Genomic DNA, 57,671 nt, shown 5'->3' on the forward strand with positions numbered 1-57,671 from the left:
TAATCGCTCAAACTTAATTAAGTAATGAATATTGTTGCCTAAGTCGAATAATTAAGTCGAATAGTCATTACTTTACGAAGTGCCCCTACTGTGCGTTTGCGCAGGGGGCACTTTTATATTCAACGTAAGGTGAGCAACGCAAGGTGAGAAACACTTCTTATATTCAATCTGTGCAATAAAATATATTTCGTTAGTGCTCGCGTTTGCGATGGTCGCGAAGTAACGTAAGCAATAAAGAACGAAGTAACAACGTAGTAAAGTAACAACGTAGTAAAGTAACAAACGACGTAACAGTCGAATCGTCTACAAAACAGGGGGCATATATGGTTATGAATCGTGCAATAGGCTCGTTTAACACCACGGCTATTGGCTTTGGTGAGATGCCGTTAACTATCGAAAATAATCTCGGTCACGATACGGGTATCGAAACTATTCACGCAGCTCTTGACGCCGGCTGCACACATATCGATACGGCGTGGGCGTATTACTGCTCTGGTGGCGAAGAACAAACCGGCGAAAAATTAGTTCGAGAAGCGTTGGACACCTGGAAGGGCGACAAAACCTCTATTCTCGTGGCTACTAAAGTTGGTCATTTCCGCAACTTTACCGACGGTCGTCCAACGTGGGGCAAGGATGGCAAGCCGGAGCATCTTATCAAGCACGCGAAAGAGTCGGCAATGGCTCTTGGTGTTGACACAATTGATCTTCTGTATTTCCACCGTCCGGATCCTGAAGTGCCATATAACGAATCTATTGAAGCAATGCAACAGTTGCTTGACGAGGGTGTGGCCCGCGAAATCGGTATTTCCAATGCTTCTGTAGAACAGATTGACATTGCGCGTGCAATATTAGGTGAGAAGCTTGTTGCAGTGCAAAACCAGTATTCGCCAGTGCACTTGGAAAATGAGGATACGTTACAGCATTGCGAAAAGCTTGGTATTGCTTTTGTTTGCTGGAGTCCGCTTGGAGGATTCCGCCACCCGTATGACGATCATCTTTTTGATCCGTTCCGCAAAGTAGCTGAGGCTCATGGAGTAAGCTACCAGCAGGTTGTGCTTGCGTGGGAGCTTGCAAAGGGCGAGCATGTGTTTGTTATTCCTGGCGCGCACAGGCCGGCTACGATTTTGGATAGTTTGAAGGCTTCCGAATTGCACTTAAGTGACGAAGAATTAGCTTATCTTAAGTAATCTTAAGTAATCTTAAGTAATCTTTACTAATCCAAAAAATCATTGCCGAACGTAATACACAAAGTAATACAGAAAGAAAGCAACATATGCAGCAAACAAGCGTAACCGGTATGCCACTTCCGCACGAAGACAAAGAAGGCTTGCCCATTCCTGTAACTATTCCAATAGCATTGGGCAGTCGTACGCGTGCAGTGTTTACGACGCGATTGGGCGGCGTTTCCGAAGGCAGCTTCGCTTCGCTCAATTTAGGCGGTCGAGCTGGAGATAGTTCGGAAGCGGTAGCTAGCAACCGTGCAGCTTTACAACGTGCGTTGCAAGCAGATTTATCACTTGTTGCTCAAGTCCACGGTAAGGAAGTGTTTGACGCCGATAGTGCAGTGAATTCATGGAATAGCGCCTATGGTTTCGATGCCACCGGTTTCGCGCATGCTGACGTGAGGATTGAGGCAGATGCGCAGGTTACTACGGCTTGCTCGTTGGCGTTGGGTATGTTTGCTGCGGATTGCTTGCCAGTTTTACTTGCTGACGATCAAGCAGGAGTGATTGCTGCAGCGCATTGTGGGCGAAAAGGCTTAATGGCAGGAGTGCTTGATTCGGCAATTGAAGCTATGTGCAAAAAAGGTGCTGAAATTTCGCGTATTGCTGCTGTGCTAGGTCCTTGCATTTGCGGTGATTGTTACGAAGTTGGTGAGGACATTGCGCTTGACTTCGAACGACGATACCCGCAGACGGTTACGAAAACACGTTTTGGAGGTTTGGGTATTGATATTGCTGAAGCTGCGCGCATAGATTTAGCGCTCGCGGGAGTGACGGATATTGTTGATGCGTTACCGCGTGTTACGGCCGCAACGCAATACTTGTCTGACGATGAGGAGTTGCGTACGATTTGCCAGGTGGATGGTGAAGGTGCCGTTTTGAAGGAACGTTTGCAAGATCTGCGCAATCCAATGTGTACTTTGGAAAATCCTTTGTGGTACTCGCATCGTCGCGCGGCGCTCGCCGGAAAAACGCATGAAGGTAGGCTTTTAGCGCTTATTGTGAAAGATAATTAGTAATCAGTTAGCACGAAGTTACGAAATAAAGTTACGAAATAAAGTTACGAAATAAAGTTACGAAATAAAGTTACGAAATAAAGTTACGAAATAAAGTAAGCGGAAAGTTAAGGCTGGAACATGCAACGCATCAATGTGGTAATTTCAGGATTTGGTCCGTACGAAGACTTGGAAGTAAATCCATCCTACGAAGTATCGCACGCGCTTGCCAATAGTGAAAACGCTGCCACTATGCAACCTTCGGATGACGTGTTGCTTCACGTTACTTCCGTCGCGTTACCTATTAGTTTCGCTAACGCCTGGCCTGAATTGTTGGCTACTATTGAACGCGAACAGGCTGATATTGTGATTGCGACTGGGGTAAAGCATGCTGCGCGCGGTGTGTTACTTGAGCGTTGCGCGACGAATGTTATAGATACCAATAAGCCGGATGCTGACAATAGCCGTCCGGAGCGAACAAAAATTGTGGAAGAAGGTCCGGCTGCGTATTGGACACGTCTTCCGTTAAGAAAGATTTTGCAATGTTTCGCGCACGATCGTATAGCATCCACTTTAAGTTCAGACGCTGGAACATACGTGTGTAATTCACTGTTCTATCAGCTACTTAATTGGGCTTCTGGGCAATCTCGCAACGTTCTCGCCGGCTTTGTCAGTTTTCCTCCAGTTGCTGTGGGGAAAGCGCGTTGCGGTTTGCCTTTGCAGAAGCAAATTGAAGCTGGACAGGATATTGTGCGTGAGGCTGCGCGATACTATGTGAAACCTTCCTCGCATGGTTTGTTGCTTGAGTAGCGTGTGTTGCGGTAAGTCAGGTTAGCTTACGTACTTCGGAGCGGTTGTTTTTTATTGTGAAACGTTCTGTTTTTACTGTAAAACGTCCCTTTTCTTTACTGCATTTTTTGCTGCTGCTTAAGATGTTTGTGTGAGCTTCGCAAAAACGTGCGCCACGCCCGAGTGTTTTGTATGTGTAAGTGATAGCGTTGATGCTGATGGTGTATGCACAGCGTGTTGAGGTAGCTGTGTGGGGGCTTGGAAAGGAACATTATGGTAGCGGATTTATTCCCAACCGCGCTGCGTGGATACGATAAAGACAAGGTAAATGAAGCCTTTGCAAACTATGAGCGTACTATTTCACGATTGCGTGAGCAGGTGCGTTCTAGCGATGAGTCTATTCTGCAATTGCAAGCACAGTTGCAGGAAGAAAAAAATAACGTGAAGCGCGCGAAAAGCGGTACTACTTTTGCGTCTTTGGGTGCAAACGCGCAGCAGCTGTTGGCCTCGGCAGAGCAGACGAGTGCCCAATTACTTGAGCGTGCTAAGCAAGATTCTGCGTCAATTAAGAAGAATGCGCAGGCTCAGGCTGGGACGCTTCTGAACAACGCTAAGCTCGATGCAGCTCACTTAATGCAGGAAGCTAAAACTAAAGCCGATACTATGCTGTCAAATGCTACCAAAAAGTCTACGCAAATGATGCAGGCAGCTCAGGAGGATTCGGCTCGTTTGCGCGATACGACTGCGAAAGACGTGCAAGCGCAGCGAGATGCGGCGGAGTTAGCTTTGCAAAATGCCCACGAGGAGCATACGAAGCGTATGGCTTCGGAGCGCGCTCAGCAGGAAAGTAACATTGCGCAACTTAAGTCGGATGCAGCTCAGAAGATTGCTGAGCAGCGTGCTGCGGCGAATGAGGAGATTGCGCGCGCTAAGGCGGAAACGAACGATCAGATTGAGTCTGCTCTTGCGGAAGCAAACAAAAAGTTAGCGGATATGCGCGAACATGCTTCAAAGATGATGGCTGACGCACAACGTAAGGCTGGCGAAATTACGGATGCAGCTGCGGCTAAAGCGCAGGAAATTGCGGACGACGCTCAAGTTGAGCGCACTCGCACATTAAGCCAGGTTAGTGCGGAAGTTGAGCAGATTCGTGCGGATATTGCGGCTCAGCAGGAAGAAGCTACTAAGAAGGTTGACGCTCTGCTTTCTGGTTTGAAAGAGAAGGAAAGTGCTGCGCAGGAAGAGGCGGATGCTTTGGTTGCGCGTGCTAAGGAAGTGCATCAGGAGGCCGACGATTACGCTGCTCAAACGCATAAGGCTGCTGACGATCAAGCTGCAGATATTGTGCGTAAGGCTATGCAGGATGCTACTGCGCAGGTTGAAGAGCGCAGGGCTGCTGCTCAGCAGGAGCTGGATGGTATGACTGCGCGATTGAGCCAGTTGCAGCATCGCGAGGCGACGATTACGCAGCGCGTTACGGAATTGCGCTCGCTGTTTGCTAATGCGTTCTCGGGATTTGATTTTGGTGACGCTCAGCAGACTCAGCAGAATGCGGGTGTGGATGAGAATGTTGACGATACTGATGACGCTGCTGCGCAGTCTTCTGTGGATGCTAAGCAGGCTCAGCGTGATGTTCAGGCTGCTTTGGCTGAGTCTGAGGCTGAGGATGCTCAGGGTGAGGACGAGTAGTAGCGTAGAGTAGTGGCGTAGAGTAGTAGCATTGAAAATATTGGTAACGCTAGCACGAGAGTGTTAGCGTTATCGTATGTTTACGGCTCATGTGTACAGTGAGATACGTTCCAAATAAGAAAATTGAAAAATAGGATACTAAAGATTCAAAGGAAGGTTAGCATAGTGACTGAGATTACTGCTTTAACTGACGAAGCATTGCAGGGTTTGCGTGGAGATTTTGATGCAAATCCGTGGAATCGTTTGGCGATGAATGGCGTAACTGCTGCTGGCATTGATAAGGTTGCTCGCAATTACGACCGCGCTCGCTTGTTGCAGCGTCGTTTTTCGACGATTGTTGATAATGGCGACGCTACGCATCAGGATCATTCTGGTCGCTGCTGGTTGTTTAGTTCGTTGAATGTGGCTCGTTTTGTTGCTAAAAAGTCGCTTGGTTTGAAGGAATTTGAGTTTTCTCAGAACTATGCCATGTATTATGACAAGCTTGAGCGTATTAATTACTTCTTGAAGGATGTTGCGGCTTTGGTTCGCGCTGGTGAGCCTTCTGATTCTAGACTTGTGCAGCATTTGTTGCACGAGGTTATGGGCGATGGTGGCCAGTGGACGATGGCTATGAACGTTTATAAGAAGTATGGTGCTGTGCCGAAGGATTTGTTCCCTGAGACTGCTTCTTCTATGAGTACTGATGTTATGAATACGCAGTTGCGCGCGCTTTTGCACACTGCTGTGGCTCACATGTATGCGAATGCTACTGAAATCGATGAGATTATTGCGCAAACTACTGCTGCAGGTCACAGGATTTTGACGATTCATTTGGGTGAGCCGCCTAAGAGTTTCGACTGGGAGTGGACTGATAAAGACGGCAAGTTCCATCGCGATGGTGAGATTACGCCGGTTGAGTTCTGGAAGAAGTATGTGAACGCTGGTCTTGAGGATTACGTGTGCTTGGTTGACGATCCTCGTGCTGAGCATCCAAAGGGTAAGAAGATTGCTATTGAGCATTTGGGAAATGTTGCTGGCGGAGATGCGACCGAGTATTTGAACGTACCTAATCAGTTTATGAAGGATTGCGTGCGTAAGGTTCTCGTTGAGCAGGGTATTCCGGTTTGGTTCGGTGCTGATTGCCATCCGATGATGGATCGTGAGAATGGTGCTTGGGCTACGGATTTGTTTGAGTATGGTCGTGTGTATGGCGTTGATTTTGACTTGGATAAGGAAGCGCGCGTGCGTTTCGCTGATTCTGCGATGAATCATGCTATGGCTTTTGCTGGTGTGGATGTTGCTGATGATGGTACGACCACTCGTCGTTGGCGTGTGGAGAACTCTTGGGGCGCGGATATTGCGGACAAGGGTTACTTTACGATGAGCGACGATTGGTTTACTGAGTACGTGTACGAGGTTGCGGTGCCAAAGAATATGCTTCCTGAGGAATATCGCAAGGCACTGGAAGAGCCAGCAATAGTATTACCGGCATGGGATCCAATGGGCACTTTGGCCTAGCTTGAAATCATTAGGATTTCAAGCTACTCCAAAGTGCCGCGCTTGCTATTTGCGAAAAGCACGGGGTGCTTTTCGCGCAAGCGCGGCGGTGCGCGTTCTAAAAACGCGCACCGACCCCATCAGGTGGGTTTTGTTTATTTTTGGGTTTTTGTTTGGCGTGCATTTGGCCTAGCTTGAAATCATTAGGATTTCAAGCTACTCCAAAGTGCCGCGCTCACTTTATTGCAAAGAGTCCGGTGGACTCTTTGTGTGAGCGCGGCCGTTTGTGCCGTTAAATGGCACAAACGGACCCGACCGGATGTGGTTTTGGTGTGTATTTGGCTTGGTTTAATTTCATTAGGAAATTAGCCTACACGAGAGTGCCGCGCTTGCTATTTGCGAAAAGCACGGGGTGCTTTTCGCGCAAGCGCGGCGGTGCGCGTTCTAAAAACGCGCACCGACCACACCAGGCATTGTTTTTATAGGATGGTGAACAAATGGCTTCTACAGCTGAGCAGCGTACTTCTCGCGCGGTAAAGAAGGAAGTTGAGGAGGGACGTAACCCTCTTAATTCTGCGAAGTTCCAGCGCTGGGAGGACCAGGTTGGTGTGGATCGCATTATCAACCGTCGCGTGCTTGAGCTTGAGCCGCTGCCGACTCCTGCTCAGGTGCTTGGCGAGTTGCCGTTGTCGCCGTATGCGCAGGATATTGTTGCGCAATCGCGTGATGAGATTCGTGGTTGCTTGAATGGCGACGATGATCGCTTGTTGGTTATTGTTGGCCCGTGTTCTGTGCATGATCCTAAGGCTGCTCTTGATTATGCGAGTCGTTTGGCTAAGTTGCGTTCGGAGCTTGAAGATGAGCTTCTTATTGTTATGCGCGTGTATTTTGAAAAGCCGCGTACGGCTCTTGGCTGGAAAGGTTTGATTAACGATCCGGATATTGATGGCACGCATGATATTCATAAGGGTTTATTACTTGCGCGTAAGACTTTGCTCGGCGTGTTGGATTCTGGTTTGGCTGCTGCTACTGAGTTTTTGGAGCCGACCAGCCCTCAGTTTATTGCGGATGCTGTGAGCTGGGGTGCGATTGGTGCGCGTAATACTGAGTCTCAGATTCATCGTCAGCTTGCTAGTGGTCTTTCTATGCCTGTTGGTTTTAAGAATGCTACGGATGGTTCTGTTTCTGCGGCTGTGAATGGTTGTTTGGCTGCGAGCCAGCATCATACGTTCTTTGGTATTGATCATCTTGGTCGCGCTTGTGCTGTGCAGACTCTTGGTAACCCGGATTGTCACGTGGTTTTGCGCGGTTCTAGTAAGGGCCCGAATTATGATGCTGCGTCAGTTGCTTCTGCTGTTGCTTCGATTCGTTTGCGTTTGGGCACTGGTTGTGTGGCTTCTAATGGCGTGGTTGTGGATTGTTCGCATGGTAATTCTGGCAAGGATGAGCGTCGTCAGATTGGGGTTGTGCGCGAGATTGCGGATCGTTTGGCTGCTGGCGAGCAGGGCATTAAGGGCGTTATGATGGAGAGCTTCTTGCAGGGTGGTAATCAGGATCCTGCGCCTCTTAGCGAGCTTGAGTACGGCAAGTCTATTACGGATCGTTGTATTTCTTGGGAAGATACTGCCGATTTGCTAAGAACTTTAGCTAAATCTGTTGCAACACGCCGTAGAGATTAGATATTAGAGATTGTAGTAATATAATCCCAATTTACTTCTGCTCGGCTTATATTTCTTACTGTATTTGCCGGCTATTTTTGCGTTATTTTGTGTACAAGGGAGTGTGCTGAAATGTGTAGCAAAGACTTGAATAAAGCGAATAAAGCAGATAAAGCGAATAAAGGTTTTGCGTGTAAAGCGTTTCCGATTGTGAAATATGTGCTGTTTGCTTTGATTGCAACTGGTGTCATTTTGCTTGCTTTTGCGTGGTATCGTGGCACTCATAGTGCTGGGTATACGCTTGTGGCGGATTCTGCATTTTGGTTTAGTGTTTTTATGCCGTTTGTAACTGGAATCGTTTTGCTTATTTTTGCTCGCGGGTGGCGTCGTATCGTTGGCACTTTAGTTTGTGTGCTTCTTATAGTTGGATTTTTCGCTTTTCTTGCCTTGCAGGATCAAATTATTGCGTTTTTCAACGTTCCTATTACGAATCCTTGGTTTGATTTTACGTGTGGCGCATTGCTGAAGATTGCTACTTTAACTTTTGTTATTATGACTTTAGTGTGCGTGTTTTTGGTTAAGAATAACGATAAATGCGTAAGTGGCGAAGTAAAAAAGGATGATTCTGTTAATGTCTAATATTGAAAAACTTACGAAAGTTGATATTACTAAAGTTGCTATTGTTGGCGCTTTAGAGGAGGAAGTTGCGCATATTGCTAGCGCGCTTGAAAACGTGACTCACGATAAGTCTGCAAGCCTTGATGTATCTTGCGGTACTCTCGACTCGGCGAATGGCAGCAAAATCGAAGTCGCGGCTACGGTTGGCGGAATGGGCTTAGTAAATGCTGCTGCAACTGTGCAATATCTTATTGACGCATACAATCCCCAAGCCGTAATTTTTTCGGGTATTGCAGGAAATCTTAATAAAAATTTGCATACGAACGATGTTGTTCTTGGAAAAACTGTAAAATATCTCGATACCGATATGCGTTTAATCGGTCAATGGAAGCCGTTTGCAAGCGAGTTTCATTCGGATGATTATCTTCTTAACGTAGCTAGCAAAGTGCTTACCGATATGAAAATTATGCATATTGCTGGAACGATTGCATCCGGTGGCTATTTTGTTGATTCGCCAGAAAAAGTTGCGGAAGTAATTGCAGCTACTCAAGCCGATGCTGTGGAAATGGAAGGCGCTGCCGTCTTGCATGTGGCTGCGCGTAACGACGTTCCTGCTTTGGTTGTGCGCGCAATGAGTGACAATGCGGATACAAAATACGAGGAATTCCACACTTTCGACATTTCCGAATATGCGGACACTGCTGCAAAAATTACGGTAAATATTCTCCGCAATTTGTGACATTTCGACACGCTGAGGCGGTCGCCGACCTTCATTTTGCTTAAGTCGCGTCAAATATAGCGACAAATACCGCCATTTTTAGTACCCACTTTATTTTTGCCGGTGCGGTTTTACCCACCTATTTATGATGATTGCGTTAATAAAAAAAGATAGGGATTAATTAAAAGAATGCGCCCAATTCGCAAATATGGCTATAGGAACGCGAAAATGTGGTGGGGCGCAAGGCAATTCTTCGCGAAAGGAAAGAAGAATATGCGTAACAATATGAATAAGTCAAATATGAATAAATTTAATATGAATAAAAGCGCACTTAAGTTCCGTAGCATTGCTGCGGCCGCACTAACTTTCGGCTTGTGTGCAACTTGCGCTGCTTGCGGCGACAACGTTCCTGCAGACAACAACAACGCAGCTGGCGCACAGAATGCAAAAATTTCCGGCAATTTCCAAGGCTCCGGTGCTTCTTCGCAGCAGGTTGCAGTAGAAGCGTGGATCGCAGGATTCCAAGCCAAAAACAGTGGTGTAAAAATTGCTTACAATCCAACCGGATCTGGAGCTGGCGTTACTACTTTTATGACGGGAGCAACTGCCTGGGCTGGTTCTGATAAATCGTTAAGCGACGACGAGGTAGAAAAGTCAAAGTCGGTTTGCGCAAATGGTACTACAGCTTTCGACGTGCCTGTGTACGTTTCTCCAATTGCGATTATTTTTAATCTGAAAGGCATTTCGGACGCTGGTAAGCATATTAATTTGGACGCTTCTACGATTGCTAAAATTTTCGACGGCAAGATTACAAGTTGGGACGACGCCGCTATTAAGCAGCAAAATCCTAAGCTAAAACTTCCTAGCACTCCAATTACGGTTGTTCACCGCTCCGATAAGTCCGGCACAACGCAAAACTTCTTAAGCTATGTGAAGGATGCAGCTCCGGACGATTGGTCGCATGATCTTTCTGAAAATTGGCCGAATAGCGTCGGTCAAGGTGCTAAAGGCACTTCCGGCGTTGTGTCAACGGTTCGCATGGCTGACGGTGCTATTGGTTACGCTGATTTTTCGCAAGTTGGTAAACTTGGTACTGTTGCTGTGAAGGTGGGGGATACTTATAATGAGATTTCTCCTGAAGCAGCTTCGCAAACCTTGGCTGATTCCGAGATTGACTCTGATATCTCTGCAAAGTATCCTAACCGCATTGTTATGAAAATTAATCATAATACGCAAACTAAGGGTGCGTACCCAATTGTGCTGGTTTCTTACGATATTTCTTGCCCGGTTTATAAGGATTCTGGAACTGCTAAGTTTGTGAAGTCTTGGCTTGGCTATGTAACTAGCGCGGAAGGTCAGAATGCTGCTTCTTCCGCCGCTGGGACGGCTCCACTTCCGCAAAATTTGGTAAGCAAAGTTAGTAAGTCAATTCAAGCGATTAAAACTGGAAAGTAAAAAATAAAAATCGGAAAGTAAAAATAAAAAGTAAAAACTTTTCGTAACTGATATTATGAAAAATATTAGTTATAAAGGAGCATGATTGAGTTCTACGAAAAATGCGAAAGCAGCTGCGGATAGTGCAAACGAAGCTACCCAAATTTCTGAGAAAAATAGCAGGAATTATGCTGGCAGCCATATTGCAGACCGCCTTTTTAAAGGCGTGGCTGCAGGCTGTGGCATGCTGATTTTGCTGGTGCTTACTGCTGTTGCACTGTTCCTGCTGTTTCGTGCTTGGCCGCTAATAAGCGGGGACCAAGTGCAGGTAAATCGTGTATTTTCCGACTTTACCGGCGGGAAAGCGCACGATTTTATAGGCTACGTGGCCCCTCTTATTTTCGGCACGGTGCTTATGTCTGCGCTCGCGCTGCTGTTCGCATTTTTCGTATCAATTGGAATTGCTCTATTTATTTCGTATTACGCTCCTAAAAAAATTGTTCCGCTGCTAAGTGGCGTGGTTGATTTGCTTGCTGCGATTCCGTCCGTAATTTATGGTTTGTGGGGCGGATTGGTGCTTGTGCCAGCAATGTATCCTTTTTGGGATTGGGTTTCTAAAGTTTTTGGCTGGATTCCGTTGTTTGCTGGACCTGCGGCAAATCCTTCCAGAAGTGCTGCAACAGTTAGCTTAGTTTTGGCAGTTATGATTTTGCCGATTATTACTTCGATGGCTCGCGATATTTTCCAGCAGGCTCCGCGTTTGCAGCAGGAGGGTGCGTTGGCTTTGGGTGCTACGAAGTGGGAGATGATTAAGTTAGCTGTTCTGCCGTTTGCAAAGTCGGGTATTGTGTCGGCTTCGATGCTTGGCCTGGGCCGTGCTTTGGGTGAAACGATGGCAGTTTTGATGATTTTGTCTCCTGGATTTACTTTCGGGATCAATATTTTCAAGGCTTCTCAAAATCAAACTATTGCCGCAAATATTGCAGCGCAATATCCGGAAGCGAACGGACTTGGCGTGAGTGCGCTTATTGCAACCGGCTTGGTGTTGTTTGTTATTTCTTTCGCTGTGAATTTTGTCGCTCGAAAGATTACTGAGAAGGTGGATGCGTAATATGGTTGATCAGCGTGATCGTGCTGCTGTCTCTGAGGCGGCTCCGGTTATAGATTTTGATAAGTTTCGTCCAACGCGTTCTTCGATTGCTGCGCGTAAGCGTAAAGATTTTTTGATGCGTTTGCTGATTTTCTTGTCGTTTGTGGTGGCGGTTATTCCGCTTGCTTCGCTGTTATTCACTACTATTGTGCACGGTATTAAGCGCTTAAATCTTGACTTTTTAACGCATAATATGACGTACGTAGTTGGCGGTAACGCTACAGGTACTGGCGGTTATGGCGGTGTTTTGCACGCTATTATTGGTACGTTTGAAATTACGTTGGGCGCCATGGTTATTTCGATTCCGGTTGGCCTGATGTGTGCCGTATATTTGATTGAGTATGCTCGCGGTAGCAAAGTAGCTCGCATAATTAATCTGCTAGTTGACGTGATGAGTGGTATTCCGTCGATTGTTGCCGGCTTGTTTGCGTTTTCTATGTTTGCGCTTCTTGCTGGACCCGGTACTATTAACGGTTTTGAAGGTTCCGTAGCACTTTCTCTGCTTATGTTGCCAACGGTTGTGAAATCTTCCCAAGAGATGTTAAAAATTGTGCCGAACGATTTGCGCGAGGCGGCTTTGGCTTTGGGCGTAACTAAGCAGCGTATGATTACGAAAATTGTGTTGCGCACTGCGCTTCCGGGAATTGTATCTGGTTGTATTCTTGCGGTGGCTCGCGTAATTGGTGAAACTGCGCCGTTACTTATGGCTGCTGGTTTTATTGCTTCCACGAATTTCAACTTGTTTGACGGACAGATGACGACGCTTCCGGTGTACGTTTACCAGGAATATTCCAAACTTTCTGCGAATTGTCCAGCTAACGCGCCGGCTTCTTGCGTCACGTCAATTCCAATGGAACGTGCGTGGGCTGCGGCTTTGGCGCTGATTGTGGTGGTGTTGCTGCTAAATATTATTGGACGCGTGGTGGCTCGCATATTTGCGGTGAAGGCAAAGTAAATTGCGCTAAAAGTGAAGTAAAGCAAAACAAAGCAAGATGAAGTAAAGCAAAACGAAAGATTTTAGAAAGCGAGTATAAAATGGGCCAACGTATTGACGTGAAGCATTTGAATATTTACTACGGTGATTTTCTCGCAGTAGAGGACGTAAATATTAATATTGAGCCAAATAAAGTGACGGCTTTTATTGGTCCTTCCGGATGCGGAAAATCAACGGTTTTGCGCACTCTGGATCGCATGCACGAAATCACTCTAGGCGCTCGCGTGGAAGGTCAGGTGCTGCTTGAAGGCCACGATTTATATGGCAAGGATGTGGATCCAGTGGCAGTTCGTCGCGATGTTGGCATGGTTTTTCAGCGACCTAATCCGTTCCCAACTATGTCGATTCGTGAGAATGTACTTGCGGGTGTGCGTTTAAACAATCGCAAGATTGCTAAGCAGGACGCCGACGATTTAGTTGAGTGGGCTTTGCGAGGCGCGAACTTGTGGAATGAAGTTAAGGATCGCTTAGATAAGCCGGGTATTGGGTTGTCCGGCGGACAACAGCAGCGACTTTGCATTGCGCGCGCGGTGGCAGTACATCCGCAAGTGCTGCTTATGGATGAGCCTTGCTCTGCGCTCGACCCTATTTCTACATTGGCTGTAGAAGATTTGATTAACGAGCTTAAGCGTGACTACACGATTGTGATTGTGACGCATAACATGCAGCAGGCCGCGCGCGTTGCTGATTACACGGCGTTCTTCAATCTGAAGGCTGTTGGCCAGCCGGGGCATCTGGAATACTTTGCCGACACTACGACTATGTTCAACAATCCGCGCAATGCCGAAGCCGAACGCTATATTTCTGGTCGTTTTGGCTGAGTTTTGCGTTGTTTTTTCAGCTGTTTTGCCGAATTTTTAACATTTTTACCTTGGTGCGTTGGTCAGCACGTGCGCGTAAGGTCAGAGCTGTTCGGTTGTTCAAGGGTTTCGCAATTTTCATGATTTTATGTGAGATTTTGTGGTGCCTTCGTTCTTCCGACGAGTCGCAGTAACCTCTGCGTGAATGCCCAAATGTAATTGCGTCCGCGATTGCTCAAGTGCTTTCGCTGCGCTTTTCTGGTCTTTTGCGCTGTAAAACCAAGGAACAGAGAGTATATGGAAAAGTTCTTCCATCTCAAAGAAAACGGCACGAATGTATCAACGGAGATCACTGCAGGTCTCACTACATTCTTCGCAATGTCGTACATTATCGTCGTAAATCCAATGATTTTAAGCCAAACTGGAATGCCTAAAGGTGGCGTTTTCCTCGCTACAATCATTGCAGCAATCATTGGTACCCTTGTTATGGGCTTGTTTGCTAACGTGCCTTACGCTCAGGCTGCCGGCATGGGTCTTAACGCATTCTTTACCTACACAGTTTGCTTCGGTCTGCATTTTACTTGGCAAGAGGCCATGTGCATGGTGTTCTTGTGCGGTTTAATTAACATTATTATTACCGTTACCAAGATTCGTAAAATGATTATTCGTGCCATCCCGACTTCGTTACAACACGCAATCGGCGGTGGCATTGGTTTATTTGTGGCTTATGTTGGCATGATGAGCGTTGGTCTGATTACTTTTACTTCCAAGGATCCTGCCGCCGCTGCAAAGAGTAAACCAACTGCTGCTATTCCAGGTCTTGCCGTTATGAATAACCCTGTGCTTTGGTTATTCCTTATTGGACTTCTTTTTGCTATTGTTCTTACCGTTCTTAAAGTTCGCGCAAGCTTGCTTATTACAATTATTGCAACCTCTTTAATTGGTATTCCTTTGGGCTTGACTTCTTTGAACAATGCAGTGTCTGTTACTGACGCTTTTGCCCAGCTTCCAACTACTTTCGGCGCTATTTTTAGCGATAAGGGTTTTGCATCTTTGTTTGCTGATCCTTCTCGTTTGCCGCTTGTTTTGGTAACTATTTTCGCATTCTCCATGTCTGATACTTTCGACACTCTCGGTACTTTTATTGGTACCGGCCGTCGCACTGGTATTTTCTCCGAGGCTGATGAGAAGGCTTTGGAGAATGGTTCCGGTTTCAGTTCTAAGATGGATCGTGCTTTGTTCGCTGATTCTATTGCAACTTCCGTTGGTGCAATTTGCGGTACTTCTAACACCACTACTTATGTAGAGTCTGCTGCTGGTATTGGTGCTGGTGGTCGCACTGGTTTGACTTCTGTGGTTGTGTCCGTGTGCTTTGCGCTTTCTATTGTTCTTGCGCCTTTTGCTTCTGCAGTTCCTGCTGCAGCAACTGCTGGCGTGCTTGTGGTTGTTGGCTGCATGATGGCAAGCTCTTTGAAGGAGATTGCTTGGGACGATATTTCCGAAGCAATTCCAGCATTCTTTGCTGCTGTATTTATGGCGTTCTCTTACTCCATTTCTTACGGCATCGCTGCAGGCTTCATCATGTACTGCTTAGTTATGACTTGCAAGAATCGTGCTAAGGAAGTTCATCCAATGCTTTGGATTGTTTCCTTGCTGTTCTTGCTTGATTTCGTTGCTAACGCTGTGCTTTAATTTGTGCTTTAATTTGCGAACGCAAGTTTTGAGTTGATAAGCAAAATATAAAAGAATATGAAATTCGAGGGTATGCGATTTGCGTATCCTCGAATTTTTTCTTGACAATGTCGCAGCTGCGTACTAAACTAGCCCAACGTAAACCACAGACCGTTGGTGAGGTCGCAAGACTTCTGAAATTGATGTGTCAGGCCAGCACAGGTTGAGCGATGATTTGCAAGTATTTATTGTGAGTCGAAAAATTAAGCACTTTAGTGTGCTTCGAATGTTGCTCTGCCGGTGCGCAGAGCTTTTTTGTTATCTGCGCGTGTGTTGAGTTTGATGTGTTTCTTTCGTGCCGACGGCCAATTTAGGAAGGAACGCCATGAAGAGGCCCGAAAAGGAAGCGGTAGTCGCACAGCTTACGGAGTTGTTCCGTAATGCGGATGCTGTCTACCTGACCGAGTACCGCGGGCTTACCGTTCCGCAGATTTCTGCTCTGCGTGAAAAGCTAGGCCGCGATACTTCCTACTCTGTGGCTAAGAACACGCTTGCTCGTATTGCTGCTAAGGAAGCGGGCATTGAAGGTCTTGACGAGCTTCTCGCCGGCCCAACTGCAGTCACCTTTGTTAAGGGTGATTTCATTGAGGCTGCTAAGACTTTGCGTGATTTTGCCAAGGAGAATAAAGCCCTCGTTGTTAAGGGCGGTTTCGCTGATGGAACCGTTTACGATGCTGAGGGTGCAAAGCAGCTCGCCGATTTGAAGTCGCGTCCAGAGTTGCTTTCCGAAATGGCTGGCGCGCTCAAGGGCACTATGTCCAAGGCCGCTTACCTGTTCAACGCTCTGCCAACCAAGGCTGTGCGCACTATCGACGCTTTGCGCGAGAAGCAGGAAAAGGCCGCTTGATTCCCTTGCAGCTTGCTGCATGAGACCAATCAATAAGAAAAATGTTATGGTCGTATGGTGCAACGTGCGCCTGACCAAGTAAGAAAGGAAGCCAATTATGGCTAAGCTCACTAGCGAAGAGCTTCTTGAAGCTTTCGGTGAAATGACCCTCGTTGAGCTCTCTGAGTTCGTCAAGGCCTTTGAAGAGAAGTTCGACGTCGAGGCTGCTGCCCCTGTCGCCGCTGTTGCCGCTGCTCCAGCTGCTGCTGGCGCTGCTGAGGAAGAGAAGGACGAGTTTGACGTCGTTCTTACCGCTGCTGGCGACAAGAAGATTGCAGTCATCAAGGCTGTGCGTGCTTTGACCAGCCTCGGCTTGGCTGAAGCTAAGGCTCTCGTGGACGGCGCTCCAAAGGCTGTTCTCGAGAAGGCTAAGAAGGAAGACGCTGAGAAGGCTAAGGCTGCTCTCGAAGAGGCCGGCGCTTCTGTGGAACTTAAGTAGTTTTAAGTTTGTATTGCTCTTTTCGTAACGTGCTTGTTGTGTGTTGCGTTTAGGGCACAAATAGGCGGCGAGATTTTTCTTGCCGCCTATTTTTTATGTTTTATTTCGCCGACACGCCGATAAATTCTTGTTCTTTTTTGTTTGATGCGTGGTTTTGAGCGTTATATCAAGTATTATTGTGTGCTGAGCGTGTTAAGAAGCGCTTTACTGGTAGCTTCCAGTATGCTTGTTGGGAAAGTCGGACTGTAAGGTGTGATTTTTCTAGCGTGGGGGCACGTTCCCCAAGGAGAAAGGAAAATAATATGTTAAATAAGAAAGCTATGGCGGCTTTTGCTGCTGGTGCTACATTGCTTTCGAGCTTTGCTTTTGCTGCTCCTGCAATGGCTGCTTTTAGTGTAGCTGATCTTGGGGCTGCTGATTTTAGGGCTCCATCTGAGTCGACGTTAAATGGTTTAGACAAGTATATTTCTATTAGACCTTCTTCGAACGGTGCTTTGCCTAAGATTCAGGCTTTTGAGGTAGATTCTGATGCCGCTGCTGAGCCTGCTGCTGAGACTGCTTCTGATTTGTTGGGCGAAGGTTCAGCTTCTGAGGGGGATGCTGACGTAAGTGTGGATCTTTCTGGCGCTGATGATTTTGGCTTCGATGACGTCGATTTTGATGGTTTGTTTGACGACATTGATTTTGATGATTTGGGCTTGGATGACGTCGATTTTGATTTGTCTGACGTTGAAGCTCCAGCTGCTGAGACTCCAGCTCCTGCTGCCAAGGCTGCTCCTACTACCGAAGCTCCAGCTGCTGAGACTCCAGCTCCAGCTGCCAAGGCTGCTCTTAAAGCTGCACCTGCTGTAAAGAATGCAGAGAATGCAGATCTTACTGATGCCGATTTATCCCTCTGAACTGGCGTGCTAGCTGAGAAGTTGATATCCTTTAGAGTTAATTGCTGCGGGCTTTGTGGATGAGCTATTCCACTTCCGTAGCAATGGGGAAGGATGCTTCCCAAGGAGAAAGGAAATAATATGTTGAATAAGAAAGCTATGGCGGCTTTTGCTGCTGGCGCTACGTTGGTGTCTGGTTTGGCCATCGTAAGCCCTGCAATGGCTGACGAAGTTGCTGCTCCTGCTGCTGAGGCTCCTAAGGCTGTTACTGCAGCTAAGCCTGAAGCCGTTACTGCAGCTAAGCCTGAAGCCGTTACTGCAGCTAAGCCTGAAGCCGTTACTGCAGCTAAGCCTGAAGCCGTTACTGCAGCTAAGACCCCTGCTGTTACCGCAGCTAATCCAGCTCCTGCTGCTGAGACTCCTGATGTTGAGGTTCCTGATGATATCGAATTGCCTGACCTTGGCGATTTTGACTTCAGCACTTTGGATTTTGGTGATTTACTCGACGCTGATATGGATGACGTCGCCGTTCCTGAGGATGCTGATGTTGAGGCTCCTGCCGACGTTGAGGGCTTGGATGATCTTGACGGCTTAGATAATCTTGAAGATTTGGGCGATTTCGACGACTTAGACGTTGCAGATGTCGATGCAGATGCAGATTTGTCTGATTTGTTCGGTGACGATTTCAATATGGATGATTTCGCTGCTGATGATTTAGCTGATTTGCTCGATGCTGATGTTGAAGCTCCTGCTGAGAAGCCAGCTGAAGAGAAGCCAGCTGAGGAGAAGCCTGCTGAGGAGAAGCCTGCTGAGGAGAAGCCTGCTGAGGAGAAGCCAGTTGAGCTTCCAAAGCCAGCTCCTATGGAAGTAAAAAAGGACATTTTTGCTGATGCAAAGGATGCCTTGAACGGCAGTGCAGGTCTTGATAAGACTTTTGTCTCTCCTGCCGATTTGCTTAAGGCTCTTAAGAATAGCTCAGCTCCAGCTGAGAAGCCTGCTGAGGAGAAGCCAGCTACCCCAACTGAAACTCCAAAGGCTGACAAGCAGGATAATAAGAATGGTGAGAAGAAGGAAAATGAGAAGGGTGATACCACTCCTGCTCCTGCTCCTGCCACTCCTACTCCTGCCGATAAGAAGGAAGGCACTCCTGCAGAAGGCTCTGCTAATTCTGAATCAGCTAAGCCATCTACGTCAGCAACTCCTGCAGTTGCCGGTTCTAGTGCAGTTACTTCCGAAGGACTTAACAACAACCCAGTTGGCAATCTTGTAAAGCCAGCTGCTCCTTCTACAGATGATAAGAAGCCAGCTGAACAGAAGCCAGCTGAGAAGCCAGCTGCTCCTGCTCCGAAGAAAGATGATAGTAAGCCTGCAACTCCAAAAATTAGTGTAGGCGATCTTTTTGGTGGTAGCGATGGTGTAAGCAGCAGCCTTTTTGACGGTGGTTTAACTCCTAAAAAGCCGTGAGCTCAAGAAGTAAGTTACTGACTTATCGCTGATTTACTATATCGGCTTTGTAAGGTTTGCGCGGCGCGCGTAGTAAGCGATTGCTGAAAGCGTGGTTGCGTGGCTTTGCAAAGCCGATTTTTTTTATTTGCTTTAGCATGCTTTCGCGTGTATTCCTTACGGTTATTAGTAACCGTTTGGGTGATTTAACACGTGAAGCATGACGTGTTTTGACGCAAGCTCAATAGCAAGAGCATTATCTACGTAAGCGTGCTCTGTTCTTAGGTGTCCGTAATGAGGCGCTCGAGTTTTATTACGCTCGTTTGCGAAACTCGCATTGAGTGTCTACGTGCGTTACGTTTTAAGCGCTCCGGTAAGTTAATGCGCAGTCTACTATTGTGCGGTCGTCAAAACTGCAAGCAGGACACACAAGATGTTGGTGTAACACGCAAAAAAAGAGCTTGAAGTTGCCAAAAGCAACCTCAAGCTCTACTGTTGTAGTACATTCGCAACGTGCCATTTAACGCAACCTTGCCACGTGGAAGGTCACTTAGCTACGTGAGCGAAATCTCACATACCGAATCACAAGGAATCGTAGTATTTAGCATTGCTTTAATAATAATATGGGTTATACGAATAATCGTTGTCGTAATAATTCGTATCCTCGTAATCGTCGCTGCTCCAATCGAAATTATCAAAATCGATTTCGTCTAGCAAGTCATCCAAATCGTCCCAATCAAAGTCGTCGAAATCGGAGTAATCATCTGATTCATCGTCGGACTCACTCTCATTATCGGATTCAGATTCATTATCAGACTCGTTGTCAGATTCGTCGTTGGACTCGTCTTCGTCTTCGCCCAATTGATGACGCAAAACTGCGAGATCATTCTTATTCTTCACCAGTTTCCCTAAAGCATTTAAGTAGTTTCTATATGCTTCGGCCGGCTTCCATGAGCAGGTGTTAGAGTCGAATTCGCCGCGAGCGTTTGTGCACAAATCAGTGAGATTACCATTTTTGTCTATAACGCCAGCTGCTGCAGCAAGTTCACGATATTGAGTGACTTCTGCCCTATCTTTAGCAATTTCAGTTTCCAAATTTTGCACTTTTGTATTATCTGAAGTAGTGCTATGGCTTGTGGCAGAGTTATTCAATTCCTTGAGCTGTTGTAATGCACTGGCGAGAGCGTTTTCGTGATACTGAAGAGTATTTTCGGCCTTATCATAGTTTCTATATGCTTCGGCCGTATAATACTCGCAGGTGTTAGAGTCGAATTCGCCTCGAGTGTTCTTGCACACGTCGGTGAGATTACCATTTTTATCTATAGCGCCAAATTCTGCTGCAGCTATACGTTTATCTGCCAAATCTGATTTATCGGCAGCAATGTCATTTTTAAGATTATTTATTTCCTTAATAAGGAACTTTGCAGATAAACTATTTGCTGGATTATCACCAGAATAGTTAGCGAAAACTTCCGGAGTAAAATCAGCATTCAACTCGTTAAGCTGTTGCTGTGCACTAGCTAGAGCATTCTGATGTTTCCATAAAGTGTATCTGGCTTCATCGTAGTTTTTATATGATTCGCCCGTATAATACTCGCAGGTGTTAGAGTCGAATTCGCCTCGAGTGTTCTTGCACACGTCGGTGAGATTACCATTTCTATCTATGACGCCAGTTGCCGCTGCTCGCGATCTTTTTGCCGCAAGGTCTGATTTATCCCCAACTATTTTACGCTGATAAAACGTAATATTTCTCTTTACCAGCGTAATAGCGGCTTTATTAAGCGGATTAACCGTACTGCCACTCGCCATAGCAGGCGAGGTAAAGGCGAGAGCGGATAGCAAAGTTGCGCAAGCAGCCAATGCTCCCACAAACTTTTTATGTAACATACTATTCTCCTTTCTCTGCTGCGTTAATATAAGAAACTCTTATAATCAAACGCATCAAGAAAATTTATTGCAGCTTAGAAGCTGTTTACCGAATCAGCGGAATCAAGCTGACACATAAACAGCATAACTCTGTGTAAGCACATGTGAAAAGTTAGCAATACTGCATATTACAAGCGTATTACGTATTGCAAGCGGATTGCGTGCCAAAACTAGTGGTTTGCAAAAGGTCCCGCAATTCTTTGATGGTAAAAGATTGGGAGAAACGAACAGTTTACTAGATCTTATGCATTGATGTAACTTGTAGCGTATTTACGTATATAGAGTATGGCTTATGTGAAGTGAGCCATACTCTATAAATGCGTTGTGTGGTGAGCTGAACGTTGATGATCTTGGCTGAACCAAGCCAATATTAATAGTGCATCCTCTGGCAGCGAATCTCAGCTGTCGGAGGATGTTTCTGTAGTGTCTGAGGAGTATCATAATACGCAATGTGCTTTTCGTCTTTGCAAAGATTTGGCATTGTTATACTTACTTTGCGAGGCTGGAGGTGCTGCGTTTCGTTTGGACTACAAACGTTTAGTTTTGAACCAAATGCATTGTGCTACGCTTCAACGCGTAACAATAAGAAAGGGAAACACATGTTAAATAAGAAGGCTATTGCAGCGTTTTCTTTCGGCGCTGCATTTGTTGCGGGGTTAGCGTTTGCAACTCCTGCAATGGCTGCGGATGCTGGGACTAAGGAAGTTCCTGCTCCTACCGCTGCTGCTCCAGCTTCTACTGCTGCTGCACCTGCACCTACTGCTGCTCCGGTGGCTCCTGCTCCTACTGCTGCTGAAAATGATGTCGTTCTTGATGATGAGGGTGTCTCTCTCGCTGGTGGCAATGTTGCTGAAACTGAGGCCGAAGGCGATACTACTGAAACTGCAGCCGAAGACGATGCGGCTGCTGCCGAAAGCGATGTCAACCTTAGCGATTCCGATGATACTTTTGATGGATTTGGTGATTTCGGAGATCTCAACTTTGATGATTTGTTCGGAGATTTGAATTTCGACGATCTTGGTGACTTCGGTGAAGCCGATTTTGGTGAAGGCGAATTAGGTGACGTCAGCGAAGTTGGAGATGAAGATTTAGGCGTTGACTTCGCAGATTTCGGTGATTTTGGCGATTTTGATTTCGGTGATTTTGCTGTCGATGATTTCGATACTGACGTTGAACCAGAGCAAGAAGCTCCTGTGAATCCAACTCCTGCTGAACCAAAGCAAGAAACTCCTGCCGAGCCAAAGCAAGAAGCTCCTGCCGAGCCAAAAACTAAGCCGGCTGAAGATCAGCAGGCTGAAAACGACGGTTCCGATCACTACGAAGATGGCGTAGAACTTTCTGCAGCTGAAAAAGCTAAGAAGGTGCAAGAGCTTGAAACTAAGATTGCTGCAGCAAAAGCTAATGTTAGCTCCAGTGACTTGGCATTGTACAATGCATATGATGCTGAAGCTCAAAAAGCAGCAAAGCAAAGTAACTTGGTTCAAGAAACTTTCACTGACTATCTGAAAGATTATATTGCAAACCACAAGCTGAGCGGCGATGATTTGCGAGACGCTCAGGATGCGTTGGCTATTATGCAAGGTAAAACCATCAAGGGTTACAAGGTTGTGGTAGATAAACACTGCGATGACAATGGCTCCTGCCATTGGTCGGAACGTATTGTTCCATCAGAGCCTTCCCCAGACTTCTACCATCAAGCAAGGAATGTTCGTCCGCTTTCTGCAGCTAGCCTTCTGGAAATTCATAATGTTGCCAATTATTACGATAGGTTAAATGATTTCCGCAAGCAGGAAGGCTTGGATTCGGCGAATGTGAGCCTTCGCAGTATTGCTGAGGCCATTACGCACAGCATGTTCTCAGATACTGTGCAAGCCCATGCTATGATGCAAGTTCCAGAGCAACATCCGTATGAAAATGGTGTTGCCGAGAATCTTGCTTGGGGTACTTTCAGCGATTCTGAAAACAATAACAAAGAAGATGAATTAATTAATCCTATGTATGGCTGGTACAACAAAGAAAAGGAAATTTTCGATAACGTTGCCGCAGGTAAAGACAGCCACTTTGTGCTCAAGCCAGGAACGGATCTCGAACAATATCGTCATAATGCTGATGCATTATATTCTCTTACGGAATCCTTGTTTGAGAATGATGCAGATGGTAGCAAGATGGGAGAGTTTGAAGGTAAGGTTGGCCACTATACCAACTTTGTGAATTCTGAGAGTACAGTTGGCGGTTTTGCTCAAACCAACGATGCTTCTATATATGGTGCTACAACTGTATGGCACGCTGGCATAAATAAGCACACTTCTCTCACACCAAGCGAATTCGTCAAGTCCTTCAACGAGTACGTGAATAAGGTTACTGCGGGCGGAAAGACTATTAAGCCAGACAATCTTGAGGCTTTGTATAACACTTCGTCTAAGTTGGGACAAGCTATGGTCAATAATTCGGCTTTAACTACCTATGTGCAGTTGCAAAAGCAGTTGCAAAATTTAGGTGTTAAGTAGTCGAATCCGTTTCAACGCTGTTGACATAATGCGTGTTTGTGTATTGTGATGTGCAAACACGCGTAACATAACCGCAAGTTCTTTCGGGGACTTGCGGTTTTTTACAAAATGCGCTTGCGAGAAAGTAGAATTTTATAAGATTTTGCGAGATTCTTACATAAAATTCGTAAAAGCTAGCGCAATATACACAAAGCATGACACAATAGTAAGTAGTGTGTTTTTTGAAGGGAGCAGATCGCGTGAGTGAGCGACAAACCGTGCAGCGCTGGATGATTACAGTTGGTGGTGTCGAGCAGGCACGTGTGGGTGCAGGACAGTCTGTAGAGATTGGTCGAAAGCCTATACGCCCGTTGCGTGAGGATGGTTTCACGCGCATCGACATAGTAGATAACAAGCGTTCTATGTCAAAACGCCATGCTTTGCTCATAGTCGATACGCGAGGAGTGGCCACCATTCGCGATCTGCACTCTACTAATGGTACGTATTTAGTGGGAGCCAACGGAGACTTGTTGCGTTTGGAGCCAGACGTTGACTTCCAGCTTCCAGACAATCTGATGCGCATGCAATTTGGCGATGTTCCTATTGATTTTGTGCGCGTGGAAGACGAAGTTGCGGATAACGAGCACGAAGTGCGCAATCTGTTCTCCTACGCAACTGACGATACGCACGAAGAGCCGGCTGCTGGCGACTTGTCAGTGGATCAAATCCTTGATTTGCGTGCGGGTGAGCCAACCGGCATTTTCCAAGCGCAATCCGTGTCTCATCCGGGACTTTCATGGCAGCAGGGTGCCGCATTACAACCATTGTCTTCTGAAATTTCCCACAATAATCATAATGTTGCTCTGCCGGTGGTACGCGAACAGCAAGAAGAGCCTGTCGAACCACGCAATTTGTTTGCTGACGCACAAGCAATACATTCGCAAATCGCGCAAGAAATTAACTATCAAGACGGCGGCATTCAAGACGGTTCTGTAAATAGTGACGAAAATAGTGACGAAAATAGTGCAGAAACCAACGTTGAAAACAATGCTGTTCAAACGGAAGTAGCGTGCGAAGTGCAAACGAATACTGAACAAGCGGCTAATCAGCTGGAACAGTCTGTAACGGAAACTGCACACGCTGAAACAGCTAACACGCTGTCAAGTCAGTTTGGTTCAGTAGACGAGGCAACAACCGGACCTTTCGCAACCGATGTTATCAAGTCCAGCATCGCAGCAATCAACAATGCTGAAACTAATACTGCTGCAAACACTAACCATTACGAAAGTACAGACTACTTAAACTCGACTTCCGCAACCGCAGATTCTAAAACCGCAGATTCCGCAACTTATATTGCAACCGATAGTGAAGATTCTTACACTCCAGCGTTTGAGCCAGGTTCAGTATTTGAAAAAGTATCAAAAGGCGAATTCGACGCTCAACAAAACATGGTAGAAGTTGGCGGTTTCACTTCCCAAGATGCTAGAGAAATCACCGATTTTTCGCGACAATTTGAAATGGCACAATACGCTGAGTTACTTCCATACTTAGCCGAAAATCCCGGATTATACGACGACTTATATGCTTGGCTCGCAGCGCAAGGAAATGCGCAAGTTGACGCCGCACTAGCATGCAACAGCGGTTACAGTGCATATCGTGAAGCTATTGAACAATAAGCGGGTAGGGGAAGAATATGAGCGACACACAAAGCATAAAATCAGCAAACGATTCCATTAACGACGCGTCAACAGCGATGTCAACTGCACAAGCTGCGGAAACAATGTCAACTGACGTGTCAGATACTCCGGAAGCTGCGCGTATTGAAAAGCGTGCTGCTCAAGGAAATCGCGCGGAAGCATTGCAACAAATAGTAGCTTGGAAACAACAATATCAGTCCCAGCTTGCCCCTTCACCGTTGGAAGACATTACCAAACTTGCGGCTCAACTAGAACTCACGCACGCGCATCCCTCTGGTATAGCCCAGCTTTTTGCAAGCGGAAAAGTAACCTTAAAAGCATTATTCCGTGACGCTGGCATGCTCCGTGCGGCAGGACGTAGGCTTGACCGCGTTTTTGAAGACCGCGATATGAAAGCTCACGAAAGTGGCGTATCGGAATTGTCGCTCATTGTCGGCGTTGCCTTGTGGAATGGCAACCATGTGCCAGTACTGACATACCCTGTGCACGTTGTCCGCGATGCTAATCAAGACGAAACCGCAGCAACCATGTACTTCTCGGGAAACGTAGGGTTGAACCAGGCTTTGGTTGCGCGCTTGCGTGAACGTGGCGTAGAACTTCGAGAAGATGTGCTATTTGACGGTTCTCACTACGAAAGTGGCACCCCGGAGACGTCAGTCGTGTTCGAGGCTATCTGTCAGCAAGCACGCCGTGCTTTCCCAGATTTCGACATTGAACGCGATATTGTCCTCGGATGCTTTACTGACGCAGGCTCACGTTTTGTAGCCGAAAGTGAGCAGATTATACAATCTTTGCGGTCGGGAAGCGCTTCGCATACCATAATTGATGCGCTTGCAGGAGATGAGAACGCTATACAAGCGCTACAAACAGGAAGCAAAGTTGAGTATAGTCCTTTTGACGCTGACCCTCACGGTGAATGCGAAGTGGGAGACGTTGACAACACTGTCCGTTACGCTGCTGACGTGGTTTCAGAAGGAAATTCGCTTTTTGTAAACATTGATGCAGGTTCTGATTCCACGGCAATCGCCGCAGCTATTGCTTCTCGCTCGGTACTAGCGGGGCGTTCCGTGCTGTACGTTCCGCACGTGCTTGAGCAGCAGCGTCGCTTCCGTTACACGCTGAACACGCACGAAATTTCATCGCTTTCACTTGACGTAGCTGACGGGCATATTGCTAAGCATGTCGATTCCCAGCTTATTGCAGCAGTTGGCGCTCGCCAAAGCGTGGCAACTTCGCGTTTTGAGCAGGTTGCGGATGAGCTTGTTGGCGTGCGATCGCGACTGACACGCTACTTAGGAGATCTTCACGGAATAAACAAAACGTGGGGAGTCTCGGCATATCAAACCATCCAAAATCTTGCTGCTATAGCAATGCTCCCTTCCCATCCTTCAACGCACGTGCGACTCGATGTTGCCGCAGCGCACGCTATGACTGGTCATATCGATGAGTGGGCGAAAAAGTTCCATCAGGCAGATGAACTGGGCGAGTTTAGTATTAATCCAGAAGACACGCCTTGGTTTGGTGCGTCAATATTTGACGAAAATGAAGCCGTCACCGTGTACCAACGTGTGGTGGACGTGCTACTTAAACTGTTGCCTGCCACGCGTGAACAAGTAAAAAGTACGGTACAAAGCTGCGGTTTCCCCGTACCAACTACCGCTCGCGAATGGAGCCGTCAAGTTACGGTACTTAAAAACTTGCGTCGCGTACTCGACGTATTCCAGCCTGAAATTTTTGAACGCGATCTTGATGCCATGATTGAGGCTAGTAAGCCAAAAGCCGTGCGCAAAGCAGAAGGCACTGTTATGGGCTTCTGGGAGCGTCGCCATCATGTAAAAGAAGCGCGTAGTTTGCTGCGCGTAGGTGCTAAAGTTGAAGATTTGCACGAAGCGTTGAAAGTCGTGTCTCAGCAGGCTGCACAGTGGCGCACTTTTGTGCCTCACGGCGGTTGGCCAGTGTTGCCTCCAAAGTTGGACGAACTGGTAAGTACGCAGGAGGTGCTTTCGAGGAATTTGATTGCCCTTGATGCGGTGCTTGCAACAACTCGTCTTGGTGCTGACCTTGAAAACATTGAGTTTACACAACTTGAGGCGCGTTTGAAGGCCTTGCACGACGATCGCGCTTCCTTGGATACGCTTCCTGGGCGTTGCAAGCTGGAACGAGAATTTAGTAAAGCTGGTTTAACTGATTTAGTTACCGATTTGCGTCATCGTCACATCACTGGAAGTAAAATCGACGGCGAGTTGCATTTAGCATGGTGGACTACTGTTTTTGAAGATATTGTAAATGCTTCCGCCATTATCTCGCACCAAGACGGTTCTGCGATGCAGGATGCTTCTGATCGTTTTGTGCAGGTAGACACTGAACACGTGCGTTCTATCGGTCCGATGGTTGCTCAGGAAGCTATGAAGCACTTGTGTGATTTGCTGTTCTCAAGAACTCAGGAAGCAAACCAATTGCACACAATGCTTGCCAGCAACCGTTCTGGCATTACCTTTACGAAATTGTTGCGCAATTACGCGGATTTGCTGCTGGCTGCGAAACCAATTCTGGTGGCAATGCCTTCTACGCTTACTATGATGACTCCGATGAAGCCTATTGCGGACACTGTTATCATTGATTCCGCAGAGCATATTTCGAATATTGAGTTGTTCTCTATTGTGGCGCGTGCTCGACAAGTAGTAGTGTTGGCTCACAGGGAGACGGTAAGTTCTGAAAGCTTGCGTGCGCTGATTTCCATGCTTCCTTCGGTAACTGTTGTTTCGCGCGCTACTAGGCGTTCGTTGCGTTTGGCTCAATTCTTGGAAGAGCACGGTTACGGAAAGTTGCGTCACGATATTCCTGTTGAGCGTTTGCAAGGCAAAGTTAGGTTGCATCAGATTGAGGCAACTGGTGTGCCGGTGTTGTCTTCTGGTCTAATTGAAAGTAGCCAGCGTGAAATAGACGAAGTAGTTGATCTGATTCGCCAACGTGCAAAAACATTTACTGTAGTGCCTTCGAGTTATGTGCTGGTAGTGGTGACGTTAACAAGCGTGTTCCGCAGTCGTTTGGGAGCAGAGCTTAAATCGCTTGCGGTTAAAGACGAGAATATGGCTCGTTTCTTGCGCCATGTGCGACTACTAAGTGTGCATGAAGCTTCTGGAGCCGTAGCAACAGATGTGATTATGTCGTTGTGCTACGCCAAAACTTCTCACGGACGACTTCTTCAGCAGTTTGGTGTGCTTGAGGAGGAAGGCGGCAGTGCGATGCTGCTTGACGCGCTTGCGTTGGCACGGCGTCACCTTGACATTGTGAGTGCTTTTACGTCCAAAGATATGGACGATGAGCGGTTGCATCAGGATGGTCCAAAGCTGTTGAAAATGCTGCTTCAATGGGCGGAAGGACTTACCGACAAGCCTTTGCGTCCGGAAGATGCCCACGATGTTAATGCTAAGATTGCCGCATCTGCTGTGCGAGATAATGTGCTTTTTGCTGACTTGGCTGAACGTATTCGTGCGCGCGGTTTGCGCGTGGCTGTTAATTACGGTTTCGACAGCGATTCGCGTATTCCGCTGGTGGTTGGTCTTGCAGATAAGCCGTTTGCGCTTGCTGTGCTTACCGATGATGCGCAGTTTATGGGTATTCAGTCCACACGCGAACGCCACCGCATGATGGTTCAGGATTTGGAATCGCTTGGATGGTCGGTTATGACTGTGTGGAGTGTTGGCGCATTCGTTAATCCTGAAAAAGAGGTTGATCGTGTCGTTTCACGCCTCGGTGAGCTGTATGGTGACAACGAATGAGTCAGTATGATCCGTCTCGTCGTTCTCCGCGCATACACGTGCGCGTAGTGCGTGAAGGTTCTGAGCTTTTTGACGCTGATGGCGTTAAGTCGGAACCTTCAGACGCGCTTACGTTACAGCAGCGCGATGTGGACGACGACAATCGTATACTTGGCGAGCTTCCACCGCATTGGGCGATATTTTCGGAGCGTGGACGCTGAGATTCGTTTTTACGCATGGGCTTGGTTAACTAATCCGTTCCTTTCATAGCAACAATAGCCAGAGTTGGGTTCGCCGCCTGCGCTTGTAACATTCGCAGAGCATCTCCCGCAGGCAATGCAATAGTTGTGCTGTTCTGCTGATTTTGTTGGTTTTGCTGCGACTGCTGGTTTTGTGCGATTCGCATTACTATAACGTGACGCACTATTGCTACGTATCGTTCGTCAATAGCAGATGGATTATCTTCGTAGTTTTCTTGAGCATTTTTGTTGTCTTTAGCACCGTTACGGCCTGGTTCATTATCGCGTGCTTCGCTGTCTTGAGTTGGCTTACTAAACGCCAAATCAATATATTTACCAGGAACAATAGTGTGGTTAGCACTTGCTAAATGAACAGTGATGGTAGTAAATCCTTCTGGAATGCTGGGAATATGACTCACCGAATTGCGTAAAATAGGCATTCCGGGCTGTATTTCGCACGTAGTAACGAGAGGATTTTTTGCGCTTATGTGTTCGGTAAGCGTGTGTTGAAAAACTGTATGTTGTGGAACGCTAACGTAACGTACGTCCCGAGCTGTTACGTGCGCACCTTGCGCAATATAGTGTGCAGCTACCGGAATAATTTGCGTAGCTTGCGCTGCAATAATTGAAGACACGACTAAAAACATCATCAATCCAGCGCATAAGACGACAACAATTTTTTGCACAAAAGCGCGCTGACGGCGACGTAATAACCCAACCGGTTGTAAGTTTGAGGAAACGACGAAGCTCACGCCTGATTGCGTATAAGCTGGTGCGTTGTAACCTTGGTTCTTACGCTGACGCAACGTTTGTAGTAAAGAAAAATGTATACTCATACGTTGCATTGTGCTACGTATGTTGCACTGATATCAAGAAAATATGAGCCTTGTGGATAAAAGCTATTAACGTTGCAATATAGCCATTTGTTGGCATATCTTACTTATCGGTGCGGTAAAAACCTTTACCTTTGAAGTTAATTGGTGGAGCAGAATACACTTTGTGAACGGTATTCTTGCCGCATTGAGGACAAATGGTAACAGGATCATCTGAGAACGACTGGTGTTCTGAAAAATCGTATCCGCACTGCTTGCAACGATAATGATAAGTAGGCAAAAGTCCCTCCGAAGTTACATGAGCATGCAAGCAAAGGCCTTGTGTGTGCTTGCTGTTCCTTCACATATCCTAGTACATACCCAGACAGTATTCGTCATAATTAGTCATATCGCTTAACGCAGTCAGCGGTCAGCTTAAGTAGATTCAATAAACTTGCTGAACTTTAGTCCTTTGCACTCTCAGCGACACGCCGGAACGTATATATTGCTACACATCCCGCGACTTCCTTATATTAATAGGTATGGGTTATGAATCGGTGAGTGCGCTGCTTGTGTTAATCATCCTCGTAGCCTTATGGTTCGGGTGGTTACCTAAGCGCACGGTTAATGGCATGAAAACCATGCTTGAACATCGTGAGGATAGGTTTTCGCCTTCACTGCATTTGGTGGGTGAGTGGAGTACCGTGCGTATTTGTGACGGCACTGGCATGGTGACAAAAGGGGTTCGTATGCAGCCAACTCAACAAAAACGAGCATTAATGCCTGAACATATAGCGCGTATTCGAGCTGCGCGCCGTGCTGCTGTTCGTCGTCGTCGCGTATTAGTGCTTTCTCTTGCAGTATTGACCATATTAGTGCTGTTATCCGGCTGTTCCGGGCTGTTCTCGCCGTTTTTTGCAATTATTCCGTTGGCAATGTTAGCTGCGGTATTGTTCTTCGGCGCTCGCGCATCTCAGCACGCACGCCAGTGGGAAGCGCGCGTGGCAAGTATGCGTGTTGCAGCCAAACGTCAATCGGAAGATGCCAGGTATGATCTGCATAACGGTGCTGTTATGCATCAATTGAGCGAGCTAAATCCGCAATATGCGGCTGAAATTATGGCAGCTGAAACTTCTTCAGCACCGGTGGAGCGTGTTGCGTTTGACGAAGCGAATATTCATAATCCTGAGGAAGCTCAAAACAACGTTTCGTTACCGCACCAGGGTTCTCGTGACGATACTGAAACTTCTATTATGGAACAGCGCGAAATTCGTGTAGCTGTGCGCAAGGCTGTGGAGGAGCGCGATGCTGTGTTGCGCAAACGCATGCTGGCACAAAAAGCTGCCGTAGCGGATGTGGATGATTCTGCAGTCGAAGTAGTTGATACTTCTTCATCTGCGCATGAAGATAAGGATTTGATTTCCTTTACTTTGGACGCAAAATCAAAAGGTGACTCAGATAATGTTGCAAATAATGTTGCAAATAATATTGCGGCAACTTCTGTCCCGGAAAGTTTGGAAATTAAGTCAACTAAGCAGGTTACTAAGGCTGTGCCTGTAAAGAATATAGCCCAGTCGTCGTCTGCTAAGCCTGCTCATTTCCATGCAGAGGAGCAGAACTGTGAAGTTGAAGCTCCAGAAAGCTCCGCGGATTCGCTTGGCGTTGCTGATTTGCGCGATGTTCTAGCTCGCCGCAATGCGTGAGTTTTAGACGTAGAAGGTAATTAAAATTTAAGTAATTAAAATTTAAATATGCGCGGTTTTACTACTAAAATCGCGCTTTTTTAATACTCGCAACGTTATTTTTTAAGAAACGCAGGTAAAATATTTCTAAAAATTTAGCACTCGAGTTGGCAGAGTGCTAAATTCGCGGTACCATGAGACACAGAACGTAAGTGTGGTTCGCACGTGATCGTCAGCCTCGTCGGATTGCAACTTGCGTACAAAGTTAGTATCTCTCTTAAGAAAGAGGTGGCGACAGTGTCGATTAAGCTCACACCGTTGGAAGATAAGATTATTGTAAAGCAGGCTCAGGCGGAAACTCAGACTGCTTCTGGTTTGTATATTCCAGACAACGCCAAGGAAAAGCCTCAGCAGGGCGAAGTTCTTGCTGTTGGTCCTGGCCGTCGTGACGACAAGGGCGAGCGTATCCCTATGGACGTTAAAGTTGGCGACAAGGTACTCTACTCCAAGTACGGCGGCACCGAAGTTCATTACGAAGGTGAGGATTACTTAATCGTATCCTCTCGCGACGTGCTTGCTATTCTTGGCTAGTTTTTAGCCGGTCGCAACAATAAAACTTACGCTGGAAATGACGCTAAGGTTGTTTCCAGCGTTTTTTATTGCTGCGTGTGAAGAAAAAATTTGCGCATTTTCTGTGAGATTGCGGGTTAGCTATTTTCGCTATTGTGCAGTTAAGGCGCGTGTGGAGTATGATAGTTAGGTATGACATACAAACATCGCAGCATCGTTGATACGATTCCTAGCTACAAGCAAGGTAAGCCGGCTCCTGTATTAGATGGCGTCCGCGCTTACAAAATTTCTAGTAACGAAAATCCTTACGAACCTTTGGAAAGCGTGAAGGAAGCTATTGCAACTCGCGCGTTAAACGTAATCAACCGTTATCCTAATATGCGAGGTAATGAAGTTGTAGAGGAGCTTGCCAAGCGTTTTGAAGTCACTCCAGATGAGGTTGTACTTGGTTGCGGTTCTACAGAAGTGATTACGCAGCTTGTTGATTTAGTTGCAGGCCCTGGTGACGAAGTAGTGTACCCGTGGAGAAGTTTTGAAGCGTATCCGATTATTGTTACCGCTGCTGGCGCCACAAGCGTACAAATCCCTAATCGTGCTGACGGGTCTCATGATGTTGATGGCATTATTAACGCTGTTAACGAGCATACGCGTCTGGTTATTTTGAACAATCCAAACAACCCGACTTCCGCGTCTCTTAGCGAAGCTGACGCGCGTAAAGTGTTGGATGCTGTACCAAATGACGTGCTTGTGCTTATTGATGAAGCGTACGTGCAATTTAACACAGCAGAGGGCACTGCTGACGGCATGAAATTGTATCGCGAATATCAGAACGTGGTTGTGGCTCAAACCTTCTCCAAGGCTTACGGATTAGCTGGATTGCGTATTGGCTACGCTGTTGCTCCTGCTGAAGTCGTAGAGGGCATGCGCAAGGTTGCAGTTCCGTTTGGCGTGTCACAAGTTGCGCAAGTTGCAGCTTTGGCTTCGTTGGAGGATGCTGCTAGTGAAGAGATGAAGATTCGCGTTGCGGCTCTTATTGCTGAGCGCGAGCGTGTGTTGGGTGCTTTGCGCGAGCAAGGTTGGAATATTACCGATGCTTATGCTAACTTCTTCTGGATGCCTTTTGGTGCGGAAACTGAGCGAGCAACAGAACGTTTTGTGGCGGCAGGTTTATCTGTGCGCGCTTTTGCTGGCGATGGGATTCGTATTACCATTGGTGAAACCGAAGCTAACAACCGCGTGTTGAATATTTGCGAAGAATTAAAAAAAGACGGTTTTTCGCTGAATAATTGACTTTTGCGGATGTTTTTTCGTAAAATATCTCATAAATTTCTGCTATCGGCGTGTCTAAGACTTGCATTCGTCTCGCTTTCGTGGCAGAATAACAAAGTTGCCGTTTGAAGTTTACTTCTCACGGAGACTGCTGGCGGGTTTCCCAAGTGGTCAAAGGGAGCTGACTGTAAATCAGCCGCTTCGTGCTTCAGTGGTTCGAATCCACTACCCGCCACGCCTCGATAGCTCAGTGGTAGAGCACTTCCTTGGTAAGGAAGAGGTCGTGAGTCCGATTCTCACTCGAGGCTCTCTGGCGGGGTAGCTCAGCTGGCTAGAGCGTACGACTCATAATCGTAAGGTCAAGAGTTCGAGTCTCTTCCTCGCTACAACGGCCAGTAGGAGACTGGCTGGCCAATAACGAATTGTAGAGGTGAACGAAATGGCAAGCAAAAGCGCCGACATCCGTCCAGGCATTACGCTGGCATGCACTGAGTGCAAGGAGCGTAATTACATTACGACGAAGAATCGTCGTAATACGCCGGATCGTCTTGAGCTGAATAAGTTCTGCTCTCGCTGCGGTAAGCATACACTCCACCGCGAGACTCGCTGAATTTCAGCCTACTGCGCTGAGCTGGAGCTTTATAAAAGGCTCGCGATAGTTGCGCAGTTTTAATACTTATTACCCCGCTTATTGCGGGGTTTTTTGTTATTGCGCGCAGAACTTTGTCTTGCTTCGTATGTTATTTCGTGCTGTTACTATTAGGGGCATGACTACGGAAGTATTTGCTACTAAAAATGCTACTAAAAACCCAACTTTTGCTGCTCTCACCACTGTTGGCGTGGGTGGTATTATTGACCGCTTTGTGGAACCAACAAGTCGCGTCGCTGTTATTGAAGCGGTAGAAGATGCAGACGAAGCTCATCTTCCGTTATGTGTTATTGGTGGCGGCTCTAATATGCTGGTGAGTGATGCTCCTTTCCATGGGGTAGTAGTGCGCGACGCTCGACGCACTATTAGTGTGCTCGACGAAGCAAGTCCTGCGGAAGATGGTGTAGATGCGCAAACGGGAGCGTATATGGTGCATGTGAACGCTGAAGCCGGTTGCAACTGGGATGATTTTGTAGCTCACGTTATTGAACTTGGTCTTGAAGGAGTGGAAGGACTTTCTGGTATCCCGGGCACGGTTGGCGCTTCTGTAGTACAGAATATTGGAGCTTACGGTCAGGAAGTATCTCAAAGCGTTACGTCGGTAGAAGTATGGGATCGCGAAAATAAGGTAACGCTTGAATTGCAAAAAGATCAGTTGCACTTTGGCTACCGTACTTCTTTGCTAAAACAAAGTATGTACACTGCTGTAGGGGTTCCTTCAACTTCGTATTTTCCTACTCCGCGTTATGTGGTGCTTTCTGTTAATTTCTGCTTACGTCACCACAGAACCGGCGTTGTATCCCATGCGCAGTTGGCAAAAGCGTTGCATGTGGCGCTTGGTGAGCGTATGGAAACCGTTGCAATTCGTCGTGAAGTGTTGCGTGTGCGTGCGTCTAAGGGCATGCTTGAGGATGCCTCTCGTTATGACTCTGACTGGATGCGGAGTGCGAAAAGTGCTGAGGGCGTTGCGTATGCATTGCGGTTGCAGCAGGAGGATTACGTTGCAGGTGCTTGGCATGATGGTGACGATATGTATAGTGACCGCCACAGTTGTGGAAGTTTCTTTATGAATCCAATTATGGAGCCTGGTAAAGCGGCGTTGTTGCCTGAGGATGCCCCACGTTTTGAGGCGTTACTTCCGGACGGTTCGCAAGGTGTGAAGACTTCTGCTGCATGGTTGATTGATCACGCTGGTTTTCATAAAGGATTTAGAATTGTTCAGCAGGGTGTGGCATCTGCTGCTGGGCTTTCTTCTTTGCATACGTTAGCTCTTACGAATCGTAATCATGCTTCTGCTGACGATATTCTTAATTTGGCGAAGACAATTATTGACGGTGTATATTCGCGTTTTGGAGTGCGTTTGGTGCCGGAACCTGTGCTTATAGGACTTTCTGTGGCTTAAAATTTACGGAAATAGTGTAATTTATACTGAAAGATGAGAGTGCATTTGCTAAATTTTCGTAAAAGTTATAGGAACACACGGTAAGATACCACTTTCTCAGAGTTTTGTGTAATATTTACGTAATTATCTGTATAAAACACTTTGTTTATGGCAATAAACAAAAAATTTTACATGGATATTGTCGCACTGTTTCGCAGAAGCTGCTGATGCGTTTTCATTGCGTCTAATACCTTTATATCTGTACCTCAACGAAAGTGCGTTTCTTATGGAAATATGGAGAAAAAAGTCTGTTGAACAGACTATTGCAGAGACGATGGATGGTGATCGCCATCTTAAACGTACATTAAATTCTTGGGATTTGGCAGTTATGGGTGTTGCCGTTGCTGTTGGCGCTGGTATTTTCTCGGTTGGCGCTCAGGCTGCAGCATTCCATGCCGGACCTGCTGTAATTATTAGCTTTATTATTGCTGGAATTGTGTGTGGTTCTGCTGCAATGTGCTATGCAGAATTTGCTTCAATGATTCCAGTTGCCGGATCTGCTTATACATTCACATACACCACCGTTGGAGAGCTTATCGCTTGGATTATCGGTTGGGATATGATTCTGGAAATGCTGATGGCTGGATCGGTTATCGCAAAGTATTGGGGCGTTTATTTGAACGACTTAATGCACTTGTTTGGTCTAAATATGACCACAACATTTACGGTCGCCGGTTTCCCTATTGATGTGGCACCAATTGTAATCGTTGCATTCTTCACTACGATGTTGGTAATTGGAACCAAGCTTTCTGCACGTTTCGACGGTGCTTTAACAATCTTGAAGATTGGTATTGTTTTGTTTGTGGTAGTTGTGGGCTTCTTCTACATCAAGGCTTCCAACTTTACGCCATTCGTGCCACCTGCAACTGATGTTGCTAGCGTAAAAGGAATGGAAGTTTCTGGCGTTATGAGCCAGCCTCTGTGGCAGTGGATGACCGGTATGCAGCCTGCGGTTTACGGCGTAACCGGTATTCTTTCCGGTGCCGCTTTGGTGTTCTTCGCATTCATTGGCTTCGACGTGGTTGCTACTACCGCCGAGGAAACTAAGGATCCTCATAAGAACATTCCGCGCGGTATCGGCCTTGGTCTGTTGATTGTGACTGTTCTTTACATCCTCGTTGCAGTTGTGACCACCGGTATGGTTTCTTACAAGGATTTGGCTAAGCAGTCAGCTCCTTCGCTTTCCACAAGCTTCGAACTCGTGGGTGCAACTTGGGCTGCAAAGATTATTTCTCTCGGCATTGTTATTGGTTTAACAACCGTTGTGATGGTGCTTTTGCTCGGTCTTACGCGAATTATCTTCGCTGTTAGCCGCGATGGTTTGCTTCCTCGTAGCTTCTCCAAGGTGAGCAAGCGTGGTATTCCTGCAAGGCTTCAGATTGTTTCCGGTATTGTTGTGGCAGTTGTTGCTTCCACTCTCGATATTGGTATTCTTTCCGACATGGTTAACATTGGTACGCTTTCTGCATTCCTGCTTGTTTCTGCAGGCGTTCCGATTATGCGTATGCGTAGGCCTGATTTGCACCGTTCGTTCAGCGTTCCGGGTAATCCGTGGCTTCCGTTGTTCGCAGCACTTTCCACATTCTGGCTCATGCTTAACTTGTCTGTCTTGACGTGGATTCGTTTTGCAGTGTGGCTGGCAATCGGTTTTGCGGTGTACTTCGGTTACTCTTACCGCAACTCTCTGCTTGGAAGGCAGTTGCGTAAAGCCAAGAAGCTGGGTGTTCCGGTTGAAACTTTGTTTGCTCAAGATGCTGCTGCAGCTGAAAAGGTTGCAGAGGGTGAAACTGAAGAACAGGCTCGTGCAGAAGCTGAAGCTGAAGTAGCGGCTGCAGCTGTTGCTACACCTACGCAAGCTAAATAAAATTAGCAAACAAAATCAATAATCAAAATTAATAATAATTTAAGTAATCAAGAAGTCGGCATACGGGAGTAATCGCGTGCCGACTTCTTTTGTTATGGACTTTCTAAAAATGTTCTATAATAGAAAAGTTACGTAAAAGCAGAAAGGAGGGCATTGTGCCATACGTAATAGCAGAGCCGTGCGTCGATGTGAAAGATAAAGCGTGTGTTGATGAATGCCCTGTGGACTGCATTTATGAAGGCGATCGAACGCTTTATATCAATCCGAACGAATGCGTGGATTGTGGAGCTTGTGAACCAGCGTGCCCGGTTGAAGCCATTTTTTACGAGGATGACTTGCCAGAAGGTTGGGAATGGTATCGTGACGCTGCGGTTGATTATTTCGATAAGCTTGGCGATTTAGGTGGAGCTACAGATGCCGGAGCTTCCGGATGGGATGAGGCTCGCGTTGCAGCGTTGCCTCCGCAACAACCTGCCTGAGCGGTGTCCTCACTCAGTGAGAAAAATCTCAAATCTCACCACACTAATATTCGTGCAACTAGAATTGCTATACCCCAAGGTGAGCAGCGTCGTTGCCGTATTTTTTGCGAACAGCGTCCAAAGCGTGCTCAGCGTGACGTAATCTAGTATTTTTATTCATAGTTGCGGTGTTATTTTTAAGCGTAGGATTTGCAGATTCGCGCGTATTTTCCTCCAGAATATCGTTGAGCGAAGGTTGCAGCGAAGCCTGGTCTGCAGAAACGAGATTATTCGCTGTAATGCCGGCTAAACGTACTGGGCTAAGCAATCTCGTACCTTTTCCGCCAAGTGCGTAATTGTGCACTGTTGGATTAGCTTTAGTAAGCAAAGTAACAGCATGCTGGTAAAACTCATGCGTTGAATCAGTTGCATTTCGCAAGGTGGAAGATTTAGTAACGTAATGAAGATCGCTAAAACGCAACTTTAGCGTTATCGTACGTGCCATAAGCTTACGTTTTCGTAATTGTTGAGTTACTTCTCTGCAGCATTGTTGCAGCAATTGTTGCACAATGTGTTCATCTGTTGTGTCAGTATCGAGGGTTTGTTCAGTGCCAATAGATTTTTCCGGAGCATTCGGAATTACAATGCGTTCATCTATGCCTCTGATGGATTGATGTACCATGCGCGCGCAAGATTTAGAGCCCGTTATGCGAATAAGTGTGGTTTCGTCAACATTTTTAAGTGATGTAATTGTAGACAATCCCCAAGTGTCAAACTTGTGAATTAAGGACGGACCAATTCCTGGTATTGCGCGCAAAGGCATTATTGATACAAAATTTTCGTTACATTCTCGCGGAATAAGAAGCATACCATTAGGTTTTGCGTTTGTTGAAGCCATTTTTGCAATAAGCTTATTGCTGGCAATGCCAACCGAGCACGTAATATGATATTTTTCAAATACTTCTTTTCGTATCCAAGCTCCAATATTTACGGGCGATTTCCATTGTAATAAAGCTGATTGCACATCTATATAGCACTCGTCAACGGAAACTTTTTCAACCTGGTCAGTAATACGCAAAAAAATTTCTTCAAAAATACTGTGGGAAACGCTTAAATAGTAACGCATGTCAACTGGTAAGAAAATTCCTTGCGGACAAAGACTTCGCGCTTTAACAATGGGCATAGCAGAATTGACTCCGTATGTGCGTGCTTCGTAGCTTGCTGCGGAAACGACAGCACGATTACCGGTGCCAATAATAATCGGTTTACCTTTAAGCTCCGGGTGTCTGGCAACCTCTAAAGAAGCATAAAACGCATCCATATCAACGTGCAGCATGGCGCAACCAGAGGTGTCGTGCCCCCAATCACGTTTTGCTGCTTGTACTCGTGGTGCTGTGCTCATAAATTTATAATAGAACAAACGTTCGATTTTATAAAGAAAAAAAGATTAAGGTTTTTGCGAAAAAGCGTATTTTCGACGCTATTGTAATGTAGGGTTGTTGCTATGAAGCAATTCGTTGTCAATCTTTTACACCGTATGCCTGTGCTGCTGATCATTGTTATTGAAGCTGCGATGGTGTACACGGCTACATCTGTGGCTAAAGTGGCGTTTAGCCAGCTTGATCCACTGTATGCAGTGTGGTATCGCGTTGGTTTTATGACGCTGCTGTTATTGGCTTGGCGCAGGCCGTTTTCGCATACGAAACGTAGCTTTTTGCCGAAAACTTTGCGCGAATGGGCTGTTGTTGTTGCGGTTGGAATTTCTTTAGTTGCTATGAATACCATGTTTTATGTGGCAATCAGCTGCATGCCGGTGGGTGTGGCTGTAACTATAGAATTTATTGGCCCTTTGCTTGTGGCGGTTATTACAGGACATGAGTGGCGTGAGCGAGTTGGTATGTTGATTGCGGTTTGCGGCATTATTGTGTTGGCTAGTGCTTCTATGCACAGTTCTGTAAGTCCGCATTTTCTCATTGGTTTATGCGCTATTCTTGTTGGCGGTTCAATGTGGGGAGTGTATATTGTTTCCGGACGCATGATTGCAAAAAGTTCGCATGCTATCGATCGTGTAAGCATTGCAGCGCTTATCGGTTGGCTTTTGCAATCTAGTGTCCTTGCTGTTCCTGCAGTGCAGCACGTTATTTCGCCTAAACCGGAAGCTACATGGGCTGCTCGCCCGGGCGGTTCCTTTGCTTTACTTGCGTTAATGTTGGTGATCGCAGTGTGTGCTTCTTTCTTCCCGACTTTGCTGGACCAAGTTTTATTAAAGCGCGTTACTTCCGCAAAATATTCTGTTATGCAGGCTCTGTATCCTGCGATTGCGGTTGTTATTGGCATGGGGTTTGGTGAGATTCCTACGTGGACGGATATTGTTGGAATAATACTTGTTATGTGTGCTGTGGTTGTTACATTTTCGGGTGATCATAATCCTGTGTAGGTGTGTACTAAAACAATGTGCGGTGGTTGCTTTTTGTATTTTGTAAGGTAAGTGTGTCGTTGGGCTTGTTTACAGTCCTCAAGAGGTGCTATAGTGTCAATCTGTTGCTGTTATGTACGGTGATTAATTGGAGTCATGCCTGAGTGGCCGATAGGGGCACCCTGCTAAGGTGTTAGTCGCGTAAGCGGCTCGAGAGTTCGAATCTCTCTGACTCCGCGTTCTGCTCCGAGCTGTTGTTTCAATGGTTCGGAGCTTTTTTTGTTGTCTGATTTTGGGGAATAACCCGGGGAATAATCCAAATAACCCGATCTTCCATTTGTGTCAAGTTACGTACGAAAATTTGTGGAATTGTGCACAACTATTACCTTTTAACCACATTGTCAAAAAAATATTTACGTTTGATTTATTAGCGACGATAGTGATGATATAAGCGTTTATAAAAGAACGCTTATGACAGATTAAGCAAATTTTTGCAAGAAGTAGCAGTTGAGAAGGATCTGTTCGATAGTTACAAAGTTGCTTACGAATCTGCGAGATTATATGAAGGGTTGGGTTAAGGAGATTATTATGAAAAAACCTTGGGGGAAACATAATAACGGGCATTTCGTTTATGAGAAGTTCAGTGTCTTAAAGCGAAAAAGTGCCAAAACTATTACTGCATTATTGGCTTCGCTTGTTGTCGTTCCTGCGTTGTGTTGTGCGCAAATGGCAATAGGTGATACAACGCCAGGATTCAACTATAGCAGTCCACATACCGGTTCTACTCATCTTGGACCGTATACGTGGGAACCTGGAAACGTAACATATTGCATTGAATCCGGTGTTGCCTGGGATGGTAAAGGTGACTGGAGAAGCGTTGATGACAAAGAATATCGTTTTGCTGCAACGCTTATTCAAAGATTTTCAGACGATTTTGCAGATATAGTACAAGCAGCTATTGCTTTCGATATTCATCAAAATATTGATGTAGAAAGGTCAAAATGGTATAAAGATCTGGAAAATGGTTTTAATGTCAATGTAGGCACTATTGGGCAGCTGTATAAGACTGCTGATGTATTGTGGAAAGACGCCAAAAGAAAAACGCCAATGAAAGCAAAAATCACCAATGAATATACTGATGCTAAGCGTGCTGGCGTGCTTCATGTCAAACTGCTTAACGATGACGGATCGCCAATAGAAGGCTTCCCTATGCGTGTAAGTTCTTCAAGCGATTTTATAAAATTTGATAATGGAGATTTTTACGTAGAAAAATCAACGGAGGCTCCAGTAGATATACCGTGGACTGCCACGGGGAATGGCAATGCGCGTATACGGGTTTCTTTTGAAGCTCCTCAAGCTGAAAGATTCTACTCGTCTAGCGGTAAGGATTTGGTGCGTTCAACAAAGAAGACGTGGTACAGAAGTACTGGTGAAGTGAATGTATCAGTAGATGTGCCGAAGGCTGATCCTCCTAAGGTAGATGTACCTCAGGGTAATCCGCCTAAGACAGATGTTCCTAAGACTGATCCTCCTGCTCATGAACAGCCGAAGACTAATCCACCAAAAGTGGAACAGACAAATGGCTCTGGTAATAACGGCAATTCTGGTAACAGTAATTCTGGTAATACAACGCAAGGTGAAAATAATAATAACCATGGAGCTGCAAATGGTGGTACAACTAATGGGAATGTTGCAGGAGCGGCTGGTGGCGTAACTGGTGGTGTAACTGGTGGCGCTGCTGGTGGCGTATTCAATGGTACGGCTGGTAATTCCACAAGTGATCCTCATAATCCTACTGTGGTAACTCCTGCGTCTGGAACAACTCACGGTGGTACAACGCCGAATACTGGTGCCGGTGGAGGTACTTCGGTTGATACGCATACTGGCACTGCAACTGGTGGTACTACTCAATCTGGCGGTACTACTCAGGCTGGTGGCGCTTCTCAGGCTGGTGGTTCTACTCAGGCTGGCGGTGCTTCTCAAACTGGTGGCGCTTCTCAGGCTGGCGGTAACTCGAACACAGCAAGCGGAACAACGAATACGGGTAATACAGGTAATACTGCAACGAACGGTACTACTACTACCACCACTCATGGTGAGCATAATCCTGGGGGTACCAGTGCCATGCCGTCTGTCGAAACTACTGCCGACGGCAATACTGTAGTAAACAATCAGCAAAATAGTGGTGCGTCTAGTTCTGCAGGTACGTCTGGTTCCGGTAAAAAAATTGCTCCTCACTCTGGTGATACGTCAACACATGATGACCCATCCGTAATGGGAGTAGTAAACACGAGTAATCAAGATTTGGTGAGTGTGAATAATCATGTTGCCTCTACCGTAAAAGAAGTATTGGATGCGTTGCATGCTTTGGGAGAACAGATAAAACTGTATTCCGCCGTATCTTCTGCTTACTCTAATACGTCACAACCGGTGAAGCAGCATAATACCACGCCTGGTGGGGGAGTTAATCCTTCTCCTGTAGCGGGTGCTGTTGGTGCAAGCAACGGTAGTGCTGCTGCGTCTAATATTAGCCCGGCTGCAGCAAGTAGCGCGTCTGCAACAAAAGCTGATTCAACTTCGGGTGTGAACAACGCTTCTCATGGCAATGCTGGTAATGCTGCAGTTGGCGCTGATAATGCTGGTAAAGCAAGTGCCACTGGTTCCAGCAATACTCGTATAGCAACTGCTGCTCGTGGTGTTTCTACAGATGGCAGCAATCCGCATGCGGCAACTAAGAATGACGCTACATCTTCCGCAACTGCTGGTACGAACGCAACTGCTGGTACGAACGCAACTGCGACACATTCCTCTGCTGGCAAGAATATTCAGCAAACTGCGAATAATCAGCATGAATTACAGCACAAGGAAACGTATCCTGGAGCTAAAACCAGTGGCAACAATGCTTACGAGGGTGCTTCCAAGGGTAGTTACGAAGGTGACTACAAGGGTGCTTATGCTGGTACAAATCGTAAAGACCAACGTAGCAATCACGACAATACCGGTAGCAACGCTAATGGCAATTACTCTGAAGGCTATGACGGTGATGAAAGTGATGATGAAGGGAATGGTTACGAGAGAACTAACGCAACTTCGGCTTCACTCGCAGATACCGGTACTACCACAACGTTAGTAATGGTGTGCGCACTGATTTTGCTTACTCTCGCAGGTGGTATAACTTTAGGTCGCTGCACTTCTGGTACTCCTCGTCATGGTCGCCAGCGCTCGTTTGAAGGCAATAACAGCCTCCCGGCAATGCGTCGTAGGCATGTATAAAAAATTGCATAATTGCTGAATAAAAGAATTTGACGCGTTAACTTATAGTATTTTTGCAGGAAAAAATACAGTTTCGCGTCAAATTTTTTGTAAAATGCTGTATATTGGTGCATAATATTGACATGCAGCGTTAGCATATATACAAGAGTTTGGGTGATGATGTCTAACGTTTGCAGAGTAAAGTTTAGATATGGAGTATACGATGGACGAATATGATATTGACAAGAACAAGCTGCTAGTTCGCTTGCATCGAGTACAAGGGCAGCTTACTGCAATCAATACCATGATTCAAAACGATGCATCTTGTCAAGACGTGCTTATGCAGCTTTCCGCAGCGACTGCCGCTCTCCACTCGTTGGCAGTTGTCACCGCTCGTGAACATATTAGCCGTCAAGTACATCATGCTGCAAAAGTTGGTAACGAAGAGTGCACAAAAGAAACGGTAGAAGATATTGACAATATCGTCGATCGTTTGTTGCGCTACGAAAAGGCTTAAGCGCTAGTGCCTGATTCTTGCAATCTACTGCATACAGTCCGTCAACTTGCTGCGGCGTCGGCTTGTGATTCTTTTATTGAGAAAAAGTCAGAATTCATTGGCAATATCTGCCATATTGAAACGCTTGATGAGGCTATCGAATTTACGCAGTCGGTAAGGGATGTGCATCCAAAAGCGCGGCATGTTGCTTATGCTGCAATATGCGGTTCAACAGGGGCTCAGTTATGCGAGCGCATGAGTGATGACGGGGAACCTTCTGGTACAGCCGGTAAGCCGATACTTGATGTGCTTCGTGCTGCAGAGTTAACCGATTGCGTGGTGACGGTGACGCGTTACTTCGGTGGAATATTATTAGGTTCTGGTGGCTTAACGCGAGCGTATGCTAGAGCTGCGAGTATGGCTGTTTCGGCTGCAGATATTGTTGATATTATTCCTTGTATTCGCTTTGTCTGTACGCTTAAATACCAGCAGTTGCGCATGTTGCAGCATATTGTGTCTACAATAGAAGGCGTTGTTGATTCTGAAACGTACGGTGCGGATATTTGTCTTACTATTGCTGTGCCTGTGCTGCAATCTGAAGAATTTCTGCGGATGGTGCAAAATTCTTTTTCTGGCAGCATTGTGCCTCGAGAAGACGGAAAGGTGAACAAAGTCCGTGCTTGATGGCGCGTAGTAAACGCGTGGTGAAAAAATATCAAGGTGATTCCATGTGTGATACTAACCATGCTGATTGCAATCAGGATACGGATTATGAGCCGCTAACTGCTGTTTATGAGCATTTGCGTCATAGTCAGGATTCCGCAGAACTTCACGAATTTGCTCGCAGAAACTTGCCGGAACGTTCCGATCAAGCCGCTTTTTCTCGAGCAACTTCTCTTCTTGAAGCTGTTGCTGGTAATGCGAATACTCCGGAAGAAGACCGAATCTACTTAGCTACTTCAATGCCATTCCCAAATATATTAGTTAAGCTTTCAGAAGACGCATCCGACGATGTGCGTTTAGCTGTTGCAGAAAATCACGATGCTAAAAATTGGCTTGTTGGAAGACTTACTAAAGATTCTTGCCCTAAAGTTCGCGATGCGGCTTTGTGTAATCCAAAAGCATCGTGGAAGATGCGTTTAGAAGGCGCTCAATGCGAGGGTGTAGGTGGGGAAACTTTGAAATATCTTGCATCTCTTGGAGTTAGTGTAGAAGAAAACGCGCCAACCGTATTAGCAACTATGGTGCGTAGGGCGGTTGCGCTAAATCCTGGAGTGCCACAAAATATTTTGCAAGCTCTATGCAACGATAAAGCGGAGGATGTTGCTTTGGCGGCGCGCAGCCGTTGCCCACGTGAATAGTTACCTGTATATTAACTGTTGATAGCTATGAAAATATCGTCAGCAATACGTTTGAAGTGAATCTTTGATCTTATTGCTTATGTCGAAAGTAATGGTGAATTTGCGCATAATATGCGAAAGTTCGCAGTCCTTCGATGTGTGACTTAATAATAGATTACGATGGAAAATATGAACAATACAACAGAAGAAGTAACGGCGACGTCGCCACTGCATCGGTTAGCAGAATTAATGGGCGTTGGCGTGCGTTATGTTGGCTCCGATAATAAAGAACACGAAATTCAGGATAATGTTTTAGTGTCCGTATTGGGCGCTTTAGGTGTGGATGCTTCTAGCGAGGACGCAATAGAAAAGTCCACGCAAGATATTTTGGCTTATCGTCACGGTCGTATTATTGCGCCAACCGTTTTACATACCGTAGGTCAGTGTGACGAAGTTACTGTAAACACTGGTATTCTTGAGTATCCAGTAGCGACATTGACGTTGGAAAATGGCGAAAAATATAACGGTGATTTAGTTATTGTTCCTAATGAACACGATGTAGCTTACCCGGTGAATGGTAAGTTTGTGGCAACTTCATTGGTAAAGATTCCTGCGGACGTTCCTATGGGTTACCATACGTTGCGTGTGACTGTTGGTGAGTGTTCTGAAGAAGCAACTCTTATTAGCGCTCCAGAAAGCATTGATACATTAAATTCTCTTGAAGCTAATGGTGAGCAACTTTGGGGATGGATGGCTCAGCTTTACTCCATTCGTTCCTCTAAGTCGTGGGGAGTTGGAGATTTTGCCGATTTGGCTACGCTTCTTACTGAAGCTAAGCAGAAGACTGGCGCTGATTTTGTTCTTATTAATCCAATGCACGCTGGCGAGCCGGTAGCTCCTCTTACGCCTTCTCCATATCTTCCTGTTGCGCGCGGTATGGTGAATATGACGTATATTCATCCAGAAAATATTCCTGAATACGCGACTTTGGACGATGCTACGCGCGGAGAAATTGATAATTTGCATGGTCAAGTAGAGCCGTTGAATAGCGATGCGCAAATTATTGATCGTGATTCCATGTGGCGCGTTAAAATGCGTGCGCTGTGGCTGATTTTTAAAGCGGGTATGTCACAAGATCGTGCTCAAGAGTTCGAGTTATTCAAGCAGGAAATGGGCGATCGACTTGAGTCGTACGCAACGTGGTGCTTGTGCTACGACAAGTGGGGTGCTCCAAAGGGCAATAATTGCTGGGAGCGTACACTTACTAAGGATTCGGATCAGGTGCGTGAGTTGGCTGAGCGTTTCCCGGATACGCTTGAGTTTTATCGTTGGCTTGAGTGGGTTGCTTTCTCTCAGTTGCATGACGCTCAGGTTGCTGCGCGCGAAGCTGGTATGAAAATTGGCATTATGTCTGATATGGCTGTTGGCGTGCATCCAGCAGGCTCTGAAGTTTGGTGGAATCCGGAGCGTTTTGCTAATGGAGCTACCGTTGGTGCGCCGCCTGATTACTTTAACCAGCAGGGCCAGGATTGGTCTCAGCCTCCTTTGCACCCGTTTGAACTCGAGCGCACTGGTTTCCGCACTTACAGGGATATGGTTCATGGCATGTTTGCATCTGCTGGTGCTGTGCGAATTGATCACATTCTGGGGCTTTTCCGCTTGTGGTGGATTCCAGAAGGTTCGGCTCCGAGCGGTGGTGCTTACGTTTACTACGATGCTGATATTATGCTTGGCATTTTGGCTATTGAGGCCACTCGTGCTCACGGTGTTGTAGTAGGTGAAGATCTTGGTGTGCTTCCAGCAAATGCTATTGACGTGTTGCGTAAGAAGGCTGTGCTTGGCTGCACTGTTGAATGGTTTGAAGTGCTAGATGGTGAGTTCCGTACTCCAGATAAATGGCGCGAAATGACGCTTGCTTCGGTAAATACGCACGATATGCCTCCTGCTGCAGGTTATTTGCGCTACGAACATGTGAATATTCGTGAACGCTTGCATTTGCTCACCGGCTCCGTGGAAGAATTCCGTGCTGGCGCTGAAGCTGAACATCGCGCTATGCTGCGTATGTTAGTTAAGAGCAAGTATTTAGATGCGCAGTTGCTTGAGGATGAAGAAGCTCATACTCAGGAGATTGTTGAAGCATTGCATCGCGCTTTGAAGGATGCTCCTTCACGTTTGTTGGCTGCTTCTTTGGTGGACGCCGTTGGTGAGTGCCGCGCGCAGAACCAGCCTGGAACGAATGACGAATATCCTAATTGGCGTATTCCGTTAGCTGACGATGACGGCAATCCAGTATCTTTGGACAATATGTTTGATTTGCCGCGCGTGCAATCGTTGGCTGCGATTATGAACGCCTAACAATATGACGAGTATGCGATGATTTGTTGCGCATATCGTATTGCATTTGGTATTACGTTTCGTATATTAAATGTTTTGCGATATGCGCGCATGTCGTCTCAGCCTTATATAACAATAGACACTTGCAAGTAGTCGTAACTTCGCGATATACTTGCAGATTGTTGTGTTTCCCTAAGGGGTCCTTCAAAGCGCTTTTCCCACTCGCCATCGAGGACTTTCAGGGAGCCCACGGATTATGAGTAACGTATTTTCTATAAACCAAGAAAATGCAACGCTCGAAACACAATAGAGAAAAGGTACGATTGTGAAGACTTTCACACCGAAACCAGCAGATTTAACTCATGACTGGTACATCATCGATGCCACTGACGTGGTACTTGGTCGTTTGGCCTCTCAGGTAGCAATTTTGCTGCGTGGTAAGAATAAGCCAACGTTTGCTCCTCACGCTGATTCTGGCAATCACGTTATTATTATTAACGCAGAAAAGATTGCTTTGACCGGCAACAAGTTGAGCAAGGAACTGTATTCCCACTCTGGTCGTCCAGGTGGCCTTCGTCGTGACAGCTATGCAGAGCTTTTGGAGAAGAATCCAAAGCACATCATCATGGCTGCCGTCAAGGGTATGCTTCCAAAGAATCGTCTTGCTAAGGTGCAGCTCGATCGCCTTCGTGTGTTCACTGGCGCTGAGCATCCGCACACTTCGCAGAAGCCACAGGTCTTCGAGATCGCTCAGGTCTCTCAGCAGGCTAAGTGAGATCAAGGAGAATAGATTATGGCAGAAAATAACAACTCCGCGGTTCTTGAAAACGAAGAAGAACTGACTAGCTACACCACTGAAACTAACGCTGGTGCTGGTACCGGCACTTCCGCAATCGAGCCAGGCTACGGCACTGGTCGTCGTAAGGAAGCCGTGGCTCGCGTGCGTTTGGTTCCAGGCTCTGGCAAGTGGACTATTAATGGTCGCACTTTGGAAGAGTACTTCCCATCCCGCTTATTGCAGCGCGAAGTAAATTCTCCAATCGTGTTGCTCAAGCTTGAAGGCAAGTTTGACGTTGTCGTTCTCGTGGACGGCGGCGGTACCACCGGTCAGGCTGGCGCTATTCGTTTGGGCGTGGCTCGTGCTTTGAATGCTATCGATCACGATGCAAACCGTGCTGCTTTGAAGAAAGCTGGCTTGCTTACTCGCGACGCTCGCGTCGTGGAACGCAAGAAGGCAGGTTTGCACAAGGCACGTCGTGCACCTCAGTTCTCGAAGCGTTAAGTTTCGCAGAATTTATATTTTACAAATGGCTTCTGGCTTTGGTCAGGGGCCATTTTTTATACCAACCGTAAATACTGCCAATTGCAAATGGCGACAACTATAAATGGCGACAACTATAAAATGGCAACAACGGTAAATGTTACAAATAGTGTGTAAGTTACTGTCGAATCGAACATTCTAGAAAATTTACACGATAATCGCACATAAATAATTACAAATAAACACAAATAACGAACAATATAGCATAAAGCTCGCTCATAAAAGCGCAACTCGCTGCAAAGATGCAAAAGTACAGCAAATCGGCTAAATTGTGACTTGTATCACAAAATTACTGTGAATAGCAATAGGCAAAAAATATTTGCTATTAGTACTGATATTAATGCCGCTATTAATGCCGTTAGTGAAGATCAAGGAGGACCACTCATGGTTGAGGCACAGAAAAAAGCCGAAACAGAGTCGAAGACCGTTGACGATGTTGAATTGGCAGCGCAGCAAGAGGTTGATCAACTTGTTGAAAAAGCGTCAAAGGCCTTAGATGAATTTGAAAAGCTTAATCAGCAGCAAATTGATCATATTGTTGCTAAAGCGTCTGTTGCAGCACTGAATAAGCATTTAGTGCTTGCAAAAATGGCAGTTGACGAAACTGGACGCGGACTTGTTGAAGATAAAGCAACTAAAAACATTTTCGCGTGCGAACATATTACGCATTACTTGGCTGGACAGAAAACAGTTGGAATTATTCGAGAAGATGACGTTCTCGGAATTGACGAAATTGCTGAGCCTGTCGGTATCGTAGCTGGCGTAACTCCGGTTACGAACCCAACTTCAACCGCAATCTTCAAGTCACTTATTGCACTGAAAACTCGCTGCCCAATTATTTTCGGATTCCATCCTTTCGCTCAAAAGTGTTCTTCTGAAGCCGCTCGAGTTGTTCGCGATGCAGCTATAGCTGCCGGCGCTCCTAAAGATTGTATTCAGTGGATTGAGCATCCTTCTATTGCCGCTACCGGCGCTTTAATGAAGCATCCTAAGATTGCAACAATTCTTGCAACCGGCGGACCTGGCATGGTTAAAGCTGCATATTCTTCCGGAAAACCAGCACTTGGCGTCGGCGCAGGAAACGCACCTGCCTACGTCGACAGCGATGTCGATATTTCGCGCGCTGCAAACGATTTGATTCTTTCAAAGCATTTTGATTACGGAATGATTTGCGCAACTGAGCAGGCAATTATTGCGAATAAAGATGTGTATGATCCGCTGCTTAAGGAATTGAAGCGTCGTAAGGCTTACGTTGTTAACGCCGACGAAAAAGCAAAGCTTGAGCAGTATATGTTTGGCTGCACATCATATTCTGGGCAAACTCCGAAGCTAAATTCCGTTGTTCCTGGTAGGTCTCCGCAATATATTGCGCACGAAGCTGGCTTTGAAATTCCAGAAGACGCTGTGATTTTAATTGCTGAGTGCAAGGAAGTTGGCGAAATGGAGCCGCTTACTATGGAAAAGCTCGCTCCTGTACATGCCATGCTTCGCGCAGAAAATAAGGAACAAGGCTTTAAGATGTGTGAGCAAATGCTCGTGCATGGAGCTGGACATACTGCGGTAATCCACACGAATAATCAGGATCTTGTTCGTGAGTACGGTGTTCGCATGCACGCTTGCCGAATTATTTGGAATTCCCCAGGATCTCTTGGTGGCGTCGGTGATATTTACAATGCGATTGCTCCGTCACTGACGCTTGGATGTGGATCTTATGGCGGAAATTCTGTTTCTGGCAACGTACAGGCTGTAAATCTTCTCAATATTAAGCGCATCGCACGAAGGAATAATAATATGCAATGGTTCAAGATTCCGGCTAAAACTTATTTTGAGCCGAATGCTATTCGTTATTTGAAGGATATGTACGGTGTTGAGCGCGCAGTTATTGTGTGCGATAAGGTTATGGAGCAACTTGGCGTAGTCGATAAGATTATTGACCAGCTTCGCGCTCGAGATAATCGCGTTACTTTCCGTATTATTGATTACGTTGAGCCTGAGCCAAGCGTTGAAACGGTTGAGCGCGGTGCTGCAATGATGCGTGACGAATTCCAGCCAGACACGATTATTGCTGTCGGCGGCGGTTCTCCAATGGACGCTTCGAAGATTATGTGGCTTATGTATGAGCATCCGGAGATTTCTTTCGCGGATTTGCGCGAAAAGTTCTTCGATATTCGTAAGCGTGCATTTAAGATTCCGCCTCTTGGAAACAAAGCTAAGCTCGTTTGCATACCAACTTCTTCCGGAACCGGCTCTGAAGTTACGCCTTACGCCGTTATTACCGACCACAAGACTGGCTACAAGTATCCTATTACGGATTACGCTTTAACCCCATCCGTTGCAATCGTCGATCCTGTGCTTGCTCGTACGCAGCCTCGCCGTTTGGCTTGCGACTCTGGTTTTGATGCGTTAACGCACGCTATGGAAGCTTACGTATCTGTTTACGCAAATGATTTCACGGATGCAATGGCACTTCACGCTTCAAAGCTTATTTGGGAAAATCTGAACGATTCTGTAAATTCGGAAGATTCTCAGCGCAAGATTGAAGCGAAAGAAAAAATGCACAACGCAGCTACTATGGCAGGTATGGCTTTTGGCTCCGCATTCCTCGGCATGTGCCACGCTATGGCCCATACTATTGGTGCTTTGTGCCATGTTGTACACGGTCATACGAACGCAATTCTGTTGCCTTACGTTATTCGTTACAATGGTCAGATTCCACAAGAGCCAACTAGCTGGCCAAAGTATAATCATTACGTTGCGCTTGAAAGGTATCAGGAGATTGCTAAGAATCTTGGCGTTGATCCAGGTAAGACTCCTGAAGAAGGCGTCGAGAATCTTGCGCGCGCTGTTGAAGAGTATCGAAACGAAAAGCTCGGAATGGATGCTTCGTTTAAGGCTTGTGGCGTAGATGAAGAGTACTACTGGTCGATACTTGACAATATCGGCATGCGCGCTTATGAAGATCAGTGCGCTCCTGCAAATCCTCGTATTCCACAGATTGAGGATATGAAGGATATTGCCATCGCTGCATACTACGGTGTTTCTCAAGAAGAAGGTCATCGTTTGCGTATGGAACGTGAAGCAAAGTAAGTTTTGCATATTTAGTTAATAATGGCAGAAGCTGCACTAACTGTAGTTTCTGCCATTTTTTATTGGAAAATAGTCGATTAATAGTCGACACTTTAACCGACACGCCCGGTTTTTAATAATCGAAGGTTGATGGTTTAATTACTTAGTTGCCTGTTTTAAGGCTCGCATATTGAATCAAAAAAAGCGAGCGCGGAAGCGAAAATTTTTTCAAACGGAAGAATTTTTGATGCTGCGCACTGATGTGGAATGACCTTGAGTGTCTATTCTCGCCGGTGTCCTTGAATTCAGGTTGGTAAACAGTAAACGAATCGCTAGAAAGGGCGGACGGCAATGGCGGGACAGAAAATCCGCATCAGGCTTAAGTCCTATGACCATGAGGTCATCGACCAATCGGCGAAAAAAATCGTCGAGACGGTGACGAACGCGGGTGCTACTGTAGTGGGCCCGGTTCCTCTGCCGACCGAGAAGAACGTGTTTGTTGTTATTCGTTCTCCTCACAAGTATAAGGATTCTCGCGAGCATTTCGAGATGCGCACTCATAAGCGCCTCATTGACATCGTAGATCCAACGCCAAAGGCTGTGGATTCTTTGATGCACATTGACCTGCCTGCGGATGTAAACATCGAGATCAAGCTGTAGGAAGGGGGAGAATCTAATGTCGCAGAATAAGAATCGCACTGCTTTGCTCGGCCGCAAGCTGGGTATGTCGCAGGTTTGGGATGAAAACGGCTTGTTCGTCCCCGTAACTCTGGTTGAGGTTGCTACCAACGTTGTAACCGCTGTAAAGACCGTAGAAACTGACGGCTATTGCGCCGTACAGCTCGGTTATGGCCAGATTGATCCTACCAAGGTGACTAAGCCATTGGCTGGTCATTTTGCTAAGGCTGGTGTTACTCCTCGTCGTCACCTCGCTGAGGTGCGCACGGAGAACGCAGCAGAGTATCAGCCAGGTCAGGAATTGACTGCTGAATTGTTCGCTGAGGGTTCTGAAGTAGATGTCACGGGCACTACCAAGGGTAAGGGCTTTGCTGGCACCATTAAGCGTTGGGGCTTTAAGTCCTATCGTCGTACTCACGGCTCGCACAAGAACGAACGCCGCCCAGGTTCTGTGGGCGCTTGCGCAACTCCAAGCCGCATTTTGAAGGGCAAGCGTATGGCTGGTCGCATGGGTCATGTGACTTCCACCGCGCTCAACCTCACCATCGTTTCTTCGGATGTCGAGAACGGCATTCTCGCTATTAAGGGCGCTATTCCAGGTCCTAAGGGCGCAATCGTTCTCGTCCGTTCGGCAGTGAAGGGAGCCTGATAATTATGGCAAACGTAACTCTGAACGTCACTGATACTAAGGGCAATGCCAACGGTACCGTTGAAGCTCCTGCTGAAATTTTCGGCATCTCCAACGAAGACATTTTGGCTCACGGCCCACTGGTTCATCAGGTCGTCATCGCTCAGCTTGCTGCTGCTCGCCAGGGCACTCATGCTGTGAAGAATCGTGCTAATGTTTCCGGCGGCGGTAAGAAGCCATGGAAGCAGAAGGGCACCGGTCGTGCTCGCCAGGGTTCCATTCGTGCTCCACAGTGGGTACATGGTGGCGTTGTTCACGGTCCAGTTCCTCGCAAGTACGATCAGCGCACCCCGAAGAAGATGAAGGCAGCTGCTCTTCGTTACGTTCTTTCGGATCGTGCAAATGCTGGACGTATCGCTGTTGTTGACTTTGGTATTAAGGATGTTCCATCCACCAAGGCAGCTGTTGCAGCGCTTACTCCTGTGACCAAGAACCAGTTCACTACTGTGGTGCTCTCTCGTGAGAACATCAATGAGTGGATGTCTGTACGCAACATTCCAACGGTGCATGTGATCTTCGCTGATCAGCTCAACACCTACGATGTTGTTACAGCTCAGTACGTCGTCTTCTCCAAGGAAGGCTTTGACGCCTTCGTTGCTGCTAAGACCGAGCCTGTCGTTAAGGAGGCCTGATTTCAATGGTCGCAGTCCATAACCCAGCACATGACGTAATTCTTAAGCCGGTTGTTTCTGAAAAGAGCTATGCCGCTTCTGATCGTGGCCAGTACACTTTCGTAGTGGCTCCAGATGCGAACAAGGTTCAGATCAAGCAGGCTATCGAAGAAATCTTCAAGGTCAAGGTGACAAACGTTAACACCCTGAACCGCGCTGGCAAGTTGAAGCGCTCTCGCACCGGTTTCGGCCGTCGTGTGAACCAGAAGCGCGCTATTGTCACCGTGGCTGAAGGTCAGACGATTGACATCTTTGGTAACTGAAGGCTAGCCGAGAAAAGTAAAGGAATACTATATTATGGCTATCCGCGTTTATAAGCCGACGACTGCAGGCCGTCGCAACGCATCGGTTTCGGATTTTGCCGAGATCACGCGCTCCACGCCTGAAAAGTCATTGGTACGCAAACTCAGCAAGACTGGTGGTCGTAACTCTTACGGCCGCATGACTTCTCGCCATCGCGGCGGCGGTCACAAGCGTCAGTACCGTCTCATCGATTTTAAGCGTTGGGACAAGGATGGCGTGCCAGCAAAGGTCGCACATATTGAGTACGACCCTAACCGTTCCGCTCGCATCGCACTGCTGCATTATGCAGATGGTGAGAAGCGTTACATTATCGCTCCTGAAGGCATTGCCCAGGGTGATGTTATTGAGACTGGTGCTCAGGCTGATATTAAGCCAGGTAACAACCTGCCTCTGAAGAACATCCCAACCGGTACTGTGGTTCACGCAATTGAGCTTCGTCCACTTGGTGGCGCAAAGATTGCTCGTTCTGCTGGTGCTGCCGTTCAGCTCGTCGCTAAGGATGGTGCCTACGCTCAGTTGCGTATGCCATCTGGCGAAATTCGTAACGTGGACGCTCGTTGCCGCGCTACAGTTGGCGAGGTTGGTAATTCCGATCATGCCAACATTGAGCTTGGTAAGGCAGGTCGCGCACGTTGGCTTGGTCGTAGGCCAATCACCCGAGGCGAATCCATGAACCCTGTGGACCATCCACATGGTGGTCGTACCCGTGGTGGCAAGCCGCCAGTTTCTCCATGGGGCAAGGGCGAAGTTCGTACACGTCGTCCAAAGAAGGCTTCGAACAAGATGATTGTTCGTCGTCGCCCGAATGGTAAGAACCGCAAGTAAGGGAGTGTCGAATAGATGACTCGTAGCATCAAGAAGGGCCCTTTCGTCGACGCCCACTTGCAGAAGAAAGTCGACGAGCAAAACGACAAGGGTACGCACAACGTCATCAAGACGTGGTCGCGTCGTTCGATGATCACTCCTGATTTTATTGGACATACCTTTGCTGTACATGATGGCCGCAAGCATGTGCCGGTATTCGTTACCGAAGCCATGGTTGGTCATAAGCTCGGTGAGTTCGCCCCGACCAAGACCTTCAAGGGTCATGTGAAGGACGACAAAAAGGCACGCCGCTAAAGGAGAGTTAGGACACATGGAAGCTAAAGCAATCGCTCGTCACGTCCGCGTGACGCCGCGCAAGGCTCGCCGCATGGTCGACCTCATCCGAGGCAAGCGTGCAAGCGAAGCTATTACCATTTTGAAGTTTGCTCCTCAGGACGCATCATTGCCGGTGCGTAAGGTTCTCGAAAGCGCGATTGCTAACGCTCGCGTAAAGGCTGAAAAAGCCGGTGAACCATTCCGTGAGCAGGACTTGGTCATCAAGGAAACCTACGTGGATGAGGGTGTAACGCTTAAGCGTTTCCGCGCTCGTGCACAAGGTCGCGCTGCGCGCATTAACAAGCGCACCAGCCATATCACTGTTATCGTCTCGCTTAAGGAAGGAGCCCGCTAAAGATGGGTCAGAAGATCAATCCTTTCGGCTATCGCCTGGGCATCACTGAGAATCATCGTTCTAAGTGGTTCTCCGACTCCAGCAAGGCTGGCGAGCGTTATCGTGACTTCGTCCTTGAGGATGACAAGATTCGCAAGGAAATGAGCCATGACCTCGAGCGTGCTGGCGTATCTCGCATCGTTATCGAGCGTACTCGTGATCGCGTGCGCGTCGATATTCACACCGCTCGTCCGGGTATTATTATCGGTCGTCGTGGCGCTGAAGCTGAGCGCGTTCGCGCAAAGCTCGAGAAGCTCACAGGCAAGCAAGTACAGCTCAACATCTTTGAGGTGAAGAATGCTGCACTTGACGCTCAGTTGGTTGCTCAGGGAATTGCGGAACAGTTGACAAACCGCGTTACATTCCGTCGCGCTATGCGTAAGGCACAGCAGGACGCAATGCGTGCAGGTGCCAAGGGTATCCGTATTAAGCTCTCCGGTCGTCTTGGTGGCGCCGAAATGAGCCGTTCTGAGTTCTATCGTGAGGGTCGCGTTCCACTGCAGACCCTTCGTGCCCTGATTGATTATGGCTTCTTTGAAGCCAAGACCACTTACGGCCGTATTGGCGTAAAGGTCTGGATTTACAAGGGTGATATGACCGAGCGTGAGTTTGAAGAGCAGCAGGCTCAGCAGGGTAAGCGTGAAGGCCGTCGTGGCGATCGTCGTCCACGTCGTGGCGCACGTCCTGCTAACCAGCAGAAGGCTGCTGAAGCACAGGCTGAAAAGCCAGCTGAAGCTGCAGCTGCTGAGGCTCCTGCCGCAACGGAAACGAAGGAGTGAGCAGATGCTTATCCCAAAGAGGACTAAATATCGTAAGCAGCACCGTCCTACCCGTAGCGGCATGTCTAAGGGTGGCACCGAGATTGCTTTCGGCGATTTCGGTATTCAGGCGCTGGCTCCGGCCTACATCACTAACCGACAGATCGAGGCAGCTCGTATCGCAATGACTCGTTACATCAAGCGTGGCGGTCGTGTGTGGATTACGGTCTTCCCAGATCGTCCATTAACCAAGCACCCGCTTGGTGCGCGAATGGGTTCCGGTAAGGGTGCTCCAGAATTCTGGATTGCCAACATCCACCCAGGCCGCGTAATGTTCGAGATCGGTGGTGTTTCTGAGGACATCGCTCGCGAGGCTTTGCGCCGCGCTATCGATAAGCTCCCAATGAAATGCCGCGTTATTGCGCGTGAAGGCGGTGACATCTGATGCCAGTCGGAACTGCAGACTACACCATCAAGAATTTGAACGAGAAGACTAATGCTGAGATTGAGGGCTTCCTCAAGAAGTCCAAGGAAGAGCTTTTTAACTTGCGCTTCCAGGCAGCAACCGGTCAACTCGAAAACAGCGCTCGCCTCAAGGCGGTCAAGCACGACATTGCCAGGATGTATACTGTCCTGCGTGAGCGTGAACTCGGCATCAGCCAAGAGCCTGGCGCCACTGAGGTCAAGGAGAACTAAGCATGGCTGAGAACCAAGAGCGCAACTTCCGCAAGGTTCGTCGCGGCTACGTCGTGTCCGAGGCCATGGACAAGACGATTGCCGTTGAGCTGGAGCAGCGTTCGACACACCCGCTTTACGGTAAAGTCGTCCGCTCCACCCGCAAGGTCAAGGCCCATGATGAACACAATGAGGCACATATTGGCGACCTCGTGAGTATTATGGAAACTCGGCCTTTGAGCAAGACCAAGCGTTGGCGTCTCGACTCGATTATCGAGCGCGCCAAGTAAACAAGTTCGGCAAGGCTCCGCGCTTCACCTGTGTCTGTTCTTTGCAGCAGACACAGGTGAGTGGGGAGAAC

Annotated in this window: 52 protein-coding genes and 4 tRNA genes; 52 read left to right on the forward strand and 4 right to left on the reverse strand. The window is 47.0% G+C overall.

The window, feature by feature from the left end; genetic code table 11:
• Positions 1-323: 323 nt before the first annotated feature.
• The 17 genes from AXE77_RS03820 (at position 324) to AXE77_RS06855 (ending at position 18,945) form a co-directional block, all read left to right on the forward strand.
• Positions 324-1,187 (forward strand): aldo/keto reductase, encoded by an 864-nt coding sequence (locus AXE77_RS03820; protein ID WP_165846054.1) that lies wholly within the window; start codon positions 324-326, stop codon positions 1,185-1,187.
• A gap of 86 nt (positions 1,188-1,273) precedes the next feature.
• Positions 1,274-2,239 (forward strand): purine nucleoside phosphorylase YfiH/LACC1 family protein, encoded by a 966-nt coding sequence (locus AXE77_RS03825; RefSeq protein WP_116712216.1) that lies wholly within the window; start codon positions 1,274-1,276, stop codon positions 2,237-2,239.
• Between the two features lie 120 nt (positions 2,240-2,359).
• Positions 2,360-3,028, forward strand: a complete 669-nt coding sequence (locus tag AXE77_RS03830; protein WP_116712217.1) for a pyroglutamyl-peptidase I — start codon at positions 2,360-2,362, stop codon at positions 3,026-3,028.
• A 252-nt stretch (positions 3,029-3,280) separates the two neighbouring features.
• Positions 3,281-4,696: a cell division protein gene (locus tag AXE77_RS03835; RefSeq protein WP_116712218.1), complete on the forward strand. Its 1,416-nt coding sequence runs from the start codon at positions 3,281-3,283 to the stop codon at positions 4,694-4,696.
• Positions 4,697-4,861: 165 nt separating this feature from the next.
• Positions 4,862-6,196, forward strand: a complete 1,335-nt coding sequence (locus AXE77_RS03840) for a C1 family peptidase (protein ID WP_116712219.1) — start codon at positions 4,862-4,864, stop codon at positions 6,194-6,196.
• 476 nt (positions 6,197-6,672) lie between these two features.
• Positions 6,673-7,854 (forward strand): 3-deoxy-7-phosphoheptulonate synthase, encoded by a 1,182-nt coding sequence (locus AXE77_RS03845; protein WP_116712220.1) that lies wholly within the window; start codon positions 6,673-6,675, stop codon positions 7,852-7,854.
• A gap of 111 nt (positions 7,855-7,965) precedes the next feature.
• Positions 7,966-8,472 carry a hypothetical protein gene (locus AXE77_RS03850; RefSeq protein WP_116712221.1) on the forward strand — a complete coding sequence of 169 codons (507 nt, stop codon included), beginning with the start codon at positions 7,966-7,968 and terminating at the stop codon, positions 8,470-8,472.
• A complete protein-coding gene (mtnN, locus tag AXE77_RS03855) occupies positions 8,465-9,190 on the forward strand; it encodes a 5'-methylthioadenosine/S-adenosylhomocysteine nucleosidase (RefSeq protein ID WP_116712222.1) in 726 nt (241 codons plus the stop codon). Before AXE77_RS03850 ends, mtnN begins: the two co-directional genes overlap by 8 nt.
• A gap of 207 nt (positions 9,191-9,397) precedes the next feature.
• Positions 9,398-10,624 (forward strand): phosphate ABC transporter substrate-binding protein PstS, encoded by a 1,227-nt coding sequence (gene pstS, locus AXE77_RS03860; RefSeq protein WP_116712223.1) that lies wholly within the window; start codon positions 9,398-9,400, stop codon positions 10,622-10,624.
• A 142-nt stretch (positions 10,625-10,766) separates the two neighbouring features.
• Positions 10,767-11,714, forward strand: a complete 948-nt coding sequence (gene pstC / locus AXE77_RS03865; RefSeq protein WP_116712293.1) for a phosphate ABC transporter permease subunit PstC — start codon at positions 10,767-10,769, stop codon at positions 11,712-11,714.
• A gap of 1 nt (position 11,715) precedes the next feature.
• Positions 11,716-12,708, forward strand: coding sequence for a phosphate ABC transporter permease PstA (gene pstA / locus AXE77_RS03870; protein WP_430886649.1), 993 nt, complete (start codon positions 11,716-11,718; stop codon positions 12,706-12,708).
• Between the two features lie 80 nt (positions 12,709-12,788).
• The gene (pstB, locus tag AXE77_RS03875) at positions 12,789-13,568 is read left to right on the forward strand and encodes a phosphate ABC transporter ATP-binding protein PstB (protein ID WP_116712225.1); all 780 of its coding nucleotides are present in this window, start codon (positions 12,789-12,791) and stop codon (positions 13,566-13,568) included.
• A gap of 276 nt (positions 13,569-13,844) precedes the next feature.
• Positions 13,845-15,239 carry an NCS2 family permease gene (locus AXE77_RS03880; protein WP_116712226.1) on the forward strand — a complete coding sequence of 465 codons (1,395 nt, stop codon included), beginning with the start codon at positions 13,845-13,847 and terminating at the stop codon, positions 15,237-15,239.
• Positions 15,240-15,603: 364 nt separating this feature from the next.
• A complete protein-coding gene (rplJ, locus tag AXE77_RS03885; protein ID WP_116712227.1) occupies positions 15,604-16,125 on the forward strand; it encodes a 50S ribosomal protein L10 in 522 nt (173 codons plus the stop codon).
• A 97-nt stretch (positions 16,126-16,222) separates the two neighbouring features.
• A complete protein-coding gene (gene rplL / locus AXE77_RS03890) occupies positions 16,223-16,603 on the forward strand; it encodes a 50S ribosomal protein L7/L12 (RefSeq protein WP_032814643.1) in 381 nt (126 codons plus the stop codon).
• A 302-nt stretch (positions 16,604-16,905) separates the two neighbouring features.
• A complete protein-coding gene (locus AXE77_RS03895; RefSeq protein ID WP_116712228.1) occupies positions 16,906-17,502 on the forward strand; it encodes a hypothetical protein in 597 nt (198 codons plus the stop codon).
• Between the two features lie 120 nt (positions 17,503-17,622).
• Positions 17,623-18,945, forward strand: coding sequence for a hypothetical protein (locus AXE77_RS06855; protein WP_240612647.1), 1,323 nt, complete (start codon positions 17,623-17,625; stop codon positions 18,943-18,945).
• Positions 18,946-19,536: 591 nt separating this feature from the next.
• Here the strand turns inward: AXE77_RS06855 and AXE77_RS03905 are convergent.
• On the reverse strand, positions 19,537-20,811 hold the full coding sequence (locus AXE77_RS03905; RefSeq protein ID WP_116712229.1) for a hypothetical protein: 1,275 nt from the start codon (positions 20,809-20,811) through the stop codon (positions 19,537-19,539).
• 638 nt (positions 20,812-21,449) lie between these two features.
• On the opposite strand from AXE77_RS03905, the gene AXE77_RS06860 reads away from it, so the two are divergent.
• From AXE77_RS06860 to AXE77_RS03925, 4 genes are all read left to right on the forward strand, one after another.
• Positions 21,450-23,357: an energy transducer TonB gene (locus tag AXE77_RS06860; protein WP_133296285.1), complete on the forward strand. Its 1,908-nt coding sequence runs from the start codon at positions 21,450-21,452 to the stop codon at positions 23,355-23,357.
• A 239-nt stretch (positions 23,358-23,596) separates the two neighbouring features.
• A complete protein-coding gene (locus AXE77_RS03915; RefSeq protein WP_165846055.1) occupies positions 23,597-25,012 on the forward strand; it encodes an FHA domain-containing protein in 1,416 nt (471 codons plus the stop codon).
• A gap of 17 nt (positions 25,013-25,029) precedes the next feature.
• The gene (locus AXE77_RS03920; protein ID WP_430886650.1) at positions 25,030-28,815 is read left to right on the forward strand and encodes a helicase; all 3,786 of its coding nucleotides are present in this window, start codon (positions 25,030-25,032) and stop codon (positions 28,813-28,815) included.
• Complete coding sequence (locus tag AXE77_RS03925; RefSeq protein WP_116712231.1) at positions 28,812-29,015, forward strand: hypothetical protein; 204 nt, start codon at positions 28,812-28,814, stop codon at positions 29,013-29,015. The genes AXE77_RS03920 and AXE77_RS03925 overlap by 4 nt, the downstream gene beginning before the upstream one ends.
• A 29-nt stretch (positions 29,016-29,044) precedes the next feature.
• On the opposite strand, the gene AXE77_RS03930 is transcribed toward AXE77_RS03925, so the two are convergent.
• Both AXE77_RS03930 and AXE77_RS03935 read right to left on the reverse strand, forming a co-directional pair.
• Positions 29,045-29,869 carry a CpaB family protein gene (locus AXE77_RS03930; RefSeq protein WP_240612648.1) on the reverse strand — a complete coding sequence of 275 codons (825 nt, stop codon included), beginning with the start codon at positions 29,867-29,869 and terminating at the stop codon, positions 29,045-29,047.
• Between the two features lie 100 nt (positions 29,870-29,969).
• The gene (locus tag AXE77_RS03935) at positions 29,970-30,146 is read right to left on the reverse strand and encodes an FmdB family zinc ribbon protein (RefSeq protein ID WP_116712297.1); all 177 of its coding nucleotides are present in this window, start codon (positions 30,144-30,146) and stop codon (positions 29,970-29,972) included.
• Between the two features lie 241 nt (positions 30,147-30,387).
• Here AXE77_RS03935 and AXE77_RS03940 point away from each other — a divergent pair, with 241 nt between their 5' ends.
• The 10 genes from AXE77_RS03940 (at position 30,388) to fdxA (ending at position 37,799) form a co-directional block, all read left to right on the forward strand.
• Positions 30,388-31,548, forward strand: a complete 1,161-nt coding sequence (locus tag AXE77_RS03940) for a hypothetical protein (protein ID WP_116712232.1) — start codon at positions 30,388-30,390, stop codon at positions 31,546-31,548.
• Between the two features lie 276 nt (positions 31,549-31,824).
• Positions 31,825-32,118, forward strand: coding sequence for a co-chaperone GroES (gene groES, locus AXE77_RS03945; protein ID WP_004114319.1), 294 nt, complete (start codon positions 31,825-31,827; stop codon positions 32,116-32,118).
• A gap of 171 nt (positions 32,119-32,289) precedes the next feature.
• On the forward strand, positions 32,290-33,387 hold the full coding sequence (hisC, locus tag AXE77_RS03950; RefSeq protein WP_116712233.1) for a histidinol-phosphate transaminase: 1,098 nt from the start codon (positions 32,290-32,292) through the stop codon (positions 33,385-33,387).
• Between the two features lie 132 nt (positions 33,388-33,519).
• Positions 33,520-33,601, forward strand: a tRNA-Tyr gene (locus AXE77_RS03955).
• 1 nt (position 33,602) lies between these two features.
• A tRNA-Thr gene (locus AXE77_RS03960) sits at positions 33,603-33,674 on the forward strand.
• 4 nt (positions 33,675-33,678) lie between these two features.
• Positions 33,679-33,752, forward strand: a tRNA-Met gene (locus AXE77_RS03965).
• A 53-nt stretch (positions 33,753-33,805) separates the two neighbouring features.
• Positions 33,806-33,976, forward strand: a complete 171-nt coding sequence (gene rpmG, locus AXE77_RS03970; protein WP_116712234.1) for a 50S ribosomal protein L33 — start codon at positions 33,806-33,808, stop codon at positions 33,974-33,976.
• A 157-nt stretch (positions 33,977-34,133) separates the two neighbouring features.
• Entirely contained in the window at positions 34,134-35,417 is a 1,284-nt protein-coding gene (locus AXE77_RS03975; protein ID WP_116712235.1) for an FAD-binding protein, read from the forward strand.
• 265 nt (positions 35,418-35,682) lie between these two features.
• Positions 35,683-37,320 (forward strand): APC family permease, encoded by a 1,638-nt coding sequence (locus AXE77_RS03980; protein ID WP_116712236.1) that lies wholly within the window; start codon positions 35,683-35,685, stop codon positions 37,318-37,320.
• A gap of 155 nt (positions 37,321-37,475) precedes the next feature.
• Positions 37,476-37,799, forward strand: coding sequence for a ferredoxin (fdxA, locus tag AXE77_RS03985; RefSeq protein ID WP_116712237.1), 324 nt, complete (start codon positions 37,476-37,478; stop codon positions 37,797-37,799).
• A gap of 67 nt (positions 37,800-37,866) precedes the next feature.
• Here fdxA and dinB read toward each other — a convergent pair whose 3' ends face one another.
• Positions 37,867-39,180 carry a DNA polymerase IV gene (gene dinB, locus AXE77_RS03990; protein WP_165846056.1) on the reverse strand — a complete coding sequence of 438 codons (1,314 nt, stop codon included), beginning with the start codon at positions 39,178-39,180 and terminating at the stop codon, positions 37,867-37,869.
• 102 nt (positions 39,181-39,282) lie between these two features.
• Between dinB and AXE77_RS03995 the strand changes: the two genes are divergently transcribed.
• From AXE77_RS03995 to rpsQ, 21 genes are all read left to right on the forward strand, one after another.
• Positions 39,283-40,215 carry an EamA family transporter gene (locus tag AXE77_RS03995; protein WP_116712238.1) on the forward strand — a complete coding sequence of 311 codons (933 nt, stop codon included), beginning with the start codon at positions 39,283-39,285 and terminating at the stop codon, positions 40,213-40,215.
• Positions 40,216-40,344: 129 nt separating this feature from the next.
• Positions 40,345-40,431: transfer RNA gene (locus tag AXE77_RS04000), tRNA-Ser, on the forward strand.
• A gap of 351 nt (positions 40,432-40,782) precedes the next feature.
• A complete protein-coding gene (locus AXE77_RS04005; protein WP_116712239.1) occupies positions 40,783-43,467 on the forward strand; it encodes a hypothetical protein in 2,685 nt (894 codons plus the stop codon).
• 202 nt (positions 43,468-43,669) lie between these two features.
• Positions 43,670-43,963, forward strand: a complete 294-nt coding sequence (locus tag AXE77_RS04010; RefSeq protein ID WP_116712240.1) for a metal-sensitive transcriptional regulator — start codon at positions 43,670-43,672, stop codon at positions 43,961-43,963.
• Between the two features lie 6 nt (positions 43,964-43,969).
• The gene (locus tag AXE77_RS04015) at positions 43,970-44,626 is read left to right on the forward strand and encodes an IMPACT family protein (RefSeq protein ID WP_116712241.1); all 657 of its coding nucleotides are present in this window, start codon (positions 43,970-43,972) and stop codon (positions 44,624-44,626) included.
• A gap of 44 nt (positions 44,627-44,670) precedes the next feature.
• Positions 44,671-45,303, forward strand: coding sequence for an AbrB family transcriptional regulator (locus tag AXE77_RS04020; RefSeq protein WP_116712299.1), 633 nt, complete (start codon positions 44,671-44,673; stop codon positions 45,301-45,303).
• 168 nt (positions 45,304-45,471) lie between these two features.
• Entirely contained in the window at positions 45,472-47,637 is a 2,166-nt protein-coding gene (gene malQ / locus AXE77_RS04025) for a 4-alpha-glucanotransferase (protein WP_165846057.1), read from the forward strand.
• A 304-nt stretch (positions 47,638-47,941) separates the two neighbouring features.
• Positions 47,942-48,391: a 50S ribosomal protein L13 gene (gene rplM / locus AXE77_RS04030; RefSeq protein ID WP_116712243.1), complete on the forward strand. Its 450-nt coding sequence runs from the start codon at positions 47,942-47,944 to the stop codon at positions 48,389-48,391.
• Between the two features lie 18 nt (positions 48,392-48,409).
• On the forward strand, positions 48,410-48,898 hold the full coding sequence (gene rpsI / locus AXE77_RS04035) for a 30S ribosomal protein S9 (protein WP_116712244.1): 489 nt from the start codon (positions 48,410-48,412) through the stop codon (positions 48,896-48,898).
• A gap of 423 nt (positions 48,899-49,321) precedes the next feature.
• A complete protein-coding gene (adhE, locus tag AXE77_RS04045) occupies positions 49,322-52,024 on the forward strand; it encodes a bifunctional acetaldehyde-CoA/alcohol dehydrogenase (RefSeq protein ID WP_116712245.1) in 2,703 nt (900 codons plus the stop codon).
• Positions 52,025-52,354: 330 nt separating this feature from the next.
• Complete coding sequence (gene rpsJ, locus AXE77_RS04050; protein ID WP_003808013.1) at positions 52,355-52,663, forward strand: 30S ribosomal protein S10; 309 nt, start codon at positions 52,355-52,357, stop codon at positions 52,661-52,663.
• Positions 52,664-52,679: 16 nt separating this feature from the next.
• Positions 52,680-53,330 (forward strand): 50S ribosomal protein L3, encoded by a 651-nt coding sequence (rplC, locus tag AXE77_RS04055; protein WP_116712246.1) that lies wholly within the window; start codon positions 52,680-52,682, stop codon positions 53,328-53,330.
• A 5-nt stretch (positions 53,331-53,335) separates the two neighbouring features.
• Complete coding sequence (gene rplD / locus AXE77_RS04060) at positions 53,336-54,001, forward strand: 50S ribosomal protein L4 (RefSeq protein WP_116712247.1); 666 nt, start codon at positions 53,336-53,338, stop codon at positions 53,999-54,001.
• Positions 54,002-54,006: 5 nt separating this feature from the next.
• Positions 54,007-54,303, forward strand: a complete 297-nt coding sequence (gene rplW, locus AXE77_RS04065) for a 50S ribosomal protein L23 (RefSeq protein WP_004105515.1) — start codon at positions 54,007-54,009, stop codon at positions 54,301-54,303.
• A 34-nt stretch (positions 54,304-54,337) separates the two neighbouring features.
• Positions 54,338-55,168 carry a 50S ribosomal protein L2 gene (rplB, locus tag AXE77_RS04070; protein ID WP_116712248.1) on the forward strand — a complete coding sequence of 277 codons (831 nt, stop codon included), beginning with the start codon at positions 54,338-54,340 and terminating at the stop codon, positions 55,166-55,168.
• A gap of 15 nt (positions 55,169-55,183) precedes the next feature.
• Positions 55,184-55,462, forward strand: coding sequence for a 30S ribosomal protein S19 (rpsS, locus tag AXE77_RS04075; protein ID WP_004114357.1), 279 nt, complete (start codon positions 55,184-55,186; stop codon positions 55,460-55,462).
• Positions 55,463-55,478: 16 nt separating this feature from the next.
• Positions 55,479-55,838 carry a 50S ribosomal protein L22 gene (gene rplV / locus AXE77_RS04080; RefSeq protein ID WP_004105510.1) on the forward strand — a complete coding sequence of 120 codons (360 nt, stop codon included), beginning with the start codon at positions 55,479-55,481 and terminating at the stop codon, positions 55,836-55,838.
• Between the two features lie 2 nt (positions 55,839-55,840).
• Positions 55,841-56,656, forward strand: coding sequence for a 30S ribosomal protein S3 (gene rpsC, locus AXE77_RS04085; protein ID WP_116712249.1), 816 nt, complete (start codon positions 55,841-55,843; stop codon positions 56,654-56,656).
• A 4-nt stretch (positions 56,657-56,660) separates the two neighbouring features.
• Complete coding sequence (gene rplP / locus AXE77_RS04090; protein WP_116712250.1) at positions 56,661-57,080, forward strand: 50S ribosomal protein L16; 420 nt, start codon at positions 56,661-56,663, stop codon at positions 57,078-57,080.
• Entirely contained in the window at positions 57,080-57,331 is a 252-nt protein-coding gene (gene rpmC / locus AXE77_RS04095) for a 50S ribosomal protein L29 (protein WP_116712251.1), read from the forward strand. The genes rplP and rpmC overlap by 1 nt, the downstream gene beginning before the upstream one ends.
• Before the next feature lie 2 nt (positions 57,332-57,333).
• A complete protein-coding gene (gene rpsQ / locus AXE77_RS04100; protein WP_004114365.1) occupies positions 57,334-57,600 on the forward strand; it encodes a 30S ribosomal protein S17 in 267 nt (88 codons plus the stop codon).
• Positions 57,601-57,671 lie beyond the last annotated feature (71 nt).

The organism is Gardnerella massiliensis, from assembly GCF_003408845.1.
Lineage (GTDB): Bacteria > Actinomycetota > Actinomycetes > Actinomycetales > Bifidobacteriaceae > Bifidobacterium > Bifidobacterium vaginale_H.

Coding starts and splice junctions, on each gene's coding strand:
- AXE77_RS03820 (WP_165846054.1), top strand. CDS start 324: ATGGTTATGAATCGTGCAATAGGCTCGTTTAACACCACGGCTATTGGC.
- AXE77_RS03825 (WP_116712216.1), top strand. CDS start 1,274: ATGCAGCAAACAAGCGTAACCGGTATGCCACTTCCGCACGAAGACAAA.
- AXE77_RS03830 (WP_116712217.1), top strand. CDS start 2,360: ATGCAACGCATCAATGTGGTAATTTCAGGATTTGGTCCGTACGAAGAC.
- AXE77_RS03835 (WP_116712218.1), top strand. CDS start 3,281: ATGGTAGCGGATTTATTCCCAACCGCGCTGCGTGGATACGATAAAGAC.
- AXE77_RS03845 (WP_116712220.1), top strand. CDS start 6,673: ATGGCTTCTACAGCTGAGCAGCGTACTTCTCGCGCGGTAAAGAAGGAA.
- AXE77_RS03850 (WP_116712221.1), top strand. CDS start 7,966: ATGTGTAGCAAAGACTTGAATAAAGCGAATAAAGCAGATAAAGCGAAT.
- mtnN (WP_116712222.1), top strand. CDS start 8,465: ATGTCTAATATTGAAAAACTTACGAAAGTTGATATTACTAAAGTTGCT.
- pstS (WP_116712223.1), top strand. CDS start 9,398: ATGTGGTGGGGCGCAAGGCAATTCTTCGCGAAAGGAAAGAAGAATATG.
- pstA (WP_430886649.1), top strand. CDS start 11,716: ATGGTTGATCAGCGTGATCGTGCTGCTGTCTCTGAGGCGGCTCCGGTT.
- pstB (WP_116712225.1), top strand. CDS start 12,789: ATGGGCCAACGTATTGACGTGAAGCATTTGAATATTTACTACGGTGAT.
- AXE77_RS03880 (WP_116712226.1), top strand. CDS start 13,845: ATGGAAAAGTTCTTCCATCTCAAAGAAAACGGCACGAATGTATCAACG.
- rplJ (WP_116712227.1), top strand. CDS start 15,604: ATGAAGAGGCCCGAAAAGGAAGCGGTAGTCGCACAGCTTACGGAGTTG.
- rplL (WP_032814643.1), top strand. CDS start 16,223: ATGGCTAAGCTCACTAGCGAAGAGCTTCTTGAAGCTTTCGGTGAAATG.
- AXE77_RS03895 (WP_116712228.1), top strand. CDS start 16,906: ATGTTAAATAAGAAAGCTATGGCGGCTTTTGCTGCTGGTGCTACATTG.
- AXE77_RS06855 (WP_240612647.1), top strand. CDS start 17,623: ATGTTGAATAAGAAAGCTATGGCGGCTTTTGCTGCTGGCGCTACGTTG.
- AXE77_RS03905 (WP_116712229.1), bottom strand. CDS start 20,811: ATGTTACATAAAAAGTTTGTGGGAGCATTGGCTGCTTGCGCAACTTTG.
- AXE77_RS06860 (WP_133296285.1), top strand. CDS start 21,450: ATGTTAAATAAGAAGGCTATTGCAGCGTTTTCTTTCGGCGCTGCATTT.
- AXE77_RS03920 (WP_430886650.1), top strand. CDS start 25,030: ATGAGCGACACACAAAGCATAAAATCAGCAAACGATTCCATTAACGAC.
- AXE77_RS03925 (WP_116712231.1), top strand. CDS start 28,812: ATGAGTCAGTATGATCCGTCTCGTCGTTCTCCGCGCATACACGTGCGC.
- AXE77_RS03930 (WP_240612648.1), bottom strand. CDS start 29,869: ATGAGTATACATTTTTCTTTACTACAAACGTTGCGTCAGCGTAAGAAC.
- AXE77_RS03940 (WP_116712232.1), top strand. CDS start 30,388: ATGGGTTATGAATCGGTGAGTGCGCTGCTTGTGTTAATCATCCTCGTA.
- hisC (WP_116712233.1), top strand. CDS start 32,290: ATGACATACAAACATCGCAGCATCGTTGATACGATTCCTAGCTACAAG.
- rpmG (WP_116712234.1), top strand. CDS start 33,806: ATGGCAAGCAAAAGCGCCGACATCCGTCCAGGCATTACGCTGGCATGC.
- AXE77_RS03975 (WP_116712235.1), top strand. CDS start 34,134: ATGACTACGGAAGTATTTGCTACTAAAAATGCTACTAAAAACCCAACT.
- AXE77_RS03980 (WP_116712236.1), top strand. CDS start 35,683: ATGGAAATATGGAGAAAAAAGTCTGTTGAACAGACTATTGCAGAGACG.
- dinB (WP_165846056.1), bottom strand. CDS start 39,180: ATGAGCACAGCACCACGAGTACAAGCAGCAAAACGTGATTGGGGGCAC.
- AXE77_RS03995 (WP_116712238.1), top strand. CDS start 39,283: ATGAAGCAATTCGTTGTCAATCTTTTACACCGTATGCCTGTGCTGCTG.
- AXE77_RS04005 (WP_116712239.1), top strand. CDS start 40,783: ATGAAAAAACCTTGGGGGAAACATAATAACGGGCATTTCGTTTATGAG.
- AXE77_RS04010 (WP_116712240.1), top strand. CDS start 43,670: ATGGACGAATATGATATTGACAAGAACAAGCTGCTAGTTCGCTTGCAT.
- AXE77_RS04020 (WP_116712299.1), top strand. CDS start 44,671: ATGTGTGATACTAACCATGCTGATTGCAATCAGGATACGGATTATGAG.
- malQ (WP_165846057.1), top strand. CDS start 45,472: ATGAACAATACAACAGAAGAAGTAACGGCGACGTCGCCACTGCATCGG.
- rpsI (WP_116712244.1), top strand. CDS start 48,410: ATGGCAGAAAATAACAACTCCGCGGTTCTTGAAAACGAAGAAGAACTG.
- adhE (WP_116712245.1), top strand. CDS start 49,322: ATGGTTGAGGCACAGAAAAAAGCCGAAACAGAGTCGAAGACCGTTGAC.
- rpsJ (WP_003808013.1), top strand. CDS start 52,355: ATGGCGGGACAGAAAATCCGCATCAGGCTTAAGTCCTATGACCATGAG.
- rplC (WP_116712246.1), top strand. CDS start 52,680: ATGTCGCAGAATAAGAATCGCACTGCTTTGCTCGGCCGCAAGCTGGGT.
- rplD (WP_116712247.1), top strand. CDS start 53,336: ATGGCAAACGTAACTCTGAACGTCACTGATACTAAGGGCAATGCCAAC.
- rplW (WP_004105515.1), top strand. CDS start 54,007: ATGGTCGCAGTCCATAACCCAGCACATGACGTAATTCTTAAGCCGGTT.
- rplB (WP_116712248.1), top strand. CDS start 54,338: ATGGCTATCCGCGTTTATAAGCCGACGACTGCAGGCCGTCGCAACGCA.
- rpsS (WP_004114357.1), top strand. CDS start 55,184: ATGACTCGTAGCATCAAGAAGGGCCCTTTCGTCGACGCCCACTTGCAG.
- rplV (WP_004105510.1), top strand. CDS start 55,479: ATGGAAGCTAAAGCAATCGCTCGTCACGTCCGCGTGACGCCGCGCAAG.
- rpsC (WP_116712249.1), top strand. CDS start 55,841: ATGGGTCAGAAGATCAATCCTTTCGGCTATCGCCTGGGCATCACTGAG.
- rplP (WP_116712250.1), top strand. CDS start 56,661: ATGCTTATCCCAAAGAGGACTAAATATCGTAAGCAGCACCGTCCTACC.
- rpmC (WP_116712251.1), top strand. CDS start 57,080: ATGCCAGTCGGAACTGCAGACTACACCATCAAGAATTTGAACGAGAAG.
- rpsQ (WP_004114365.1), top strand. CDS start 57,334: ATGGCTGAGAACCAAGAGCGCAACTTCCGCAAGGTTCGTCGCGGCTAC.